Below are 57,671 nucleotides of genomic sequence, written 5' to 3' on the forward strand. Positions count from 1 at the left end.
TTCGTAAAGGCCGGCTCCAGTTGGGCCGTGACCGGCACATACCAATGCGTATCGCGCGCGAAACCGAAGCATTTGACCGCGTCTTTTTCGGTCATCAATACCGGATAGTCTCCGAATTCAATATCGTCGGCGCGATACGAATAATGATCCGGGAACCTATGATTGATGCAATGCAGCCCGGCGGCGGCCAACTTGTTGAAAAACCGGTCGGGGTTGCCGATTCCGGCCACCGCATGACAATTCAAACCGATAAAGTCTTGCAATGGCTTGGCCGAACCGGTCGTCAGATTGACAGCCACATCGCCGCTGAGTGTCATCGAAAAACGTTCATCTTCGGTTTTTGTTCCATTCTCGATGATAAAGTCGACTTCTGACAGGCGGCAGGCCGGTTCTCTCAACGGCCCGGCCGGCAAACAATAACCATTACCGAACTGTCTTTCGCCGTCGACGACAGCAATTTCGATATCGCGGGCCAATTTGTAATGCTGCAAACCGTCGTCCGATAAAATGACATCGCAGCCGTCTTGCTCCAACAATAAACGTCCTGCTTCAAAACGATTGACCCCGATCGCGACAGGACAATCGGAGTGCTTGGACAATAACAAAGGCTCATCACCAACAGTCGCGGCATTATCCAAAGGATCGACTTTGACCGGTGCATCCCGGACCTCGCCCCCGTATCCTCGGCTAATGACGCCAGGTTTATAACCGTTCCGCTTCAAAAGCCTAGCTAACGCGATAATTAACGGCGTTTTCCCGGTGCCGCCGACGCTAATATTTCCGACGATGATGACCGGAACCGGCAGACGCCGTTTTTTTAACCATCCTGCGCGATAAGAAAACCGTCTGAGTTCGACGGCTCCTCGAAAAACCCAACTAAGCGGCAATAAAAACTTAGCGGGAAATCGGCCATGATACCAAACGGCATCGAGCGATAACTTTCCTGAGGTATTCATTTAACCGCCATTGGGTTTTATTGCCGCAAAGGTAATATGTTTAAAACCGATTTGCCCGGCAATATCCAAAGCCATGACGACCGATTTATGCGGCGTTTTACCGTCCGCATTGATGACGAAAGGGATTGATCGCGACGAACCTGCCAATTTGAGCAGTTCTTGTTTGAGCGTTTCTTTTTCTTGATTAACCAATTGACGAGGCAAACCGTCTTCGCCGGTCAAATAATAGACGCCCTCCGAATCGATACTCAACTCGATCTGTCTCAGTTTTCTTTCGAGTTCGCTGCCTTCGGCTTCAGGTAAATCTATGTTCAATACGGTTTCCCGATTGAAGGTCGTCGTTACCATGAAGAAAATCAACAATAAAAAGACCACATCGATCATCGGCGTAATGCTGATTTCGAGCTTTTCTCTTTTTTTACGATGAAAATCCATCAGGCTTCCTCACGCTCTCCGTGCAACACATCGATCAAGCGTAACGCTTCCTCTTCCATATTCAAAACATATTCATCGACCAAGCGCTCGAAATAACGGTGAAAAATTAGGCTCGGAATCGCAACGCTCAAGCCGGCCGCGGTTGTAATCAATGCCTCGGAAATGCCCCCGGCCAATATCGTAGGATCGCCGACGCCATGCATCATGATAGCCGTGAATACCTTGATCATGCCGACCACGGTTCCCAGAAGGCCCAGCAACGGCGTGATCGAAGCAATCGTACCCAAAGTGTTCAGAAATTTTTCCAATTCATGAACGATTTGCCGTCCCACCTCTTCGATGCTAGTGCGCATGATGTCCCGGCCGTGACGACTATTGGCAAGCCCAGCCGCCAAAACCGCGCCCAATGGCGAACTCATTTTAAGGCTTCGCAATGCCGCAGTATCGAGTTTACCTTCGCGAGATAATTTCCATATCTGAGGAACCAGATCGGGCGGCAAAATTTTATTTTTGCGTAGCGTCCAAAAACGCTCGGCAATGATCGCCATCGCACCGATGGAGCACAAAATAATCGGCAGCATTAACCAGCCGCCGCTTTTAATCAAATCGAACACTATTTTTACCTATGTTTATAAAACTTAAGACAAAATATAACGCTTCAGCCAATTAAGCCGGAATGACGTTTTCGATAACCCATGAGAATTGACCAAGGATTTCATGACAAATAACTTCCCGGAGCAATGATATTTGTAGCTATACCTTTCGTACTTCAAATTTCGGCAGTGCCTGAGGAGGCACCGGGGTGCTCGATCCCTCACCTAACGCTAGGTGAGGGACCAGCATGGAGCTGGCATAGAGCCTACAGGGACGTATTTACCCAGCACCTAAATTCCATAACCCATTGGCCATGGTTAATTGTCTTGGATAATTTAGGTGCTGGGTTCACGACGTCCTTTGACGGGCACCCCGGTGCCGAATTTTGATCTGCGATGGGTATAATTTAAACAAATCCCGCTTGCTTAGCGTTATCACGGCCCACCCAAACATAGGCAATCAATAACGCCATACAACAACAAACCGCTGCAATGCTATACACGAACCGGGCACCTTGCGAATCCCAAAAATAACCGCTGTACAGACTGCCTAGCACTCCGCCCAGGCCGAAACTGACGCTGCTATAAAGCGCCTGCCCCTTGCCTTGGTGTCGGTGGCCGAAATAATAATCGACCAGATGAATCGCCGTCACATGCGTGGCGCCGAAAGTCGCGGCATGAAGCACTTGAGCAAAAACCAGTAAAGCAAGATTATCCGCACACCAACCAATTAATAGCCAACGTACGACACTCAATAAAATACTGACCAATAAAATATGTCTTAGCGAGTACTTTACCAATACCCTACGCATCAATACAAACAGCACAATTTCTGCAAAAACCCCCAACGACCACAACATCCCGGTCGTTGTTCCCGAATAATCGTGTTGATTCAAAAAAATCGAATAAAACACATAATAGGGGCCGTGTGCGACTTGCAAAAGCATGTAGACGAAAAAAAACGCCCACACTTCAGGCTTTTTTAAAATTCCTCCAATAGCGACAACTTCTCTACCTTGCTGGGACGCATAAGCTTCGGGCGTCAATAGCGCCATAAGCCAAATCGAACCCAAAAGCCCGGTAATAATTTCCGGCATGAATGCCAAACCATGCCAATCGAGCAAACGACCGATACCGGTAACGGTAACAATAAAACCTATCGACCCCCATAGCCGAATTTGGCTGTAGCGCTGCGGTTCTTGCTTTAAATGAAACAAAGTTGCCGCCTCGAATTGCGGCAGCGCGGCATTCCAGAAAAAACTAAACGCCACCGTCAATAAGGCAAATGCTAAATAACCTTCAACGAACAAAAAACCGCTGAATAAAATAGCCGCAAAAAAACATGCAATGCGGATAATCCGTAAACTTCGCCCACTTCGATCGGCAATCCAGCCCCAAATATTCGGCGCTATGATTTTCGTACCGACCAATAATGCCGAAAGCTCGCCGATTTCAATCGCATTGAAATCGACGCTTTCCAGATACAAGCTCCAGTAAGGTAAAAAACCTCCTAGCGTAGCAAAATAACAAAAGTAGAATCCCGACAGTCGCCAATAAGGTACGGACATACCGCGGCTTATCTAAGAATCGGCAAGCCGGAATCGACCTCGAAATTTTGGGCACGGTGCCGTAAGAGATGGTCCATTAGCACGAGGGCGGTCATCGCTTCGGCGATCGGCGTCGCGCGAATGCCGACGCAGGGGTCGTGACGGCCCTGAGTGACCACTTCAATCGGTTCGCCTCTGACATTGATGCTTCTGCCGGGCAATCTCAAGCTCGAAGTCGGCTTCAGCGCGATGCTGGCCCGAATATTTTGCCCGGTACTGATGCCGCCTAAAATACCGCCGGCATGATTGCTCAAGAAACCTTCCGGCGTGATTTCATCGCGAAATGCGGTGCCCTTGGTATCGATACAGGCAAAACCGTCGCCGATTTCGACACCCTTCACCGCATTGATGCTCATTAGGGCATAGGCCAGTTCAGCATCGAGCCGGTCGAAAATCGGCTCGCCCAAACCGGGCGGCACATTCGATGCAATCACTTCGATTCTAGCGCCGATCGATTCGCCTTCCTTACGCAAAGCATCCATGTATTGCTCCATCTCCGCGATTTTATCGCTATCGGGACAGAAAAAAGGATTCGTTTCAACGACGGACCAATCGAATTTTTCGATCTTGATGGGGCCTAATTGCGACAAATAGCCCCGAATTTCGAGACCGGCCGATTCCTTTAAATATTTTTTCGCGATTGCCCCTGCGGCCACGCGCATCGACGTCTCGCGAGCCGATGAACGCCCACCCCCGCGATAATCGCGAAAGCCGTATTTATGCTGATAGCTATAATCGGCATGGCCGGGCCTGAAACTTTCGGCGATTTTCGAATAATCTTTCGAGCGCTGATCGGTATTTTCGATCAACAAACCGATCGGCGTGCCGGTGGTCTTGCCTTCGAAAACCCCGGATAGAATCCTGACTTGATCGGCTTCCCGGCGCTGCGTGGTGTGTCTCGAGGTACCCGGCTTGCGTCGGTCGAGATCGATTTGAATATCGTCTTCCGACAACGCCATGCCGGGAGGGCAACCATCGACGATACAACCTAATGCGGGTCCGTGACTTTCGCCGAACGAAGTCACGGTGAATAACTTTCCTATCGTATTTCCGGACATATTAATTTAAAGCATCTATGAATAAAGAATGAAATTGATCGACTTGTTCGGCGGTCAACAAAAACACGCCGTCGCCTCCTCGCTGAAAGTCCAACCAATAAAAAGGGATTTCAGGAAACCGATTTTGCAGCGTTTCGGCGCTGCTGCCGACTTCGACGATTAGCACGCCGTGTTTCGACAGATAATCCTTGGCACTCGCCAAAATTTGCAGCACGATATCGAGGCCCGACTCGCCGCCCTTGAAACCCATCGCCGGCTCGGCATGATATTCGGGAGGCAGATTTTGCCATTCTTCGACGGCGACGTAGGGAGGGTTACTGACAATGATGTCGTAACGTTCGTGCGGTAATTGCGAAAACAAATCGGATTGAAAAAGCGTGATTTGTTCAACTCTGTCATGTTTTTCGACATTGATCGCGGCCACGGCCAGCGCATCTTCGGATAAGTCGACCGCATCGACCGGAACGTCCGGAAAAGCATAGGCGCAAGCGATCGCGATGCAGCCGCTGCCGGTACACAAATCCAGAATTCGGTTGACCGAATCGGGATCGACCCAAGGGTTGAATTGATCCTCAATCAGCTCGGCGATCGGCGAGCGCGGTATCAATACGCGCTCATCGACAAAAAACGATAAACCGGCAAAAATGGCTTCATGGGTCAAATAGGCCGATGGCTTACGTTCATTGATCCGCCTCTCGAACATCGCAAGAATCGCCTCGCGCTCCGGCATCGTCAAGGTACTGTCTAAATAAACAGGCGATAGATCGTAGGGCTGATGCAAGGTATGCAAAACGATAGCCGCGGCTTCATCGATCGCCGACACAGTGCCGTGCCCAAAAAACACGCCGGCATCACGAAACCGACTGGCGCCGTAACGAATATAATCGCGAATGGTCGTTAATGTAGCGGATATATCGGAAAAATTGTCTGACATGGTTAATAACGGAATTATCGACTCAACGGGCAATTTTAAACTAAACTCTTTTTGCTTGCCCGAATATTAAACAGAACATGAGCACATCACCGGATACTACGGCCATTGCTTCGAGCCTTGCCAAAAATCAGCTGTACCTCGATTGTTATAAGTCGATGCAGAAGGATAAACTTCAATTGCCGACGATACCCGATGTCGCCTTCAAAATTCGACGCGCGATCAACGACCAGACGGCCAACAATGCCAAAATCGCTAGAGTCGTTCAGATCGACCCGGCCATTACCGCCCGTTTGATCAGAATTGCGAACAGCCCGCTTTACCGGGGCCGAAGAAAAATTGAAAGCTGTCCGGAAGCTCTAACCCGCGTCGGTTTAAAAGCGGCTCAGGACATCATCACCTCATTCGCGATGAAAGCGGTTTTTCAAGCCAAAACGCCGGTGATTCGCAAAAAAATGACCGATCTCTGGGCGCACAGCAGCTATGTTGCCGCTATCAGCGCAGTATTGGCTCACAAAACCCCGGGGTTCGACCCGGACAAGGCGATGCTGGCCGGCCTCATCCACGACATCGGCGTCGTCCCGATATTGACGCATGCCGACAAACGCCCGGAAATTATCGACAATCCGAAAGACCTGGTCGAAACGGTACGAAAACTGCGCGTCGATATCGGCCTGCAAATTCTGCGTAAATGGGATTTTCCGCAAGACTTCGAAGATGTCATTATCAACGCCGAGAACTGGTATCGCGACAATGACGGACCACCGGATTACGCCGACATCGTTATGATCTCGCAACTTCATAGTTTCATCGGCAAGATCGACATCAAAAAAATGCCCAAAATAGATCAACTACCCGCTTTTAGAAAACTGGCCTCGGGAGGGCTAACGATCGATGCCAGCATCGGAATCTTGGACATGGCCAAGGAAGAAATCGAACAAATCCGGCTGATGCTGCATTGATGCTCCGAATTAATAGCGTTTCATCAACATCAGCAAGGTTAACGAAGCAAACAGCGCTCCGCAATAGAAGGTTAATTCGGCGCCGTAACGGTCCCACAGCCAACCGGCCAACACGCTGGCCAACAGCATGAAGACACCACTCACAAAATTAAAAAAACCGTAGGCCGTGCCTTTCCAGTGAGCCGGCGTGGTGTCCGCGACCATCGCCGCCAAAATGCCTTGACTGAAACCCATGTGCAAACCCCACAACACCAAACCCGCAAACAACATCGGCAAGGTCTCGGCGGTTGCCAGAATCAAATCGGCCAGAACCAGAAACGCCATAGCCAAGGCCAGCAAGCCTCTTTTCACGACCCGGTCGGACCAAAGCCCTGCAGGATAAGCCGACACCGCATAAGCCAGACTCATCAACACCATCGCCAACGGTATCCAGGTCACCGCCAAGCCGATTTGCGCGGCGCGCAGCACCAAAAAAGCCTCGCTGAACCGGGCCATCGTAAACAATGCGCCCAATGCGACAACCCAACGATAGCGCCCGGAAAACTCATTCAGTATCTTGAAACTCAATGGCGAGCGCGCCGGTTTGGATCTTAATCGCGCCTTCGGCTCTTCGATGCCGATGACGATCAATAACACGGCGAGCAAAGCCGGAACGACCGCAACCCACAACACCAGTTCGATATCGCCCTGGTAAAGAAACAATAACAACACCGCCAGCAACGGACCCAAAAATGCGCCGACCGTATCCATCGATTGTCTCAAGCCGAAGCACGCGCCGCGAATTTCCGGCGGAGACACATCGGCGATCAAGGCATCACGCGGCGCGCCGCGTATGCCCTTGCCTATCCTATCGAGAAAACGCGCGGTAAACACCGTTTCGACGTTACCGGCCATCGGAAACAAAGGCCTCGACAAGGCAGCCATGCCGTAGCCGATAAAAATGAGGAATTTACGCTTGCCGAAAAAATCGCTGATCGTTCCGGAAAATACTCTGACCATCAAGGCCGCCGCCTCGGCCACGCCTTCGATCAAACCGACCGTCAATGCCGAGGCGTCGAGCGTCGTGACCAAAAAAACCGGCAACAAGCTGTGTATCAATTCCGACGACAAATCCATGAACAAACTTACGAACCCGAGCGTCCAGATGGTTTTGGGTATGGCTATTCTATCGACCTTCATCACGCCCCTCCCGTAGAACGCATGGCTCATTTTCTCGTTATGCGGATTGAAGACTATTTCGGGTTTCCACGATCCTGAGGCCGCGAAAGTATTCCAAATCCAAGCGGTTCCCAGGATGCTCCGCGTTCGATCGGCCGTCAAGACCCCATGAACGGGTTCACGGCGGCCCTAAACAGCGTAGCCCGAATGGAGCGTAGCGTAATCCGGGATGTTCGGAGTCACGCCAATCCCGTATTCCGCTACGCTGCATACGGGCTACATGTTTTAATAGCAACTTGGGGAAAAGCGGATGTGGGTTGACCGTTTTTAGCTTAATGCGTATGTGTTGTAGCCCCTTTATGCTTCGACAGGGCTCTCCTGAGCGCAGCCGAAGGGCTCAGCACGAACGGACTCCAACATATGCCAATTGCTCTTATTAGGTTGAACGATTATCTCAATAAGAAGGGTATAGTGCCTGATCTATTGCGCTACCGTAACAAACGACAACTTATCGATACCGGAGCGTTGCGCGCTGGCCATCACCTTGGCAACCGATTCGAACAACGCGGCCCGATCGGCTTGCAGCTGAATGCTGATTTCCGGATCACGTTCTTGCAAGGCTTTCAGTTCGCCTTCCAAATTCGGTAGCGGGATGGTTTTGTCGTCCAGTTGCGCTTCGCCGCCGGCGGTGACTGCCAATATGGCGACATGTTTATCAGGCGTCGGTTCGGTCTGTTCGGTTTTGGGTAGCTTGACTTTGACGACTTGAGTCAATAACGGTGCGGTGACGATAAACACCACCAACAGTACCAGCATCACATCCACCAAAGGCGTGACATTGATTTCACTCATTTCTCCGCCTTCTTCTTCGCTGGGCAATTGCATGGCCATGACTTAGACCTCCTGAGTTTGGCGTTGGGATTGGGTGGCAACTAAATCGGTTTCGATACAACTGCGCATGAAGTCGGTGGCGATATGTTCCAAACCGGCCAGCAGTTGGCGGTTCCGGCGCAGAAAAAAGTTGTAGCCGATCACTGCCGGAATGGCCACGGCTATTCCCAAGGCAGTAGCGATCAAGGCTTCGCCGATCGGCCCTGCGACGACCTCAAGACTGGCCGAACCTTGAACCCCGATGTCTTTTAAAGCGTGCATGATGCCCCATACCGTACCGAACAGACCGATAAACGGCGAAGTACTTCCGATACTGGCCAGCCAGCCCAGTCCTGAGTCCAGCAAGGCCTTTTCCTTTTGCAACTGTTGTCTCAAAGTACGTTCGATTAGCTCATGCCAGGCGGCATGGTCGGTTTTCTGATAGCTGGGTTGGCTCTGAGCCCGTACGTAGGTTTGATGGCCGACCGTCAATACCCTCCCGGCTTGAATAGCCAACGGCTTGCGCTGTTGCTTCGCCAGGGAAGAAACCGATTTCAGCGACACATCGCCTGTCAGGCTTTTAATCAATTGTCGATTGCGGTAGCGATGCCAGGCGATTTCTCCGGCTTTCAGCAAGATCACGCTCCAAGTCAGCAATGAAAAAAAGCCCAGCGTGTATAGCGTGCCGTCGACGATGGCAGTTTCGGAAAAGTTCATAATTTTCTCCTGAATAGTTTTTAGTTTTTGACAATCATAATTATTTCTTGCAGCTCCTTGTAATCCTGCCGAATCATCATGATCCGGTCATGCCGACATCCGTGTAATCCGGGCAAGGTAGGCCACCCGTCATTACAGGGAGGCTATTTCAAATGAAATACGATAGGTATTTTGACCCAACTGGCCTCGGCTATTTCTCCGCGTTTAGCCGGTACAAACCGCCATTCCTTGACGGCATCCATCGCCGATTCGTCGAGTACGTCATGGCCGCTGGAACGTTGAATAGTCACCCGTTGCGTATGGCCATCGGCACCGACATGAACGCGCAGCACGACGGTGCCTTCCCAACCCCGGCGCCGGGCAACCATGGGATAAACCGGTTTGGGGTTATTCAGATAAGCGGCATTACTGTCGGCAGGGACAAAGATGTCATTCCTTGGCGCGGCCATGGCGTCGTGTTGTTGGCTTTGAAGTGCCGCGGCGGCGGACGGCGCACTTTCCTGTTCTTCTTTTTGGACCTCAACTTGTTTCACCGCCGTTTCAGCGGGACGTAACTTGGGTTTAGGTTTTACCTTCGGTTTGTCAGGTTTGGGTTTGGCAACTTTCTTCGGGATTTCCGGTTTAGGTGGCGTCAATGCTTGATTCGCAACAGGTGCCGGCGGCGCCGATAATTCCATCGAGATCATCGGCAACGGCGCTGCCGCGGAAAACGGCACAGGCGCGGGTTTAGTGACATACCAAAACAACAGGAATCCGTGCAGCAGCGTTACGACTAGCGTAGCCAGCGCCACAGAGATAGGCCGGCAGCGGGATGTTGCCGGGATTTGTATGAGCTTGGGTGAAAAATCGTCCCGGCCATTCATTGCGGAATCCGCCAAAAAGCAATGCCGGTTTCCTCGCTCGAGTCTATACCAATTGAACAGTTTGTCGCTCATCGCCGGCCGACCCTTTTTTCCGATATCCGTGGCGCTCGCGATAACGCATCTCGATGGCGTTCGATGCTTTGCAATGAGATTGCAAAGCCTTCCTGCCTGGCTTTATCTTTCGCCATTTGCCGCTCAAGCTGCTGCATTCGCGTTTGCAAAGATTCCAGCATTCCCAAAGTCTGCTGAAACTGCTCATGCAGAAATTCAAAATGGACTTGGTAATAGCGCACCGAAGGAAAAGAAGTGCCCGTATATTGAACAGGTTCGGTGTTTGATTGTTCTGTTTCGGATTGGCTATACATGAAACTGGCTCCTCATAGTTGTTTATAAATTCAGTCAGACGACAGAGCGGCATGAGCACGGGGGAAGACCGGCGAACTGCGGCGATCCAAAATGGCGTAACAGACCGGCGTCAACACCAGGCTGGCGGCCAAACCGAACAATAATCCGGCAGATAAAGACAAGGCCATCGGAATCAAAAACTGAGCCTGCGCACTGGTTTCCAGCAGCGTCGGTAAAAAGCCGGCAAACGTGGTCAAAAATGCCAATAAAATGGGGCGAAAGCGCGAGGTGCACGCCTCGATGATCAGGGTTTCCATAGGCCGGTCTCGGCCGCCGGATTGGCGTATGAAGTACAACAATACCAAACTGTCGTTAATCACGATCCCGCTGGCGGCGATCATGCCGACCAAGGATTCCATCGATAACGGCAAGCCGGCGGCCCAATGCGCCAGCACCGCACCGCACCAAGCCACAGGGGCGGCTAACAAAAAAATGACCGGTTTGCTATAGGAACGAAACGGCACCGCAATCAGTGCATAAATCACCAGCAGCGCAATCAGTGTGTTTTTACTAAAAGCAGCCAGCAACGCTTTTTGTTCTTGACGCTGTTGACCGATTTGGATATTCAATCCGGGAAATTGGTTTTCCAGAGCTTGAAAGACATCCCGTTCGAGCACGGCATAGAGTTCATTGACATCGGCTAGCGTCGGGTCGACGCGTGCTTGCACCTTCAATACGCGCTGCCGGTCTTCCCGGTGGATACGGGAGTAACCTTGAATCAACTCGACTTCCGCGACATGGGTCAACGGTACGCTCGTTCCGTTCTGCAAGCGGATCGGTTGGGCTTTCAATCGATCCAACGATCGCCGTTCGTGCAACGGATAACGCACCATCACTTTCACTTCCTTACGGCCGCGCATGAATCGATAGACCTCCGCGCCGTAATAGCCTTGGCGGACTTGTTCGGCCAATTGTTCCAAACGCAACCCCAGCCGTTCCGCATCCGGTTTCAGAGTCAAATGAATTTCCGGCTTACCGGGTTCGGCCGAGTCGATGACATCGTATACGCCCGGAAAAGCCTTGAGTTGCTGTTTGAGTCGTTCGACAGCCGGGGCCAAGACATTCGGCTGATCGGAACCCAGCAACAACTCGATGTCATAAGGCTCGTCACCTTCCTTGAAAATAAAGTCCACTTTACCACGGCCGATGTCGCCGATCCGTTGCCGCCAATCCTTAATAAAATGTTCGACCTCGACCCGCTGTCGTCCTTCCGATGAGAGCTCAAGCCAGATACCGGCGCCATGCTCCCAAATAATCGTTTCAATACCGACGATAACGCTCCGTTCATACGTCTGCGTTCCGTTATCCCTGTTATTTGCACCCCGGCCGGCCTGAGTGACGCCATCCAGTTCATCGCGCAATGCAAACAAAGAATTTTCAACGCGGGTCGCCAGCGCTTGGGTTTCACTGTAGGGTGCGCTTTGCGGTAACTGTATCGATACCCAGAAACTGTCCTTGGTCACATCGGGATTGATCGACTGCCGGACGCGATCGCTTGCGACCAGTCCGAAACATACGATCGACAAGGCCGCGAATAAGGCTACCGTCAAATAGCGCCAACTCAAGGCAATTGTTAATAACGGCCGGTACGCCCGGTCGACGAAACGGTCCATGCCTCGATTGAGCCGGGTACGCAAATGCTGCAAACGGGTCGGATTGGCATTCGATTCGACAGCGGCAACCAAATGCGAGGGCAAAATCAATAATGCCTCGATCAGAGAAAAGACCAAGGCCAAAATCATGATCAGGCAAATGGGCCGCATCATCTGTCCGGCCCAACCCGGCAGATTTAATCCGGGCAGAAATGCCGCCAGCACGATCAAGACCGATAACGTGACCGGCAGCGCAACGGCTTTCACGCCATTGACCGCAGCTTGTAAGGGCGTCTCGCGCCCCTCCATTTGCCGGCTATGAACGCTTTCGCCGATGATAATGGCGTCGTCCACCAAGACGCCCATTGCCAGCAAAAAACCGAACAGAGACAGCATGTTCAAGGAAATATCCAGCATCGGCATCAGCCAAAAAGCGCCGAGTATCGAAGTAAAAATACCCGCACCGGCCCATAAGGCGACGCGCAATCGTAAGAACAGCGTCAATACCGAACAAACCAATAAAAATCCGATCAGGCCGTTTTCCAACAACGCTCCAATCCGCTCGTCATAGGCTTGCGAATCGTCCCACCAAGTAATCAAACGCAAGCCTTCCGGTAAATTGGCGCGCATGGCTTCAATCGTCGATTTCACCTGCCGCGCCACCGCGATGCTATCCTGTTCGGTGTGGATTTCCCAGCCTTGAGCCGTTTGACCGTTATGCCGCCAAGTGTATAAGCGCTCTTCCAAACCGTCCTTGATCGTAGCGATTTGATCCAACCGCAAACGGTTGCCGTCGGGTAAAGTTTTAATGATCAAACTGCCGACCGCGTCGGCATCTTTTGCGCGACTGTCGACGCGTAACAACAACTCGCCGTCCGGGTTTTTGAGCACGCCACCCGGCAGTTCGACCGATGCTTGACGAATGGCCCCGGCAATGTCATCCAAAGTCAAACGATATTTGCGCAGTTGCTCCGGCGCGATCTCAACGCTGATTTCGTAGCCGATTTCGCCGTAATTGCGCACCCGGCCAACGCCGGGAATGGTCGCCAATTGTTGTTGAATCCGGTCGCCGAATCGTTGCAGGCTGAACGCATCGGTTTCGCCATGCAGGGCCACCCAAATCACGCCGTCATCGTCTTTGCGGTCGGCCGGCAAGACGTCGATTTTTTCCAGTTGTTTCGGCAGTCGCTGAATCGACTGGACTCGGCTACGCAACAGCGCCATCATTTGTTCACGGTCACGGTTCGGCAGTATCTCAACCCCTATCGTACAGGTGTCGCCGCGGATTTCGCCGTGCAGATGTTTGATGCCCGGTAAATCGTGTATCGCCTCTTCAATCGGGATACAGACGGACTGTTCGACTTCCGCCGGACCCGCGCCGGGAAAAATAGCCGTCACCTCGATCTGATGCGGACTGAAGCGAGGAAACACCTCTTTGTCGACATCGATCATGCCGAGCGCGCCTCCGGCGAATATCACCAGCATCAACAGATTGGCGGCGACCGGGTTATCGGCAAACCAGGCGAGTAAACCGTCAAGTCTTACCTGTTCTCTCGGCCGACTCATGGATTTTCAACCGATTGCGTATTCGTAATGGCGACTTGCATCCCCGCGACCGGCATCGGCATTTCGGAAATCACCACACTTTCGCCGGCGCGGAGACCGGCCCTGACGATCACTCTATCGGTTTCATGACGCAATACTTCAATCTTGCGGAATTCCAGGCGCCGTTCTCCGTCGACCACTTTCACCTGCTGCAATGAATTCAGTGCCGCAGGCGGCAGCGTAAACACTTTTTCCCGTGTGACGCCTTCGATTTCGGCCTGTACGAACAATCCGCTCAACAGAGGCGCACGCCCCGGCCCCTCCCATTCCGGCCGGTCGACTTGCGCCACCAGAAACAATTGGCCGCTGCTGCCGTCCAGTGCCGCTTCGCTTCGAACAATGCGGCCTTGCCACTGCTGCAATTGTCCGCCCACTTCGGAGCGTAGCGTGACCTTAGGCCAACGAGTCCTGACGGTGCGATTGCCGTACGGCAAATCCAGAAATGCCAGTTGATCGATCCCGATTGGCAAACGAATTTCGGCCACATCATTGGCATAAATACGGGCAACCGCACTACCGGTCGACAGGTACTGTCCGCGACCGGCTTGTTTGCTCAACACGCGGCCGGAAAAAGGCGCCCTGAGCTCACAGCGCCCCCGATTCAGCTTGGCCTTGGCCAGCTCGGCTTCGGCAGCCGATAATTTTGCTTCGGCTTCGGCCAATTGAGGTTTGCGCAACGCAAGATCGCTCGCCTCGCCTTGCCCGAGTGCCAGCCATTCGCTGTGAGCCTGCTCGGCTAATGCCTTTTCGTTAATCAGTACCCGTTTGGCCTCGGCGATGTTAGCTTGGGCAGCCACGATGGCGAAATCGTAATCGCGCGGATCGATCATCACTAATAAATCGCCCGCTTCGAAATAACCGCCGGATAACAACGCAGGATTCAACTCTACTATTTTACCGCTCACTTCGGCGATTAAATCGATTTCCTCGCGCGGCGTTACAACGCCTTGCGACATCACATTGAGCCTAACGGTTTGCGGTTTAACCCGGACGATTTCCACCATGGGCAGCGTGGATTGTTCGGCCTGCGGCAACATGCCGGGACGTAATTCGATCATGGCCCAGGCCGCACCCACGGCACCCAGTAACACCGCTATCGGTAATAGTGCTTTCATCAAGTATTTTTGTTCGTTCAAACGGCACCGCCTAATGCCAAGTACAGAGTGATTCGGTTGTTGAGTAATTGTCTTTGCACTTGTAGATGCGCGCTTTGCGCATTGAGCGTGCTACGATAGCTATCGAGCAAGGTCAGAATTTCAATCAGCCCCTGCTGATAGGAATACACGGCCAGTTTCCGGCTGGCTTCGGTTTGGTCGACCGCTTCCCGTAAGGCCTTTTCTTGCGCACGCAGCCGGGATTCGGCAGCCAGCGCTTGCTCTACCTCGCGAAAGGCATTGAGTGCCACGCTTTGGTATTGATTGAAAACATCGCTGACCCGGGCTTCATTCAGGCGAATCTCGCCTTGTAGGCGACCGCCGGTGAACAACGGTTGAACCAGTCCGATCGCCACGTTCCAAGCCACCGCGCGCGGGTCGACCAATTCGGTTAGCGCCGGACTGCCGGTGCCGCCGGCAGCGGTTAACGTAATTCGCGGCAGCAACGCTTTCTCGGCGCTTTCCAGTCGGGAATCGGCAGCGAGTAAACGTTTGAAAGCCGCCATCACATCGGGGCGGCGCGCCAACAATTCGGAGGGAAGGCCCGCCGTTAAAGCCATCGGCGGTTGCGGCAAGGCTCGGTGCCGCATGAGTAAACTGTCATCCGGATAGCGGGCCAGCAGCGTTTGCAACTGGCGCCCAAGACGCTGCACATCGTTACGGGCTTGCGCCAGTTGCGCCTCGGCATTGGCGACATCGGTTAATACCAGCCTTAGGTCTAAGCCGCGGCTCAAGCCTTTATTGAAGCGGCCGCGTATCAGGCCGGCGATGATGCTTCTATCCTTGACCGACTGCTCCGCAACCTGCGTTTGTAATTGTGCTTCGAGCCATTCGAAATAAACCTGAGCGATTCGTGCCGCTAACGATAATTGTGCCGCCCGGAAATCGTCGGCGGCGGCCAAGGCCTCTTCCTCCGCCGCCTGTTGCCCTGCCCTGATTCGGCCCCAGACGTCCAATTCCCAGTTGAAATTGAATAGAGCGCTAAACGCTCTGAATACCGAAGCGCCGATGTTGCTATCGTTCTTGCTTCTTTGGTAACCGGGCGAAAAAAATAATTGGGGCAAGCGCTCCGAGCCGGCAATGACGACTTGTTCGCGGGCTGCATCGATACGCGCTACGGCGGCTTTCAGATCAAAGTTGTTAACTAGGCCTTCGTGGACCATGGCAGTCAATAGCGGGTCGTTAAACGTCTCCACCCAGGAAGCGGCTAACGGCTCGACGATGGCGTCGGCTTCACGCCATTGTTCGGCAACCGGAAAATCCAATGCCTGAGCATCGCGTTCTTGAGCTGTAGTGCAACCGGCCAACACTACACAGATGATTAGCGATAAGTGGACAAGCAGCCGCGAAGACATTTGGCAGGACCTAGCGGAACAACTAACGTTCGCTATTCTCGGCGAATTCATGAACAGATGCGGCACTGGCTTTAGCGGCGCTTCTTTAACCAAATTACGACACCGGTAACCGATGGTATAGCAACGCCCCATCCTAACGGAAAAACGAATATCCGGTACGGTGAGCCGAAATCATGAGCTGTCAATCGGGTGTCCTCCTATTGCACAATGTCCGATATTCGAACCGCTTCGGCAAACAGAGTACCGATTCGATCGATTTCATCGGCCGTCACGATCAACGGCGGCAAAAAACGTACGACGCTGCCTTGACGTCCTCCCAACTCCACGATCAGCCCCCGCTTCAAACATTCGGTCTGAATGCGGCAAGCCAATTTCCGATGGGGCGGATAGACGCCGAGCGCATCCGGCGGGTCAACCGGATTGACTATCTCGATGCCAATCATCAGCCCGCACCCTCTCACATCGCCGATTTGCGGCTTATCTTTTTGAATAGTTCGAAGAATAGCCATCAACCGCTCGCCCATTTCATGGGCATGGCGATCCAACCTATGCTCTTTTACGTACTGAAGCGTCGCGGTACCGGCCGCCATCGCAAGCTGATTGCCGCGAAAAGTACCTGCATGAGCACCAGCTTGCCAACGGTCCAAATCCTTGCGATACACCACCGCGCTCAACGGCAATCCGCCGCCTATCGCTTTCGATAGCACCAGCACGTCCGGTAGGATGCCGGCATGCTCGAAAGCATACAGGCGTCCCGTCCGCCCGATACCGGTCTGTACTTCATCGATAATCAACGGAATGTCCCGCTCCCGGGTCAATCGGCGGATTTCCCGCAGCCATTCGTCCGGCGCGGGAATAACGCCGCCCTCCCCTTGCACCGCTTCCAAAATCATTGCGGCCGGCGACGTGATACCGCTATTGCTGTCATCCAAGAGCCGCTCGATATAGGCTAGCGATGAACGCCAGCCGACTTCGCCGCCCAAACCGAAAGGGCAGCGGTAAACATACGGGAAAGGCAGAAAATGCACGTCCGGCATCAACCCGGATATGTGCTGCTTAGGGCCGGTTTCGCCGGTCAAGCCCAATGCGCCGTGCGTCATGCCGTGGTAAGCGCCGTGAAACGCCAGGATCGAGCGCCGCCCGGTAGCCGTCTTCACCAGTTTGACGGCGGCCTCAATCGCATCGGCGCCGGAAGGGCCGCAAAACTGAATGCGGGCCTGTTCGGCGAAGGCCTTGGGCAAACCGGACAATAACGCCTCGACAAACCGGTCTTTAACCGGCGTCGTCAGATCCAGGGTTTGCAGAGGCACGCCATCCGCCAAAGTCCGTTGAATCGCTCCCGCGACTATCGGGTGGTGGTGACCTAACGCCAGCGCCCCCGCTCCGGCCAGGCAGTCGATATAACGGCGGCCGTCCATATCTTCCACATAGACACCTTGCGCCCGACGAATGGCGATAGGAAGACGGCGCGGGTAGCTTCGGGCGTTCGACTCGAACCCCGACTGCCGGTCCAGGTAATAGTCATTGCCTTGCGGTTGAATACCCGCCATTTCTTCATCGATGGCCGACTGTAATAAAGACACTGCACCGAAAGCCTCATCGATTTCAGGTTGAATAACTTCTTGCACCATAGCGACATCTCCGCATTATTTTTCATTTATCGCCCTTATGAACATCCGGGACCCGTATTACGCTATCGACAAATTCAGCCGAAAGCGTGTCTTCTTGGCTACTTCTTACCGTTCCGCACTCTGCGCTCATCGTTATACACATCTTTTCGCTCCTTCCCGAGCTCAGCTTGGGAAGGCAGTTCTGGAATCTCTGCTTCCCGTGACGGCAAGCAGAGCTTGGGAAACAGCAAAAGCGTGTCCAACTGGCTACTTCTTATCGTTCCCACGCTCTGCGTCGGAATGCATCCTGAACCGCTCCAGCGGTTCGGGACGCAGAGCGTGGGAACCATTTGCACCATTCGAAATTTCACAGAGCATCCCGTCCTCGATTTTCAAACACCGATCGGCCACATGGAAATACTGGTCATCGTGTGAAATCACCACCACGGTCTTGCCCTTGGCTTTCAGCGCGGGTAACAGCTCCGTGTAGAAAATTTTCTTGAATATCGGATCCTGATCGGCCGCCCACTCATCGAACAGATAAAAAGGCCGGTCCTCCAAATAGGCTACCAATAGCGCCAAGCGTTTGCGCTGGCCTTGCGACAAATCCAGCGTCGAAAATTTCCCGTTTTCGATTCGGACTTTATGATCCAACTGCAAACGCACCAAAAAGCCAAGCGCTTCGTCATCCAACTCTTTGCCGTGAAAACCGAGCAGGCTATCGAACAAATAGAAATCGGAAAAAACGGCCGAAAACTGCTGGCGGTAGCCTTCCCGATTGACATCGGTGACAAGCTGCTCTCCCAAGCGGATCTCTCCTTGCTCCGGCGCATAAAGACCGACCAATAACAGCGCCAGCGTCGTTTTGCCGCTGCCGTTGCCGCCGATAAAAAAAACCACCTCGCCGGGGTGCAAAGTCAGATCGAGGGGACCCAAAGTGAAAGGGCGATCCTCGCCTTCCCGTCTATAACTATGAGTCACACCGGTTAACTTCAAATCAGCCGACTGAAAAAACGGCAATGAAGACTCCGGTTTTTCGGATTCCGTTTCCCTGGAATCCCAACCCAAAGCCTCGATCTTTTTTAATGCGATATTGCCTCTGGCCAGAACTGGCAATCCATCCATTAAAACTGCTAAAGGAGACATCATATACAGAATGGTCAAACAATAACCTCGCACAATCTCAGGCTTCACTTCCAGCCGAATAGACAGTTCCAAAATTTCCAGTCCGACAGTCTGTGCCAATCCAGCAGCAGCCTCCTGGACGTTTGGCAACAAGAAAAGCACTGCACCGATCAGCAGATAAAACAAGCTGTTGCCCCAATTGCCGGCCAGAATATAAAAACCGGTACCCTTTAGATAATGCAGTCGATAACCTTTTGCGGCAGCTTCCAAGCATTCGGTTAGAAAAGCATCGCGCCGCGGTTCGTGCAGTTTAAGCTCCTTCATTCCTTGCGTCAGGCTGCGAAAGTGCTCGTACAAGGCATCGTCGGATTCGCGTACCATTCTTAACCCATGCAGCGCCCGGCTCTGGATCAGCCGAAAACTGCCCACGCCCGCGACTATCACGAATAAAACAAGAACCAGCAAAATGCCGGACAACCAGCCCAAATAGAGCAGGCAGCCCGTAACAATTGCTGCATTTACACAGAGCATCGGCAACCACCGGAATGCCTCAGACAAGGTAGCGACATCCTGAGTTAGACAGGACAGGATTCGCGCTGGTCCAAGGACCTGCATACGTGGAAAAGATGTTCGTAAAATCTGTTGGCTCAGCTTCAACCGCAGATCGAAAATGACATCCTGCCCAAGGCGCATCAACAAAAAAGACGAGGTCATCCGAGCCAATAATAATAATGCACACAGTCCGGCAAAAATCCAGCCCAGTTGGGCCAAAGCATCTTGTTTGCTATCCAAAGCCATATTAATAACAGCAATCAAGCCAGCACCGGTCAATCCTCCGAGCAAACCGGCGAACACCGATAAAACCAGAAGCCAAACCGAGTTGCGCAGCAAAAAAAGGATCATACTTTTACCCATCGTCGGGTTTTGCCAGAATTCCGGCATGGGTAAAAAATTACAGACAAGGGCGTTCGCATAAGTTCAACCCTCTCTAATCCTGCTTTAACTGCGCAGGTGCCGGTACAAGTTCCAGCCGATAGACTGTTTCACCGGCCTCCAGCGGCAGCGCGGTTCCCTCCACCCAAGCCTGCTGTTGATCGCCATAATGAGGCGAGAGCGGATAACCGGATTGGCCGCCGGGCATATGCAGAATGCCATTACCTTCACGCCCCGGCGACACTACCAGCCGCTCACTGGCTCCGTAACCGGACGCATACATGCGTACGCACTGCACACAACCGGGCAAAGCAACCTGCGGCATATCCAGCCAGATCTTTAATAACGGCAACGAAGACGAAAAAGGATGGGCTATGGCTACCTGATTGACAGCCCCCCAAGCCGAACTTTCATGCCAAGCTGTCCTATCCGCCGCCCTAAGGGCGAATGCAAATTCGCTCCCGGCGAATATGTCTGGAAAATCGGTTGAATGATACGCCGACACATTATCCTCAGCCTGAATCAGCAAATTAAGCAAAAACGAATCCCAATCCCGATAACGGATCTTATCGGGCAGCAATGTCGGCAGTTTTGCCTCCAACAATTGTTGTAAAGGCTCATCTATCATGGGTGAGGAGAATCGAAACTCCGGATCGTATTCCCGGCATTTCGCCATGAATGGCGCAATTACAGCATCAAGCAACAGCTTACGAAACTCCACCAGAACAGCGAATCCCACCGAGTCCAACTCGGCAAAACCGTCCCAGTTTGCAAGATTCTGTTTAAGTCGTATTTGCACTTTATCGTTTCTCTCATGCAGAAGAGATAAAGCCAGTCGTTGATAAAAACGGTAAAACTCCACCTTTGTATCCAATTGCAAAGTAAACATATCCCGTTCGGTAAGATTCTTCGCATCAAGTAGACGTTCGGTAATTCGATAAGCGCGGTGCCCATGGCCGAAATAATGTCCGATTACATAGGGATAATCGTCACCCAGCATTCTCTGATTGGCGTTAACGATGAAACCGGACGAAGGATTCAGCAGACGCGGCAGTTCTTGCGGTGAAATATAGCCAGCCCAACCTCTTGATCCGTCTGCCCAGGAACGGCTCACAGAACCGTTCAGCCCGAAGCGTTTAGGGATTTTGCCAATGTAAGTCCAGCCGATGTTGCCTTGGTGGTCCGCCGCCAACGCGTTCAAGGGCGGCCCGCCGGCCCGGTTAAATATCGTTTGCGCCTCCTTTACATCGTTGACTACATCTAAATTAAGCAGGTGCAGATCTGTAGCATCGGGATCCAGGGCCGCCCAATGCACCGCCACCCGTTTGGAGAGCAAAGGTTCGGGTAGTACGGGACCCCATTCCGTGGTTTGTACCTTGAACGTAAAATCCGCCTCACCTTTAACGCGTACCGTTTCCTCGCGTTCGCTGAAACGAACAAAGCCTTTTGGAGTGCGATAGCTTTCAGGATCGTCAGGATTAAGCTCCAACGACACCAGATCCACGAAATCACCTTCAATATTGGTAAATCCCCAGGCCACTTTACCATTTGAGCCCACGACAATCAGTGGAACACCGGGCAAAGTGAGACCCGTAAGCCGCACATCCCCATAATGCATTTCGGCCCGATACCAAATATTCGGAACCCGTAGCGATAAATGCATATCGTTAGCTAGGATGGCCCGGCCGTCCCAAGTCTTTGACGGCCCAACCACCCAGCCGTTCGAGCCTTTAGGGGGCGGCGTATCCGTCACCAAACCGGCGTAATGTTCGGGTCGGCCATTATCATCCAACAAAGCGAACAGTTCATTCTCAGGGATAGAAGGTAATGGCGTTCCAGATGCTTTGCCGTTCAGTAGCTTGTCAGTGTATCGATCGATAGGCGGCATAAAAAAGCTCTTTACCGATTTCGGCAAGGCCGCTTCTATGATACTGGCTCTGCGTTCTGCGTCGCCGGTCCAGCCTAAATCCTCCTCCATACCCAACACCACCAGTAAGCTGTCCTCGGACCGCCAAGCGGAAGGACTATAACCCAACAACAAAAACTCGGGCGGCAAAACTGTTAAAGAGTCCATGGCTTGGTTGACGCCTTCCGCATAAGCTTCCAACACCTGCTTTTGATCCTGCGGAAGATGTTGAACAATAGCGCTCGCCACCTTCTCGAACCCCATCGCCCGATGCCGACGGTCGGACTCTTTCAATGCCGGACCCATCACTTCAGCCAAGCGCCCCGCCATATGCCGGCGTAGCAAATCCATCTGAAACAAACGGTCGCGTGCTGTTACAAAGCCTAACGCACGAAATGCGTCTTCACGGGATTTTGCCCATATCGTGGGGATGCCTTTTTCGTCGAATGCCACTGTCACTTGGGAATTAAGGCTTGATAGATGATATTCTCCGTCAATGGATGGCACAGACATCCACAATAAACTATATAGCGCTATATAACCGGCACTAAATAAAATAATAACCGTAACGGCTAACCTGAGCAGGAATTTACTTCTCATGGTTTCTCGCCTAAACACTGATATAATTTGATGACACCATTAAATAAGGCTCCAATAACGACCCAAAGTAAATCAATTGATAACCATCCGAGATAGCCGATGCACTTTATAATCACGGCAACATTCACACATAAGAGCGGTTTCTTCATAAACGCTTCGGAAATCGCGGATACATCCTTAGTCAAATTCACCAATACTTTTTCTGAACCCAATTCCTGCAGCTTTGCTAACGGCAATTCAAGTATTTCGTGACTTAACTTAAGCCGTAGATCACGGATCGCATTCTGTCCGAGATAGGTCAAAATGTATTCCGAACAGAGCTGGGCACTAAGGTAATAACTAATACATAAACCGGCGAATACGGACCCAAAAAAATTAATCGAAGCTTGATGTTGTACCACACTGTTGATTACAGCAAGCAGTGCTACACCGCTCAGGCCGCTAATCATCTCTGCAAAAACCGCGATGAATAATCGTAACTTGGAGCATCGCAAAAGATAACTAAATAAACTGACCATTTATAGGTAGGCCTTGCCTAAATGAAATGCTTAACTCGACACTGCGATCATTTAAAGGACTGATTGAAATAAACTCCCATTGAACCCTACCGGCCGCCCATGCACCTGACTGATCAGGGCCAAGCTCAACCTTTAAGATAATTCCGATTTGTCGACCTTGAATTGCCTTATTGTTGCAAAAATTTCCCAATGAATAAGCCATCAATTTTTGTCGCAAATTATTTTCATGAAGCACAATGGGCTGAGGACAATGCGAATGGTGCCCAATAACCATATCCCACTTCGACAATAACTCACGGCCTTGTTGTACCTGACGCAACTTAGGGTTCAATTGCATTTCATATCCCCAATGTGGATACAAAATATTAAACGCGGCATCATCAAGAAAATACCGGTCTGCCTCATTGATCGTCGCCACAAAGTTGCATTTTTGGTTAGACCAACTAGTACAACTTACAATATTTACTTTTCCATCAATCACAATAGAAGGTTCATCTCTTCGCCCTATCGTTATAAAACCATAATCTTGTATCAGTTGGTAAGATGAACAAAAGCCCGTCCACCCATAATCCCCTGAATGATTGTTGGCGCAGGACAGAACCGTTCTACTGGGTGGAAAGAAGCCGGACAGTATTTCTAAAATACTTTCGGCATGAACTTGCCCCATAAACACAGGCTTGCATGAATCCCTGAGAATGGTTCCTTCAAAGTTTCCAATTAGCAGATCCGTATCGGAAAAAAAACTTTTTATATTTTCTGAAATAATAAATTCCACCCCATTTAATTTCATGATATCACCGATAAAACCAATCCTGATCTGAGGAATTATTTGGTTTATATTAGTACTATTAAAATCGGATTTTTTATAGCAGCAATAATTTACTGGAGGATTAATTAAAACGTTATAAACCCATTCCATGCAATCGATAAACCCATATGGCTGGGAAAAGTAAGTCGTTGGAATCTCGTGGTCCCAACCGTCTTCATTTACTTCTAGTTTATGCTTTAACAACTGCATTCAAATAGCCTCGTAAAATTATTTATAAACCTTTCCGCACAAATAAAAAATTATTTTTATAACGTGCTAGTATCAATTCACTTCCTCCGATTTAGAAATGGAAAAGGCTCATCGGGAATAGGAAGATTTAAAAAGCCACATAATCTTTGCCATGGGTTTTCTTCATTAAGATCGATAAACAGAATATCCGACCGGCCGGAAAAATATTCTGATACTAATTTTTGATGTAATGTATATCTGTTGATAAAAACTTCCCTATCGATACTATTAATGCCATAGGCCCAACGAACTGCCGCGTGCATGCTTCCGGTCCGGTCAATACTATTTTCAATATCTGAAATGGCGCTATTAATCCAACTTTCGACAGGGCGAGTGGTAAAAATGAACTTACTTCCAGGGAAGGACATATCTAATTCTCGAAACAATACACAAATCGGAAGATCCGCCAAGGCATCATATTCGGCTATGGAATCAAAATTTAACGAAACCTTAGAAACGTCACTGCTAAAAGATGAGCAACCGATTACCCAAGGTGAAAAATGCCAAGAAAACAATCCGAGAATCCTAAGCGCCTGAGTTATACTAGTAGTACCCGTTTTTGGCCATCCGATACAAAAAACTTTCTGTGGAAAAAATTGGGTCTTATAATTAAACAAATCGGTTAGTTGTGCGGCAAGCCCATTAGCTAATTTATTAACTTCATCAAAATCCATATCAAACTTAGTGCTTAAGGACAAAATCAATTCATTATCGGCCATGCGCAATTCAGCGATATCAATCCATCTCGGCAAACTTGCCCATCCCGAGCACACAAAACCAGTTGAAGTTATTCGGGCAACTACTTTATCAAGGGACTCATAATTGATTGATCGGCATATGTCTCGAATGACGGCATTTGTTTGTTTTCGTGACAAACTATTTGGAATCAAGCGGGTAACAATCATTATTACTGCCCTTCTCTGACCAAATTGAAGCAGGAAAAATAGTTGTGCCATAACTCTTCATTAGGATCCGGGCATTGGATGTCTGATTTTGCAAGCCCTTCAAGCACGTGTCGGCAGTCAAAAAACCGCATTGCAGATGTTAAATTATCCGAAGATTTTTTCTCTTGTTCAAAAATTGCTATCAGAAGAAAAAAAGGATGGTTTATTGAATGACCGACCTCAGCGCGCAAAGCATTCAACCAAAGATCAAAGGAAATGGTTTCGATTGGGTATCCAGACTTTTTTACCCAGTCGATCAGATTACGACTCGACAGCAATGCCGGATTAGTCAAATGAAAGGTTTTACCGTAGGATTCAAGTTGGCCTGACAAATACACTAACGTACGACCGACATAATCAACAGGTACGGTATCCAGGAAGATTTCTTCCTCCGGTGCCTTACCTAGAAGCATACAAGCACTGATGATACGGCTTAAAAAGTCATCGCTATTCCAAATACCTGTCGAACTATCCCCGGTGATAAACGAGGGCCGGTAAATACATATCGGAAGCCCTCGAGAACCGGCAGTTCGCACCAGGCATTCCGCAACCCATTTGCTTTGGGCATATCCTCCCATATCACAGGAAATTTTCGGTGGGATTTCATTTTCCATCACTATTTCCCGGCTTAAATTCGAACGGTCTCCAAAGACCGATATCGTTGAAACATAGTGCACGGGCTTAGTTTTCCTTGTACACGCAAAACGCAAGACTTCTTTTGTCCCGAGCACATTGGCCGGTTTCAAAGTTTTATATGGGTAAACAAAATTGACAAAGGTGCCGTTATGATAGATGACATCGACTTCCTCAGAAAGTTGAGTTAGCAGATCTTCTTGAATGCCTAAACAAGGTTTTTCCAAGTCACCCAAAACCGGAATGATCCGACTATTCGATTGAAGCCCTGTAAAACCATACTTTATCCAATTTTTGTTTAGTTTGTTAAGAGCTTTCAGAGTATTAGCGGCCCGTACTAAACAATATATTTTTGCACGGGTCTGTTGAGCCAGTTCATGCACCAAAAACGTACCAAGAAATCCTGTGGCCCCTGTTACGAGTACTGCTTGAGGATTAATGCCAAGATTTGCCTTAGTGTCTTTTGGATAGATCGATAAATCTAATGCGGCTTCGGTTTCCCAGTCGATTTCATCTTTTTTCGCCAGTGGCCGATCAGTCTTCAGACTCTGTCTTAGAAACTCCAGTTGCTCGTTAGTAAGTTTAGCGATGCGTTCGGATAAGTTTGTCATAATCTATGTTCTCCCTGAAATTTCCATGTCTATACAATCAGATTCGTTTTGGTCGGACACATATGGATTTTCATCAAGTTACTCATTGGCTTGTCTTCTGGCTTCTTAAGCTTGCAATCTCATCCAATAACTGCAATGCATGTTTCTTCGGAATCTCTACAAGGTCATTGAATATAGCATCTACCTCGTCCATCTCCCGTTGTGTTAACTTTCGAAGAGAGATCAGATGGGACATTTCCGATACAGTGGGAGCATTGAATAAGTCCGTTACAGATAAATCTATTCCATGGAATTCCCGCATTCGTTTGATGATTTGTACTACGGACAACGAGTGGCCGCCCAGATCAAAGAAATTGTCATAAGTCCCGACTTGCTCTATACCCAACTGGCTAGCCCAAAGTTCGGCTAGCTGTGCTTCAAGAGATGTGCATGGTGCAACATAGTGGCAAGAAATCTGTGCGGCGAGATCAGGTATTGGTAAAGCACTGGCATCTATTTTTCCATTAGAATTTAACGGCAGTTTATCCAAACCGATGAAGGCAGCCGGGACCATATAATTAGGAAGGGCGTTTTTCAGGAAATCGCGTAGCTCGTTAAAAAGCGTCTTGGATTCCCCGGCGGTCTGCTGCTCCCGCACTGCACAAGATGGCACAATATAGGCGGCCAGTTTGACGTCGGTTTGGTCTCCGTAGGCGATCACCACTGCATCCTTAACCTGGGGATGCCTAAGCAATCGAGTTTCAATCTCACTCAATTCAATGCGGAAACCACGAATCTTAACTTGATGGTCGACCCGTCCCAGAAATTCGATATTACCATCAGGAAGAAAACGGGCTTTATCGCCGGTACGATAGATACGAGCACCTGTCCCAGAAAACGGATTTGGTATAAACCGGTCGGCAGTCATGTCGGAACTGTAATAATATCCCCTTGCTATACCGGTACCGCCTATGTAAATTTCTCCCGGAACACCTGGAGGAACTCGATTAAGATAATCGTCCAAAATATATAACTGGATATTAGCTATCGGATGACCTATGGGAATACGCTGGTTATATAGGGTATCAATGGAATCAATTTCATAGACACTGCTCCAAACGGTTGCTTCCGTTGGCCCATATTCATTGTAAAGCCGTGTTGTTGGGAGGTGGCTCAAATGTGTTGCAGCCAAAGTTGGTGTGCATATCTCGCCGGCTACAATCGCTGTACGCAAGCTATTTAATTGCCCTTGCTTTGCATAATCCAATAAAAAGCTATAGAAAGAGGGTGAACAAAGTATATGACTCAGTTCTTCCCGATCAATTATCTTCACTAATGTATTAGGATCTTGATGATCGCCTTCGGGTGGAATGCACAGTCTGCCTCCCGAAGACAATGTCCAGAAAATACCTGCGATTGAGCTGTCGAAAGCGAAAGGGGACAATAATAAGAAACTGTCAGGCTGTTCTGGATAATAACTGAATCGGGCGTAGGTCGAAGCCACTGCATTTTTATGGCTTATGACGACGCCCTTCGGCTTACCCGTTGAACCGGATGTGTAAATAATATAGGCAGCATTTAAAGGATGAATGGCTACCTGCAGATCATCATCTATCCGCTCGGGATCCGTTAGCAAGTCACTGTCAATGCACATGACTTCCGGAATGTTTTCCGTAAATCTCGTTAACAATCGATCTTGGGTCAGTAATAATGAAGCATTACAATCGGCTAATAATTCGACGATTCGTTCCGCCGGGTGAGATGGATCCATGGGTACGTATACTCCCCCAGCTTTGAGGATACCGATTAGGCCAATCACTGCTTCGACTGATCGTTCCACACACAAAGCAACTTGTATTTCCGGCCCCACCCCACATTTCCTCAAATGTCTGGCCAAGCAATTTGCCCGCTCATTCAATTCAGCATATGATAGTTTTTTCCCACCGCAGGCCACTGCGGTGCGTTCCGGGTGTTTTAAAGCTTGTGCCTCGAATAGCGTGTGCAAGCATTGATCTTCCGGAAAAAACTCAGCCGTCGCATTCCACTCGGTTAACCTATAAACTTCAGATTCCGTCAACAAAGGTAAGTTACACAATCGCAAATCCGGAAGCGTTGGTATTGCTTCCAATAGCATTTCCAGGTGCTCGGCAATCCTGACAATAGAAGCCCGTTCAAATAATTCAGTGTTGTATTCAAAAGTCCCCTCAAGCCCTCCCCTTTCGGTAACGTGGAGAACTAGATCGAACTTAGAAATTTCATAATCCAATTCAATTTTTTCAAGCGTGAGAGAAGGCAATTCCAATGCGCGCATTGGAACATTGTGCATTACGAACATCACCTGAAAAAATGGATTACTACTTGAATTTCGCTGGGGTTGTAACTCCTCTACCAGCTTATCAAAAGGTATATCTTGATTCTCTTGGGCTTCCAGTGTCGACTCCATTATCTGTTTGATCAGATCTTTAACACAGGAGTTGTCATCAATTTTAGTTCGGATTACCACGGTATTGACAAAAAAACCTATCAAATTTTCTAACGCGGGTTTTGTTCGTCCTGCCATTGGCACGCCCACACAAATATCTTTTTCGCCACTATAGCGAAAGAGAAGAATCTTGAAGACCGCAAGTAATACAGTAAAGAGTGTTACATCATACAAGCGACTCAAATTATGCAACCGAGCAATTAATTCCGGTGACATGGCAAAGGTATAAGTCGCGCCTTGGAAGCTGCGTACAGAAGGGCGGGAATGGTCTGTCGGTAAATCGAGCAATCTTGGGCAATCCGCAAGTTGCTTTTTCCAGTAAGCCAATTGTTGATCCAGTCGCCGCCCTTGTATCCAATTGAGCTGCCAATAAGAAAAATCCGCATACTGGATAGGTAATTCCTGCAAAGGCGAAGGATCATTTCTTAAAAAGGATTGATAAATAACACCAAATTCTCTAAGCAATACTCCGGCAGACCAACCGTCGTAAGCGATATGGTGTACGGTAAACAGAAGCATCCATTCATTTTCTTGTTCCTGCTTACCTAGACGAATCAAAACAACCCTTAGCAAAGGCCCGTTCAATAAATCAAATGGTTTCTTCCCCTCTTCCTTAGCCAAACGAACAGACTCTGTCTCTTGGTGCGATTCAGGTAATTGGCTTAAGTCATAAATTTGAAAAGGAAGTGTGATCTCAGAAACAACAATCTGTGTCGGTTGTCCATTAATTTCGGCAATAGTGGTTCGAAGTACTTCGTGACGACGAATAATTTCATTAATACATTTCTTCAAAACAGGTACATTGAGTTTGCCGGTAAGACGCAATGCGGTTGAATAGTTATAGCTTGGACTGCCCGGGTCTAATTGGTATAACAACCACAATCTTTGCTGCGTCATTGACAATGGCGCGTAATGCATGCCTCTCTTTGAAATAACCGAATCTTCAGAGACAGAAAGGTTTCTCCCTCGTAGCCGGTTTTCCAAGAGCATTCTTTTGGCTTGGGAAAGTTCTGTTTTTTCCTGCGATAAGTTCGATCTACTGTCCACTCTCGATTCCTCCGATTTCCAAATTGATTCTCTTCATCATTTTTCGATGCTTTTCCAAAGATATGCGTCGTTTTTGCAACCAGCGGATGATGCCGCTGATATAAAGCACCAACGGTGCGAAACCCATTGCACACCATAAAATACGGCCTGCAAGCCCGAGGGCTTCGCCGTTATGAAGCGGCCACAGCACATTGAAAAACGTTTCGCCGGCGGTAAACTGATTAGGGTCTTGTACGGACAATACCTTGCCGCTATACTGGTCAACCCATACTTTGCTGCGCGCCCAACGGTGGTTGGCTTCTCCCGGTTGCCGCTTGGTAATAATGTAAACACCCTCCTCTCCGTCGGGCGTTTCCACTCGGCATAGTTTGGCTTCAGGGAATACTGTGTCGGCGATTGCAATGGCCTCCGCTATGGAAATTGACTGTGCATTAGTCATAACCTTAGATTTAAAGCCGGGATCTTTTAAATGTTTTTCCTTGACAGCGGAAAAACCGCGTATCAACGGCTTGATATAATCCGCATAACTAAACGAAAACCCGGTAAAGGCGATAATCAGCAAAATAATTGAACTGTAAAATCCCGTAGTTTTATGCAAATCATAATAAAACCGTTCAGGACTTGCGCCCCGTTTAATAGTCACTGCTTTTTTGAATTTCCCCCAGCGCGGCCACCACAAATAAAGCCCGGTCAATGCGGAAATAAATAAAAACAAACCAAGAAAACAGATCGTATCGTTTCCGATTTTCCCGATCTCGACACCTAATTTACCTGTCAACAAACTGGCATGGACTTCATAAATGAACGTCCACAAGGTTTGCCCCCAAAAGTACTCCGAAATTATTTTTCCGCTGTATGGATCAATCAGAACCTGGAGCGGTGCGAATAACTCATCAGCGGTTTCTTCAGGCTTTGGATAGCGCGCCCAAACGTAATCGTTGCCATAGCCTGGCACAAGAAGCACCCAGTTCCTTTGTCTTTGAGGATGAGCGGCTTTAACGATTTGTAGGATTTCATCAAGGGGAAGCGATCGCGCATTGGCTTCCTGATGCACAGGCGGCAAGCTGAACTCTTCCAGTTCAACATAGAAAACATTGCAAATCCCCGTTAGTCCGAGAATGACAAAGACAAAACCTATCGTAAGGGCGATATACAAATGCACCGTTAGCCAGAAATGACGGAAACGCCTCCATTGGAAGGGGGTATGAGAATGTTGATTCATTATTTTCGAAAGCCTCGGTGCAACGGAGTAATTGAAGTCTGCATATGACCTATCTGAACCAGTCTAATATTCCACTCGTATCGAACCAATTGCTGTCAACGGCGCCCCCGGATAGACTCCAAACCGTGGCGCTACATTGGCATTCGGGTCGGTTGATTCAAAATATTCCTTGTCGAGCAGGTTGCGAATATTGAACGATGTCGTCACTCGCGTTGGCCCCACTTTCAGTTTATAGGCCGCAAATGCATCCATCCTTACATACCCGGGGAGCTGGAATGTATTTTCAACATCGCCCTCCCGCTTGCTGGCTAGAACACCGCCTAAACCAACCGACCAGCCCTCTTGGGCGTCAAAGCCGTTGACATCGTATTTCAGCCATAGACTGCCGGAATGCTCAGGTACGTTGTTCAAGCGCTTACCTTCATAGCCGTTTAGCACGCCATTCAAGGTCCGGTTGTCCTTGGTAATCCGTGCATCTGTAAAGGCATAGCTACTGATAATGCTAAGGTTATCATTAAGGTGACCAATTATATCCAACTCAATACCTTGGCTGCGTTGTTGACCGATTGCCGCACTATCGTTGGGATCAGGCGTTGTTAGATCGGGGGTGAGCAGATTATCCCTAGTCAAGTGATAGTAAGCCAGTGTTGTCAATAAGCGTTGATCGAAGAAGGCGGTTTTAATTCCGGCTTCGAATTGCTCGCCTATCTGCGGTTTGAAAGGTTGATTGTTGCTCGAAATTCCGTTATTCGCGGCTAGAGAGGTTGTCCAGTTGCCGTAAACCCCCAGCCACTGCCACGGTTGATAGAGAATACCAACTCGAGGATTGAAACCTTCATCTTTGCGAATCACGGAAGGTATCGAGTTTTCCAAAGCATTATCAGACTCTGAAAAGGAACCGCCGCGGCCTCTGCCGGTTTCTATCCAATCGTAACGTCCACCGCCCATAATGTGCAGTTTATCCCACAAGGTGATGTGATCCTGAAAATAAACGCCATACCATTCGTCCTTGAATGTCGAGAAATTCCGGCCTATTTGTGTGGGTTCGACTGCCAATATTGCGTTACTGAAAACGGAGGGATCAATGCCGTAACTCGGACCCGGATTATGAATGTCAATGGCGAGTGCCGGATTGGCGGTGTTGAAAAATCCCTGAATGTTGTACTGGGTAAATGAACGCAGATAGTCAAATCCGAGCAAAATGTCGTGCTTAGTACCTGCAAGCTGAAACTTGCCGGTCAAATCGAGATTGGTGGTGTAAGCCTCGCTGTCGTAGCGCTGAGCAAAGACGTTGCGTTGCAGAATACCGGTAGCTTCATTTAGGGCATTGCCGAAAGCCGGTGCGGGATTAAGGAAGGTTTCTCTACCATCGCCCCAACTGGCCAGAAAACGGCTATGAATTGCCCAATCGTCGTTGAAACGGTGATTAAGCTCCGTACCCAATTGAACTTTAGAAATACTATCGATAGGATCGTTAGGATCACCGCCAACCGAACGATTGAGCGGAATGTTTGCAGGGCGATTGCCGACAACAGGAATACCGAAATCGGCCTGGTAATCTTGATCGACACCTTCGACATTGACAGTGAAATCCGTCGCATCGGTAAGCCGCCAGGTTAGGCTTGGAGCAATCAGCACGCGATCATTGCTTACGAAGTCCCGGAACGACTCGTTATTTTGATAGGAACCCGTGAAGCGATACAGCAAGGACTTGTCATCGGTAACCGGACCGCTAGCATCCCATTCAGTACGATACAAATCATAGGAACCGAAGCGCTGTTCAAGTGAATAATACGGTATATCCAAGGGTTTTTTGGTGGTGACATTTATCAAACCGCCGGGCTCGCTACGACCGAACAACACGGATGCAGGGCCTTTCAATACCTCAACACTTTCAAGATTGGCTGTGTCGAACTCGGAGCGAAAAGAGTTGGGAACAGCCATCAGGCCATTGCGATAGATTAAAGGGTTGCGAAAACCGCGAATAATGAAACCGGTGCCGGTGCCCAAGGAAGACTGGGCGCGAACGCCACTGACGTTTTCCAAGGCATCTGTGATGCGTACAGTTTTTTGATCGGACATGACGGCCCTAGGTACCACCTGAATCGACACCGGAGTATCCATGATCGGGGTGTCGGTTTTAGTGGCGGTAGCGCTGTTGGTGACAGTGTAGCTTTTATCATAAGGATCCTGAACCGCTTTCCCCACCACTGTCATCGACTCAAGTTCGGTCGTATCGGGCGTTTTGGAAACCAATATCGCCTCTTTGGCATTTTTAGTAGATGGCTTGTTATCATTTGATTCCTCGGCGGCTAGGCAAGAATCCGACATCAATACTGCGAGTATCAACGGCACTGGATGTAAAAGTTTGCGTTTGGTTTTTTTTCTTGTCATTTTTGCTCTACATGTAAGTGTTTAATTTTCTCGGTTATTCATCAGTCACTTTTTTGCACGGTTCCCACAGTCTTCGTGGAACGAAGCTTTGGACGCTTCGCCTCGCACAAGGAATGCATTCCCACGCAGTGCGCTCGTCTTCATTTCAAATCCGTCATCCATGGTGCTAGTACCCACTTCCCGGCGAGGTTTGACGATACTTATCCATAAAGTTGAACGCAGAGCGCGGAAACGATGAACCGGTTCAATCACTCGGCTGTTTTAGATCCATCGAAATACCTTCTTCGTCTTCAATCAATAAGGCCTCCGCTTCTTCTTCCGATAGGGTGTCCAGATGTTCGATCAGAAGCTCCTCGACCAGTAGCGCCAATGCCTCGATGGTGGAAGCATTGAAAAGTCGGCGTAGCGGCACCTCGACGCCAAAGGCTCTGCGTATCCGAGACAGCACTTGTACGGCTAGCAGTGAATGTCCGCCCAATTCGAAAAAGTTATCCGCCACGCCAACTCGTTCGATACCCAGCACTTCTTTCCATATATCGGCTAATGCCTCCTCCGCAGGATTGCGCGGCTCTATGTAAGCACGGTCGCTTTGCCCGGTCATGTCCGGCTCCGGTAATGCTTTGCGGTCGATCTTGCCATTAGCGCCAAGCGGCATGGCATCCAGCCGGACGAAAGCCTGCGGCATCATTGCGTCAGGTAATCTGGCGAACAAATGTTCGCGCAGTTTTGCAAATAGCCCAGTATCGGTGTTGATGTCTTGTTCGCCGCACACCACATAAGCCACTAACCGCTTGCCGCCCTTGTCGTCTTCCCGAACTACGACAAGGGCCTGTTCTACCTTCGGATAAGTCAGAAGTTGCGCTTCGATCTCGCCCGGTTCGATGCGAAAGCCGCGAATTTTGACCTGATGATCGATCCGTCCCAGAAATTCGATCGCGCCGTCCTCGCGATGACGACCGAGGTCGCCGGTGCGATACATGCGGCATCCGGTTTCATCGAAAGGATCCGGAATGAATTTTTCGGCGGTCAAATCCGGACGATCCAGATAGCCGCGCCCGACTTGAATACCGGCCACGCAGATTTCTCCGGGTACGCCGATGGGCACCGGTTCCAGCCATCTATTCAAAAGATATAGCCGTGTGTTATGAACCGGCCTGCCGACCGGAACGATGATCTCGGCATCGCTTGGTATCACCGGGACTTCGTAGTAAGACACATCGTCCGAACATTCGGCGGGGCCGTAAGCGTTGAGCACCTTGACATGAGGCATCCGCTCCATCCAGCGGCGGCATAATTCGGGCGGAAATGCCTCGCCGCAGGCAATCAGCCATCGCAACTTGGGAAGCCCGAGCGTATCCACGCAATCCAGCAAGGCTTGGATCATCGACGGCACGGCTTCCAAAACAGTCACACCGCTCTCGCCCAATCGCACCAGCAACCGGTAAGGCTCCTTGACGATTTCGTCCGGAATGATTTCGACCCGCGCCCCGCATACCAATGCGGTCAGGTGCTGCCAAACGGAAATGTCGAAACACTGCCCGGCCGTTTGCGCGATGACATCCCGTTCCGTCAAATCCAGGGCTGGGACTTTGGTGATCAGGTTATTGAACATGCCTTTATATTCAACCATCGCGCCTTTCGGCTTGCCCGTCGAACCGGAGGTGAAAATGACGAAGGCCAGATTGTCGGGGCCGTGGCGTTTCGGTGGATTTTCCGTGCTGTTTTCGTCCGCTTCCAATTCCTCCAAAACGAAGACATCGGGCCGAGACAGCAGTTGCAAACCCAGTGATCCGGGTGCTTGTTGAACCGCTCCCGCCGTCTCTCCCGCCCGGTCCGCCAAATCCGACGCGCGGTCAAAATTCGATGCACAGGTCAATACCCAGGCGGCTCCGCTTTCTTTCAGCACTTGGGCGATCCTGCCATCGGGGTGGCTCGGGTCGAGCGGCAGATAAGCCATGCCCGCTTTAAAGGCGCCCAGCATCATGACCAGGTAATCGATGCCACGCTCGCTAAACAGAGCGATCAGCGACTCGGGATCCGCTCCTTCTGACATAAGCGCATGGGCAACGCGGTTGGCGCGGTTATTGAGTTCGAAATAAGTAAGCTCTTGTCCTTGAAAAGCGACGGCGATAGCATCGGGTGCCAGCGCCGCTTGCTTTTCGAAAAGGGCCACCATATCGCGCGGCTCCGAATATAAATGTTGCGTTTGGTTCCATTGCGTGAAAATGAGTTTTGACTCCCGCTCGGTCAGCATCGGCAACTCGCCGAGGCGGGCCTCAGGATGCCGGATGATGCCTTCCAATAATATCTTGAAATGTTCGAGCAGGCGTTTGACAACATCCTCCTCGAAACGGGCCACGTCATAAGTGACCTGTAAATGGAAGCGGGACCCCGGCACGAGTACGGCATTGATCGGATAATTGGCATGGGTACGGTGTTTGTCATCAACGATATTCAAAACATCCGTCTCGCCCCGAAGCGTCGGATCGACGGGCGCATTTTCGAAGACGAACAGATGCTGGAACAACGCTTGCCCTTTTGCCAAATCACTCAACGCCTGAATGCGTACCAAGGGCATGTATTCATATTGGCGGAGTTCGAGATTGTGATAAAGCAAGTTCCGTAAAAACGCCAGCACCGTTTGTTCCGGTTGCACGACAACACGTAGCGGCAAGGTGTTGATGAACAGTCCCAAAGCCGTTTCCACACCGGGCAAATCCGTCGGACGACCCGCCACGGTCACGCCGAACAGCACTTCATTGTTCCCGGAATAGTGTGCCAGCATCAGCGCCCATGCCCCTTGCAGGAAACTGTTTGGGGTGAGCTGATAGCGTTGTGACAATGTATTAAGTCCCTGTGTGTCCGCTTCAGACAGCAATACCACCAAATCACGTACCTGGCTGGTTGCCTCAGCTTCGCCTGAAGTCGGTTTATCCACGATGAGCGGTGTAGGCTCAACGAATCCCTTTAGATAGTCACGCCAGAAATTTTCCGCCACTTTCCGATCCTGGCTTTCAAGCCAGGCAATATAATCTCGATAAGGGCTGACGGCTTCCCTAAACGGCATCGCCTCGCCTTTTACCAACGCCTCATAATTCGCCCTGAATTCCAACAATACCGGCGATTTACACCAGGCATCCATAAGAATGTGATGGTGGCTGCGGATAAAACGGTAGCGCTTGTCGGCAAACCGAACCAGATGTATCCGCATTAAATGGCCGGTAGTAAAATCGAAACCGGTTTTTACCTCGGCTCTGAGCAACTCGTCGAAGCGCCGCTCCTGGGCATGTAATGGCACTTCGCGCCAATCCTGATAGTTAAACGGCAACGCCACCTGCTTGTGAACAAATTGATGTGGTCTTGAATATTCCTCCCATAGAAACGAGGTGCGTAGAATCGGATGCCGATCCAATACGTCCTGCCATGCCGCCCTGAATGCGTCAACATCGACTGCGCCATCAACTTCATAGCGATCGAGCATATGATAGATACCTGATCCGGGATACATCAGCGCATAAAACAACATGCCTTCCTGCATCGGCCCCAATGGATAGATGTCCTCAATGTTTCTCAGCGAATAAGGCAGGCTGTCAAGATGCACTTGTGTCAGCTTTGCCAATGGAAAATCACTAGGGGTTAATCCCGCCGAATCAGAGTCGAGACAATGCTCAATAAGTCTCGATAGTGTATTGAGCACGGCACTACCCAACTGCTCTATGCTCGCAGCGCAATAACGCGCTTTACTATAGACCCAGGTCAACTGTAGACGACCTTGACGTATTGCAGCATTAAGCGCCAATTCATGTGCACGTTGATTAAGCGGGTCGCGGGTTATCCATGCCGGCATATCGCATTGCCGAAAATAGGCATGCGCATCGGTACCTAAATCCAGATGCCCCAGATAATTGAACAAAATCGGTATTTCAGAAGAAAGCTCTTGTTCAAGACCGCCACCCAGCCAGCGCCATACGGTATAGTCGAATCCGTGCGCGGCTTGTTGCCGGAACTGTTCCTTGAGGTCTTTGATAAGACTTGAGGACTCTTTTGTTGAGTCGTAATGAAAGAATACCGGATACGAGGTCGTAAACCGGCCTGCTGTGCGCGTGAAATCGAAATCGCGGAACAACTCGCTGTCACGGTTGTGTACTTCGACTTCGATAGGCAAATGTTGCAAGCCAACATGGCTGGCTAAGCCCTTAACAACGGCAATAAGCAGTAATTCCTGCACGCTGGTTCGATACGCCGCACCGGATTCCTGTACTAGCGACCGCGTCTGCGGTTCCGAGAGTTCAAGCGTATAAAATACAGCATCCGCCTCGGTATTTGAGCCCTCAGGATAGTCAACCGGCAATGTTGTTTGTGCATGTTCTGGCATGCCCATCGGCAGCTTATCCGTATCCGCAAGCGTTTGCGCATAGTCTGTTAAACGCTCGGCCCATTGCCGATAAGAAGTGGTTTTGCTCGGCAATGCTGACTTGCTGTTAGTAGCAATCTGGTTATAGATAAACACCAGATCATCGAGCAAAATGCGCCAACTGGCTATATCCATCGCTAAATGGTGGATGACCATTAATAAGCGTGTGCCGCGCTTCTGCCCGAGTGCAAACCAGATAACCTGGATCATCGGGCCATTGCTCATATCTATTTGCCGTTGCCAGTATGCCGTGCGCTCAATCAAAACGGTTTCGAGCGAATTATCAGTAATACCGGAAAGGTCTTCGAGGTGAAATACCGGCTGCTGCTCTTCTGCTACGTAATGCGCTTGCCAGACACCATCCTGACAGTTAAACCTCAGGCGCAATACATCATGATGAACAAGCAACTGTTCCACGGCGCACTGCATTATTTCGGACTCGAATGGATACAATACTTGCAGCAATAATGCCTGATTCCAGTGATGCGGATTGGTCAAAGCCCGGGATAAAAACTTTTGTTGCACGGGTGTCAGGTGGGTTGAACCGCTGACCACACATTGTTCGGCCTCGAACTTGGCTTCGCTTTCTACGACGGGCGCCAGTTCAGCAACCGTTTGATGCTGAAAAATCTGCCTGGGTGATAAATTCAGTCCAGCCTGACGCGCGCGGCTGGCCATCTGAATGCTCAGAATGGAATCGCCACCGAGAGAGAAAAAGTTGTCGTGAATGCCAACCCGGGCAACGCGTAACACATCGGCCCAGATAGCAGCTAGCGCAACTTCGGCGTCATTCCTTGGGGCAACGTATTGATGACTGACACTACTGCCTGGATCGGGCTTGGGTAAGGCCTTGCGATCCAGTTTTCCGTTTGCTGTCAGCGGCCATTTTGTAAGAAATACGAAAGCAGATGGGACCATATAATCCGGTAAGGCATTTCGGACATGAGCACGCAACGCTTCCTGGTCCGGCTCGACGCTAACCGGGACAATGTAGGCTACCAGCCGCTTGATGCCGGGGCTGTCCTCCCAAGTGCTGACGATGGCGCTGCTCACTTCAGATTGCGCGCATAAGTGCGCTTCAATTTCGCCGGGTTCGATGCGGAATCCGCGTATTTTCATCTGATGGTCGGCACGGCCGAGAAATTCGACAAGACCATCGCTTCTATACCGGGCCAAGTCACCTGTACGATACAACCTCACGCCATGCATGGACTTAGGCTTTAATATTGAGGAGTCTTCCCCAAGTTCCATGCCTGCAAACGGATCCGGAATAAAGCGTTCGGCTGTCAAATCCGGCCGGTTCAGATAACCTTGCGCCACTCCTTGCCCCCCGATATAGAGTTCTCCGGGAACGCCGACAGGTACAGGTTCCAGATTTTCATCGAGAATATAGGTTTGGCTGTTGGCAATGGGGCGACCGATTGGCACCTGTGCGTCCGAAGTATTTCCATGCGCTTTCATAACCACTGGATAGATCAGCGCACCGATGGTAGCTTCAGTAGGGCCGTAGTGATTGAATATCCTGCACTTGGGATGTATAGACGCAACATGCGTAACCAAGGAATTTTGAAGCACATCGCCGCCAAAGATCAGCGTTCGCCGCGGTACGATATTTTTACCTTCGGCTGAATCGAGCAAGGCTGCAAAATGAGATGGGACAATCTTCAACACATCGATTGGATTGCGATTGATGTAGCCGGCCAATAATCGCCCGTCCGTAGTCGTGTCGTGATCAAGAATATGCAGGCAACCGCCTGAAACCAGCGAGGCAAACAGCACGGTATTGCCGAGATCCGCCGCGGGCGTAGATATCAATGCATACTGAAGACCGGCTTCGGCCTGGATTTGTCCGGCGATGGCTTGTGTGTAATTGACGAGGCTACGATGAGATACGGCGACCCCTTTGGATTGCCCGGTCGATCCCGACGTGTAAATGACATAAGCACCATGATCCGGCATGTTCCTGGAACGTTTATTAACTATCGGCTCTATTGCCGGCTCCTGCGCCTCGTCCAAGTTGAGCCGGACGCTTACGGGCAATTTGGCGGTTTTGTATAAACCGCTTTGGCTCAATAAAACGTCAGCCCCGGCATCGCCAAGCATATGAGCGACTCGCTCTGCGGGAAAATCGGAATCGATAGGGACGTATGCCGCACCGGCTTTCAGTATGGCTAGAATCCCGATGATGAAATTCATGGAACGCTCGACGCATATACCTACCCTGGCGCCCGGCCCCACTCCAAGCCTAATCAGATGATGCTCCCAAACTTGGGCAGCTACGTTCAATTCTCCGTAAGTAAGGCGCTCTCCATTGCAGACGACAGCGTCGGCATTTGGTGTTCTCTCCGCTTGAGCCTCGAAAAGCTGGTGCATACAAGAATCTTCGGAAAATGGTTGATCGGATGCGTTCCAGTCATACAACAGTTTTTTCCGTTCTTTATCCCTTATCATCGGCAAACTGGCGATGCGGGCTTCGGGATTCGCCATCACTCCGTCCAAAAGATTGTGGAAATGAGCGGCGATACGATCGACCGTTTCTGCTGTAAACAAATCGCAACGGTATTGGAGAGACAGCAACAGGCCGTCTCCGCATTCGGCAGCCATCAGTTTCAAATCGAACCGTTCTATACGCTGACATAGAGTCAAGGACTGCATCGTCCGCTCATCCCAAAGCGACGGTGAGCCGTCTTCTCCTAAAGCGAGTTGCGCCATGTCCGTATCGAAACCGGCCTGAGCCTGCTGCAGCACAAACAACGTCTGATAAATCGGCCAGTGATCGGCGACACGTTCGGGTTGCAAGCGGTCCACCAACAAGGAAAAAGGGAAATCCTGATATTCCAGCGCGTTTAACAAAGCCTCATTGACTTCCGCCAAATAGGCCGAAAAGGCTTTGTTACCGGAAGGGCTGCTGCGTAAGGGCAGCGGGTTGACAAAATTACCAACAACCGGGGTAAAACGCGATTGACTGCGTCCGCTGGTGGGAACACCGACAATTAAATCTTTTTGATGGGTATAGCGATGCAACAATACTTTGTAGGCGGTGAGCAGTAAGGCAAACAAAGTCACGCCCTGCTGTCCCGCCAGTTTTTTGAGTCGTTCGGTTTCATCACGGTCCAACCGGAACGCTACCGAAGCGCCGCGATGATCTGAAACCGCCGGCCTTGGATGGTCGGTCGGCACAGAAAGCAACGGGAGTTCTCCGGTCAATTGCCGTTGCCAGTAAGTCCAGGCTTTATCACAGGCCGGGCTGTTCAGGTAATGCCTCTGCCAGGCGACAAAATCGGTATAGTCTGCTTTGACCTCATCGTTTCCACGCTCTGCGTGGGAACCATAGTTCACTCCTGCCCAAGCTTTGCTTGGGCAGGCAGTCTTGGAAGCTCTGCTTCCCGAATCGGCAAGCAGAGCTTGCGAGTCAGGTTTCCCAAACAGAGTTTGGGAAACAGCGGATTGCGGTTCCATGCCGGTGGACAATTCGGCATAGATCGTTTTCAGTTCGTTGATCAGAATGAGCACCGACCACAGATCGACGGCGATATGGTGAGCGCAGATTAAGAGGGTATGGGCCGTGTATGAATTACATCCATGTATTTCACCCTTCGGGACAGCCGTTGGCTGTTCAAATTCGCTCCAGACGAATTTGTCAGCGGATAAAGAATGACTATCGGTACCTGGATCATTTTGCAACCCCGGCTTTTCATGTGCATAACATGCGATACGGAATAGTGGCCCGGTCGCCAGATCGAAAGGTTCTCTAGCCCGCCGGGCCATATCGTCTTGAAGCTGAGATTCCGGCCATGCGGATGCGTCGACGGTTGTAAAGAAATCCGGTAATTCGGAAACGGGCAGCACCTGCTGAATGACTCGGTCATTGCCGCCGGCGCGGTATATCGTGCGCAGCACGGCATGACGCTCCGCCAGATAACGGAAAGCTTGCCGCAGCCGTTCCCGGTCGATCGCTCCGGCAATGCGCAATGCCAAATGCAGGTTGTAGATAATGCTGTTCGGTTCTAATTGCTGCATCGTCCACATGGAAAATTGCGTCGCAGACAGGTTTGAGTCGTAAAGAGCACTGTGCTCGAGACCGTCTGAAGAATGGGCGTGTACGACCTGTTCCAATGTAGCAACGGCAGTTTCAGACAGTTTTTCGGCTATGTTTTCCAGCGAATCATCGGATAGAAACAACGACAAAGGCGCATCGATGCCTAACAATTCATCTGTCTCGTGCTTAAGCTCGACTGCTTTGAGCGAGTCGAGCCCCAATGCGCGTAAGGATGAACCGGCGGACAGGGCCGATGCCTCGATTTTTAACAGCAGTGCGATTTTTTGCTTAAGAAAACTGGCTATCAATGGCGCACGCTGCGCTCGAGGAACGGCCAATAGCGCTTGTTGCAGGAGTTGATATTCCGGACTGTTCTCTTCCCATGCTTTTGGCCTGGCCTGTTCGCCAATCAGAGAGCATTCGACAGGGGATTGCTCTCCGGAACGAAACAAAACGGGCAATGAATTTTCCAAATACCTTTGTTTGCAAGGTTGGCGGCGAACTTTACCGCTGGATGTTTTGAGGACCGTACCGGGTTGCACCAGGACCCATTCGGCGGCTGCGAGTTCACAGACTTCGGCAAGAACTTTTCGCATTGCGGCGATAATCGACTCGTAGTCGCCCGAGCGCATTGCCGCGCGAGTCATTTCAGCGACGACGATCAGTTGCTCTTCGTCCTCATGGTTTATCGAAAACGCTACGCAACCGCCGGGGACAAGTGCCGGAATCTCCTCGGTCAGTGTTTGTTCGATGTCTTGCGGGTAGACATTCCGTCCGCGAATAATGATCAAATCCTTAATACGACCGGTTATGTATAAATGGCCGTTGTCGAGAAAACCCAAGTCGCCGGTACGGAGAAATGCTTGCTCGCCGTTTGTTTCTGTATGGGTGCGACTATCCGCCGTATCGGACAATCGCGCTCGAAACGTGTGTTCCGATTCCTCGGGCCGGTTACAATAGCCTTGGGCTATACTGGGGCCGGCCAACCAAATTTCACCGACATGCCCTTCCCGGCAAAGACGGCCTGTTTCGGGATCGACAATGCGAATTTCGTGATGACCGGTCGTTGCACCGCAAGAAACCGGGCGGCTTCCCGACTTGTCTTCGTCGTGCTGCGCCTCTCCTTCGGGAGGCAGATGCGCGCCTGACACGAACAGCGTGGCTTCGGCCAAACCATAGCAAGGGAAAAAACTTTCCCTGCGAAACCCCTTGTCGGCAAATTTTTCGGCAAAACGCTCCATGGTAGTGGCGCGCACCGGTTCGGAACCGTTGAAAGCCAGAGTCCATGTACTCAGATCCAACCCTTGCATTTGTTCCTCAGTCACTTTGCGAAGACAAAGATCGTAAGCGAAATTCGGGCCGCCCGAGGTGTTCGCCCGGTAGTTTGAAATGGCCTTGAGCCAGCGGACGGGCTTTTCCAGGAACGCCATCGGCGGCATTAAAATAGCGGTGCTTCCGAGATAAAGCGGCTGCAACAAATTTCCGATCAAGCCCATGTCATGATAAAGGGGCAGCCAGCCGACTACCGTGGTTCGTTCGGTATGTCCGAAACCTTGCTTGATGGCCTCCTGATTGGCTATCAGGTTGCCGTGACTGACCATCACCCCTTTGGGATCTCCGGTAGAACCTGAGGTGTATTGAAGGAAAGCCAGGCTGTTGGCGTTGAGTGCGGGCTTGACCCAATCTCCGACAGATTCGCCTTCGAGGTTATCCGTGGTGAACCATGCGGGTTCCGGTATCGCGGGAGCAACACCTTCGTCGCGACTTGCAGCTTTAGTCGCGACGAAGGCGTCGCTCCCACAGGCGAATTCATTGCGGAATTTCACTGCAAGATCCGTTGTGGTCATGATAATGGCCGGTGCGGCGTCGTTAAACACGGCCAAAAGCCGGGATCTCTGCCGACGCGCGGGCGGGCTGGCAGGAACTGCGATAACGCCGGCATATAAACAACCGAAAAAACCCACGATATAATCAAGCCCGGGCGGATACAGCAACAAGGCCCGTTCGCCGGTCATGCCCATGCTTTGAAGCTTGGCGGCAACAGCACGGGCGCGCCGATCCAGTTGCGCAAACGTCAACCGGCCGCTTTCGTTTTCACCGTCCTGCAGAAAGACATAGGCCGTCCGACCGGGCTGATCATTCGCCCTACGGCACGCCAACTCCACGAGGTTGGAAATAGGTGTTTGAATAATTGTAGTGAGTCCGGATTCATCGATGAAGCGCACAGTGACCTTCCTATGAGACGTAGTTCAGATATGACCGGTACCAGGGAAGCACGCGTCCGGCCGGTTGTCCGGTGCATTGCCCAAGGGCGATGACCGCATTGTAATAAACGTTCTTGAGGGGCATTCCCCGTTTCAATGCCAAAACTCCTTGAATGGCGCTGGCGCGCGTATGCCAATCCACATTGAAAGATATCGAGCAGTCGAGACTGCGGACGTGGTGCAGCATTCCCGGCGGCATGTACAGCATGTCTCCGGGCTCTACGATACATTCTTGAACTTGCGCGTCCCGGTAAAGGGGATGGCGTATATAATCGGGAGTTTCGGCATCCACCTCGCACCAGCGCCATTGGTAGCGGTAACAGGACGGCAGTTGATCGTGATGCAAGATAATGAAACGTTTGCGTCCTCTGACCTGAAAGAACAGGTTGTGAGTGAGCAGGCAATCAAAATGTAAGGGCGTCAGACTTTGACTCGGCCCAAGGAAGAATTGGGCGAATTTGGGCCAATCGGTCCGATACCACTTAGGAAAATAGCCGGACGGAAATCCGTCGAGATCCTTCGCCGCATCCGGCAATACCGACAATAGCGGCAGATCGTGTAAATAGGGCGGTCTGTCTTTGGCCGAAACTTCGTTCCGTTCCAGCCGGGTTTCGAAAAGAGCCACACTATCCAGATAATCGCTCAATCGTGATGTGATGGTCTTCAGTCCTCCGACGCCCTCTTCGTTCAAGCCTTGCTTGAGCATGACGGTACGGCTGCCGGCAACCTTGTGAAGATAATCGTCTGTCCAACAGGAGAGCGCCCGGCAATGCTTTAACGCCTTCGGAACCACCACGGGACGATTTTTCTCCACATAGTCGTGAAAGAAATTTATCGATGAAAGATTCTCTCTGCGTTCCACCGACGGATACCGGTTTTTTAACGACATCACTTTCGAAGGCTGTAACATCGGTAAACCTGCCCTGAGCATAGCCGAAGGGTCGGCGGTCGGTCGCATCGATTCCTGACCGGTTGCGACACTCTCGCCTCCCAGGGATGAGGAAAGTGCAGCAACCGGTCCGGAACCATTGCTGCCGCCATCCTTGGCGGTCGGTCGCATCGGTTCCCTACCGATTGCGACACTTCCACCATCCTTGACGGTCGGATTCAATTTTATCGAATTTTCCATGCGCCCTCCTAAAGTGGATTTATCTCTGATTGCGCCGTAGGCATCGCACCTACGGATCGCTGAATTATTGTTGCAGTCGGACCCGCCGGCATCGGCCAATCGATATAGCGATCGACTACGATGCGTAACGGCGGCGCGCCGTTCACGGTTAGCGCCGCAACGAAATCCGCAATCGGATCGATCGGACATAGCCACCAGAGGTCAGCTGGTTTATTCGAGAGCCGAACGGGACTCGGATTTTCGAGCCGCCCCAAAGGTACATCGAAGGCATTCAGGTCTAACGACAGACCTACACCGCACCCTTTGACTAAAGCTTCCTTACGAGTCCATCCGCGTAAGAAAGCTTCCGTTTTTTCATCTTCCGGAAATTCAGCCAGCTTCCCCTGCTCCCTTGCAGAAAACACGATCGGCGCCAATTGCCGCCAAGCTAGGCCCTTGCTTAGCGGCTCTATATCGATGCCTACTTGCGTACGGTTGGCGAACGCATAGACCGCTGAATCAGCCGCATGGGAAAGATTAAACTCCAGTCCGCTCCCGGCCGATGACTCGGCTAAATAAGGCTTTCCGTTGAGTCCGTAAGAGAAACAAACCTGTTCAGGAGCCATGCCGAGGTAATGTCCCAACAATTCCCGCAAGATCCCGCGTGCTATGATGTATCGGTTTCTGTCCCGCTCATGAACGAAGTTTTCCGCTCGTTTACGTTCATCCGTCGACAACGATCCATGAAAGACTTCATATTTATTTTGCGTCGAAACCTGTCCTGAGCCTTGCCGAAGGGCCAGCCTAGCCGACCAAACATGAACTTCGCCGAGCTTCGGGGACTTTTGAGTCTGCTCGTCAATCGACAAAGGACTGCAGAAGGTACAATCGTCTTGCCCGGTCTCGAGCCGTCCGACAGCCTGGATGCCCGTTGCCATTATCAGCTCGCCGCACCGATGTCGCTATGCACTACGTTTTCCGCCATTGCTTTACGCAAACTCAAAGGACGCATATCCGTCCAAACATCTTTAATGTAATCCAGGCATTCCTGTTTCGGTCCGGTTCTGCCGACAGTTTTCCAGCCTTTAGGCACTTCCTTGTACTCCGGCCAAATGGAGTATTGCTCCTCGTGATTAACAACCACATGGTAGATCGTCGTGTCTTCGTCTTCATCCCAAGCCATACTTCACCCACTTTACATTTGCATTTAAGACTGGCGCTAAATTGACTGCGCCAGGTCTCGTTGGACAAAATTTCCAAAAAGAGCAGCGGTGAGGTGCCGCCGCTTGGAAAAGATATATGAACCCTTCGAAAGAGTCGGGAGAGATGATAGGCAGTGAAGAGAGGAGATAAAATGCGACAAAATGCCGCACCATGGATTGTAGAAATTTGCAATGAAATAATTATGTTATATGACTCATTCTCCAATATTTTTTGCGGCATATGCCACGATTTTTCAAAATCCGCTGTATTTTTATTCAAAAAAATATTATTACAAACCGCAATCGTTGCCGTTAACAACTACCAGCGTGAATTCATCCTAACTTTCATGGCGGCCTTACAAAGCCCCAGCAAATGAAAGTGAATCCTTTGTGGGAACCTATAACATGGTTGCCGAGACAAGTTCGGCATGCATTGCCATGCTGGAGCGGTTAGAACCTAAAAAGAGCAGTTGAGAGCCTCAAACTACCGTTCGCCCTGAGCCCATCGAAGGGTGAACGGTAGTTTGAGGCTCCACCAAGACGGTGAACGTGTTGTAGACCCTTCATGCTTCGACTTGGCTCAGCACGAACGGTCTACAACACATGTCAACTGCTCTTTTTAGGTTAGAACGAAGAATTTTCGTGTTTTTCGTGACCAAAATGCATTTTTATTTCCTAATTAGCAAGTTTCTTCAGTTAAAGCCCAAAAACCAGCATATCCCTAGCAGGACGGGGTTTGCAACCCCGTCCTAAACGTTTCGACTTCGGCCGAAGTCAGCCGAATTGTTTAGGGCAAACCGAAACGTTGGGGACGGGTTAAATAACCCGTCCCACAGAAGTGGCTACGACTGGCCACTGCTCGGACAGTTGACTTCGGCAAGCTGAAGCATCTTGCTAATCAGGTTTTATTTTGCAGACATAGCGCACTGGGATTCGGGCTACGGCAATATTTGCTCAACAAATCTTTTGCCTTTAGAACTCGTCCGGTCCGGGTTAGCAGAATGACACATTCCATTTGCACGGTTTTGATGGGTAACCTATAATCCCCAGCTTGTTTTACGGTTCCCGCACTGCGCGGGTGAAACTGGAAGCCGGTTAAAGGCCGGCGCTGCCCCCGCAACGGTAGGTGATTTTTCACGAGCCCGGAGACAGGCCCTAAAACTTAGGCGATTGACAAGAATAAACATACCCAAATAACGCAGGATTTTTGTTCAGCTACAAAAACCGGAAAGGGGCGCATAGTTGCGCTATGTAACCCTTTCCGGTTTGCAGTAGATGGACAAAAAGACCAGTTAGTTGGGTATGTTTTTCGCCGGAAATCGCCTTGCAGAACAGTATTGCGGCGGGCGATCTGTCAAATCTTTTTTGGTTTGTCTTCCCCTCCGTTTTTCCGTCAATCAGACTTGGGAAGGACAATCACCATGAAAACACTCGCCGGCTCTTCCGTCGTTTACTCCGCTAAATTTCTCCCGGGCTTGAGCGCCATCGTATTGGGCTTGACCGTGATTCTAGGCCTCGGCTTTATGCAGGACGCCAACAACTACATTCATAATGCCGCACACGACGGACGCCATAGCGCCGCATTTCCCTGCCATTAAGCGTGGCCGATTTTCGTAAACTGGTGATCGCCGCATTGACGGCCGGCATCCTGTCCGGCCTGCTGCTTAGCGTCTTACAGTATTATCTGACGCAACCCTTGATTTTAGCCGCGGAACAATTCGAAGCGCCCGCAACCGGCTCCGAGCATGAGTGGCAACCGGAAGACGGTTGGCAACGCTTCGCCTTCACACTGCTGTTTAACGGACTGAGCGGCTTCGGCTTTGCCTTGCTCTTGAGTGCGGCGATGTATTGGCACGGCACGGGCGGCTATTGGCGCGGCTTATTTTGGGGCTTGGCCGGTTATTCGGTTTTTTTCGCTGCGCCTTCATTGGGCCTGTCGCCGGAATTGCCCGGAACCGACAGCGCCGCCTTACTCAGCCGGCAGGCCTGGTGGCTATTCACCGCGGCCTCGACCGCAGCCGGTTTATACGGACTCTTATTGAGCAAAAACCGTGGCCTGCAAATCGCCGGTGGCCTGTTATTGGCCGTCCCGCATTTGATCGGCGCCCCGCATCCGGAAATAGCGCAAGCCTTGGCGCCCGAGGCCTTACAACAGCGATTCGTAGTAATGTCCGCCCTCAGCAATGCTCTATTCTGGCTCAGCCTCGGCGCCTTAGCCGGATTTACCTTGACCAAACTCAAACTGTAATCATGAACACTAGCCCATCCGTCCGTCACTGTCCGACCATGCTGATCAGCGCGCCCGCTTCCGGCCAAGGCAAGACGACCGTGACCGCCGCGCTGGCAGCCTATCACCGAAGTCAAAACCGCAAGGTCAGCGTATTCAAAACCGGCCCGGATTTCATCGATCCGCAGATTCTGGCTCATGCCTCGGGACGGCCGGTCTATCAACTGGATTTGTGGATGATGGGCGAGGCGCATTGCCGCGACTTGCTCTATCGCGCCGCCGCCGAATCCGATGTCATCCTGATCGAAGGGGTAATGGGCCTCTTCGACGGCGACAGCAGCAGCGCCGATCTGGCGCAAGCGCTGTCGGTACCGGTCGCCGCCGTGATCGACGCGCAAGGCATGGCGCAAACCTTTGCCGCCGTCGCCTACGGTTTGGCTCATTACCGGCCGAACCTAAGGTTTGCCGGCGTGATCGCCAACAAGGTCGGCAGTCAAAGCCATGCCGGATTACTGCAAGAAGCGCTGCCGGACGATATGCCCTTGCTGGCGGCCCTATCTAAAGATGCGGAGATCGCTTTGCCGTCGCGGCATTTGGGTTTACTGCAGGCGGACGAGATCGGTGACCTGAACCGAAGACTGGCGCGAGCCGCCGAATTATTGACCGAATCCGCGCCATGCCGCTTGCCCGAACCGGTTGACTTTGCCCCGGCGGCAACGACGCCGACGCCGCGCCTTCTTGCCGGCAAGCGCATCGGCATCGCCCGCGACGCGGCCTTTTCATTCATCTACCAGGCCAACCTCGATTGCTTGCAGGCCATGGGCGCCGAGCTGCGTTTCTTCTCGCCGTTGACCGACGCCGAATTGCCGGAGGTCGATAGCCTCTATCTGCCGGGTGGCTATCCCGAACTGCATCTAGCGGCCCTCGCCGATAATCGCGCGATGAAACAGGCCTTGCATGACTATCACCGCGCCGGCAAACCGATTTACGCCGAATGCGGCGGTTTTTTATATCTGTTGGAAACGCTGACCGACAAACAGGGGCAATCGGCCACGATGGCTGGCCTGTTGTCGGGCCGCGCGACAATGCAGAAACGACTGGTCAATCTGGGCATGCACAGTTTGCAACTGGAGCACGGAGAAATACGCGGCCATAGTTTTCATCATTCGCTTCTGGAAACCGATAAGGAAGCCTCGACCGTATCGATTCCGCAACGCAACCGCAGCCAAGGCGAAAAATTTTTCCGCGTAGGATCGTTGCAAGCCTCTTATCTGCACACTTATTTTCCGTTCAACCCGCAACAAGCCGCAGGATTTTTTCAATGAGTGACTTATACTTCGCACAGTCACATTTGCGGTTTTCTGTCGCGCTCTTTTGCCCGTTAGCTGCGTTGCGAAAACAGTTACATAGCTTGCTATGCGCCTGTTTTCGCGCCTTGCTACCGAACAAAATAGCATTGCCATACAAACCGCAAACATGACCGCGCAAAGTATAGCGAAAGTCTGGTTTGTCGGCGCCGGCCCCGGCGATCCGGATTTGATCACGGTCAAGGGCCGCGACTTGATCGCCAAGGCCGACGCGATTCTGTTCGCCGGTTCCCTGGTACAACAAGCCGCGACGCAATGGGCGCCGGCGCATTGCGCGGTCAAAGATTCCAAGGACATGACGCTGGAACAGATCACCGATTGGTTGATTGCCCAAGCACAACCCGGCAAGACCGTGATTCGCTTGCAAACCGGAGACCCCGGCCTCTACGGCGCCCTGATCGAAATGGTTCAACCCCTGGATAAGGCCGGCGTTGCCGTCGAGGTGGTGCCGGGCGTCTCATCGGCAATGGCCGCGATGGCCTGCGCGGTGGAAAGCCTGACCTTGCCGGAAGTCACGCAAACCGTGATCCTGACCCGAGTCGAAGGCCGCACGCCGATGCCGGAAGGCGAATCGCTTCGGGAATTGGCAGGCCATCATTCGACGCTGTGCTTGTTTTTATCGATCACCTTGCTGCCGACCATCGAACGCGAGTTGAAAGCCGCCGGCTGGGCCGACGAATCGCCGGTTTTGGTCGTACACAAGGCCAGTTGGCCGGGCGAGCAACGGATTATTCGCGGCACGCTCGCCGACATCCGCGAACGCTGCCGCGCCGCCAAAATCAACAGCCAGGCGATGATCGTCGTCAGCCCCACGTTGGGCGCGCGTCATTGGCCGGACTTAAAAAAATCCAAACTTTACGACGCCGGCTTCACGCATCGTTTTCGCCGCGCCGAACGATCCGATTCTTAAGGAACACGCATGACAACCACGATATTATTGGTCGGCCACGGTTCGCGCAACCAAGCCGGCAATGACGAAATCCTCGAATTTCAACGCCAATGGCAGGCCCGGCATCCCGAATGGCGCATCGAACTCTGCTATATCGAACTGGCCGATGTGCTCTTGCCCGAAGGACTGCGCCGCGCGGCGCAAAATTCCGACAAGGTCATCGTCGTGCCGCTGATCATCAGCGCCGCCGGCCATGTCAAGATGGAGATTCCCGAACACATCGAAGCAGCCCGAGCTCTGAATCCGAAGGTCGAATTCGTTTATGCGCCGCATCTGGGCAGTAACGAGACGTTGCTGGAAATCTTGCAAAAACAACTGAACGCCACGCTGAAAACCCTGGCGATGCCCGACCCGAAAACGACCGGCGTCATCATCTTGGGACGCGGCTCGTCGGACCGGGTCGCCAACGGCGAACTGGCGAAACTGGCGCGCTGGCTGTTCGAGGCCACCGAACACGAATTGGTCGACATCGCCTTTACCGGCATCACTCACCCGCGCCTGGAAAACGCGGTGCAGCGTCAAACGCGTCTCGGCATGACGCAAATCGCGATCCTGCCCTACTATTTGTTTACCGGGCTCTTGATCGAACGCATTGCACGACAAGTACAGCGATTGCAAACGCAGTATCCGCAAATCGCGATCGCTTGCGGTAATTATTTCGGCTTTGACCCGGGCGTATTCGAACTACTCGACCGGCGCGTCGAGGATGCCGCCGACCCGAACGCGCCGAAAATGCTCGAATGCGACGGCTGCCAATACCGCGAACAAGCCGCGCATCAGCACCATCATCACCATTGAAGCAAAGCCATGACCCACAACATCAAGACCGAACAACTAACCCAAGCCGGACAGCAAATCGAGCACGATTCCTTCGCGATCGTCGACCACGAAGCCGGTGCTCATCACTATAGCGACGCGCAATGGCAAGTCGTGCGACGCATGATACACGCGACCGCCGACTTTGAATTCAATGGCCTGGCCGAGTTTTCCGATGACGCGGTCGAAGCCGGCATCGCGGCGATCTTGAATGGCGCGCCGATTGTCGCCGATGTGGAAATGATTTGCGTTGGCCTATCGAAGCCGCGCCTGGCTCATTTCGGCATGCGCACGCATCAATTCATCGCCGATGACGACGTGATCGCGGACGCCAAACGAGTCAACAGCACCCGTGCAGTACAAGCGATGCGTAAAGCCGCCCGCTTGGACTTGCTGAACGGCGTCATAGTCGCGGTCGGCAACGCGCCGACCGCCTTGTTGGAAGTCTTGCGCTTGATCGAGGAAGAAGGCGTCAAACCGGCGCTGATCGTCGGCATGCCGGTCGGCTTCGTGTCCGCCGCCGAATCGAAAAACGCGCTGAGCGCATCGAAAAATATTCCCTGGCTGATCACCCGAGGCCGCAAAGGCGGTTCGACGCTGGTCGTAGCGGCGCTGCATGCGCTCTTGAGTTTGGCGGAAAGCCGGCAACAAAACGGTTGATTCGATGGCGATGGCGGAACGCAAAGCCAAAGGGACCCGCAAAGGCTACACGACCGGCGCATGTTCCGCAGCCGCCGCGCGGGCCGCCGTGTGCGGATTGCTGGAAGGCAGTATTCCCGAAACCGTCGAATGTCAACTGCCCAACGGCGAGACGGTTCGCTTCAAAGTGGCGGAAGCTTGGGTCAACAACGATGGCGCGCATGCGGTCATCGAAAAAGACGCCGGCGACGATCCGGATTGCACCAATCACGCCCGACTGACCGCCGACGTGGCTTGGACAGCGCTGCCGAATACGGTCGTACTGCACGGCGGCGAAGGTGTCGGCCAAGTGACCCGCCCCGGCTTGGGACTGGAAGTCGGCAGCGCGGCGATCAATCCGGTGCCGCGCAAGAATATCGAACACAATATTCGTCTGATCGCAGCCGAGGCCTTGAAAACTCGTGGCTTGCAAGTGACCATCTCGGTACCGGACGGCGAAACGATGGCCAAAAAAACGCTCAATTACCGTTTAGGGATTATCGGCGGCATTTCGATTCTGGGCACGACCGGCATCGTCCACCCCTATTCCACCGCCGCGTTCCGCGCCAGCGTGGTACAGGGCGTCGAAGTCGCCGCGAATCAAGGCCAAGACACCGTCGTTCTGACCACCGGCGGGCGCACCGAAAAATTCGTGATGCGCGAATTGCCGGCATTGGATGAAAGCTGTTTCGTGCAAATGGGCGATTTTCTGACCCCGGCGCTCGATACCGCCGAACGCTGCGGCATTCGCAACCTCATCATCGGCGGCATGGTCGGCAAACTTACCAAAATGGCGCAAGGCGAAACCATCACGCATGCCGGACGCAATCCAGTCGATGTCGAGCTGGTCGCCGACATCGCGCGCAGCATCGGCGCGCCGGAAGCGGTTTGCCGGGCCATCGCCGAGCAGGAAACCGCCCGCTATGCCTCGGAATGCATGGCCGAGTTGGGTTTGGAATACGAATTTCACGTCGAACTGGCCGAACGAGTGATCGCCACATTGGAACGGCGCTACCCCGGGCGCTTCGACATCGGTGTCTTGGTTTGCGACTTCGACGGCAATAAACTGGCGCAAGCCGGAAGGACTTAATCTCTATGTCATTGTGCACTATCATCGGCGTGCTCGACGACGGCGCCGCCAGCTTGAGCCGCGAGGCCTTGCAAGCTTTGCGCGAAGCCAAGCACGTCATCGCCGGCAGCCGCTTGCTAGAGGTACTGGCGGACGACATCGCCGGGGCCCGGCAGTACGATTTGACCGCCCGGCTCACGCAAGTGCCGAACTGGATCGACGCGGCCTTGGCCGACGAGGAGCCGGTAGCGGTCTTGGCCAGCGGCGATCCTTTGTGCCACGGCATCGCGGGTTATTTGACCGGCAAACTGGACCCGGCCCGGGTCCGAATACTGCCGAATCTCAGCAGCATACAACTGGCCTTTGCCGAACTGCGACTGCCCTGGCAATCGGCGACCATCGTCTCGGTGCACAGCAAGGATGCCGGCGAGTGGACGCCGGGAGCCACGCCGCAACATGGCCTGTATGAACTGATGCGGCATTGTCGAAGCCAAGACTTGCTGGCGGTATTGACCAGTCCGGACAATACCCCGGCACGCATCGCCCGCCTGTTGCAAAGCGGAGGTTTGGCGAACCAATTCGATATCGCGGTCGCCCAGTGCCTAAGGCAAAACGAACAGCGCGTCACCGGCTTTATCGGCATCGCCGAAGCGGCTGAAGCCGTCTATGCCGACCCCAATGTAGCGATTCTGAAACGCAAAGCGCCGGCTCCAGCGCCGGTCCTGTTCGGTCTGAACGATGCGAGTTTTCGGCAGCGAAAACCGGAAAAAGGCCTGATCACCAAACGCGAAATACGCGCCGTCTCACTGGCGCGCATGCAGTTGACGCGCCGCAGCATCGTCTGGGACATCGGTGCAGGATCGGGCTCGGTCGGGCTTGAAGCGGCGCGCTTATGCCCGGACGGTCATGTCTATGCGATCGAGAAAAATGCCGGCGACATCGACAACATCGAGCAGAACCGGCTCAGTTGGGGCATCGGAAATTACAGCGTCGTCCACGGCAAGGCGCCGCAATTTTTGGACGCCTGGCCCGACCCCGATGCGGTCTTCATCGGCGGTTCCGGCGGCGAACTGGCCGAATTGATCGACTTGTGTTTGCAGCGCTTGCGGCCCGGCGGCTGGTTAGTGATGAACTTCGCGACCCTGGAAAACCTGTCGACGGCCATCGATACTTTAAAGCGCTTGGGCGCGGACTGGGACGCCTGCCAAATTCAGGCATCGCGCAGCAGTCCGATACTCGATATGCACCGATTACAAGCGGAAAACCCGGTATGGATCATTTCAGCAATACCTCATCATGAACAATAAACTCGGCACCCTCTACGGCATCTCGCTCGGTCCCGGCGACCCCGGCCTGATTACCCGACGCGCCTGGGACTTACTCTCCGGCCCCGGCCATTGGGCTTACCCGGTGCGCAAAAAAAACAGCGACAGCTATGCGCTGGACATCGCCTTGCGCGCCGGATTCGCGATGCCAAACGAACATAGCCCGTTGCATTTTCCGATGACCCACGACAGCGAAGTCCTGGAGCGTTATTGGCAAGAAGCGGCGCAAACCGTATTGACACAGTTACAACAAGGCCGGGACGTGCTGTTTCTGGTCGAAGGCGATGCCTCAACCTATTCCACCTTCGGTCATTTGCAACGGAGCGTTCGCGCGCTGGAACCCGGTGTGCCGGTCGAAGTCATTCCCGGCGTGGCCTCGTTTCACGCCGCCGCAGCGCGTTGCGGCGAACCGTTGGCCGATGTCGACGACACTGTCGCGATCGTCCCGGCCGGCTACGGCATCGAGCAAATCGAACGCATGCTGAACGATTTCGACACCCTGGTGCTGCTGAAAGTCAAACCCTTACTAGACGACATCATCGAGCTCTTGCAACGCCGCGATTTGCTCGAATACGGCTACTTCATCGAAAAAGCCGGCGCGCCGGAAGAGCGCGCCGTGCATGATTTGGCAAGTTTACGGGGGCAAAAGGTCAATTATCTGTCCCTGATGATTATCAAAAACCCGGGCCGCCGGCGTGGCGAGATGCAACGCGGCTGCCGCAAGAAAAAGGAAAATACCGATGCATGATGTGCGCGTTGCGATTATCGCGATCACCAAACACGGCGCGGCCATCGCCAGCCGCTTGGCCCTGCAAATCCCGGAAGCCGAAGTCGTGGTGTCGGCCAAACAGGCCGAACATCTGGGCGAGTTCGCCAATAGCCGTAAGGTTTATCAGGGCGCATTGAGCGCGCAGATCGCAGGCTTGTTCGAGTCTTACGATCAGCTCATTTTTTTGGTCTCGCTCGGTGCGGTCGTGCGCTTGATCGCGCCGCATCTCAAATCCAAGGACAAAGACCCCGGCATACTGGTCATCGACGATGCCGCGCAATTCGTGATTCCGGTGCTGTCGGGCCATGTCGGCGGCGCCAATGCCTATGCCGAAAAAGTGTCCGCGCTGCTCGCAGCGACGCCGGTGCTGACGACCGCGTCCGATGTCGGCAAGACCATTCCGGTGGACATTCTCGGCCGCGAACTAGGCTGGCGAGTGGAAGCGCCGAAGCTCAACATCACCCGCGTTTCGGCGGATGTGGTCAATCAATTGCTGATCGCATTCGTGCAGGAAGCCGGCAGTAAAAACTGGTGGACCCGGCCGACGCCGTTACCGGACAACATACACCGCTTCGAGCGTTTCGAGGATGTCGATCTCGAACGCTACCGGTCGATTTTATGGGTCACGCACCGGGACATCGCCCCGTCCGTCTGGCAACGGCTCGAAGAAAGGCTCGTGGTCTATCGTCCCCCGCAAGATCCATCATGAAAGTCATGATCGGCATCGGCTGCGACCGTCATGCGAGTCTGACCACCTTGCAAGAAGCCTTGGCACAGGCCCTGCACAGCTGCGGACTGGACGAATCGGCGATTGCGGGACTCGCCAGTATCGACAAAAAACAAGATGAGGCCGCGCTATTGCAACTGGCGGAAAGCCGGGATTGGACGCTGTATTTTTACCCGGCCGAAGCACTGGCGGGCGTTCCGGTACCGAATCCGTCGGCGGTGGTGTTGAAATACATGGGCACTCCGGCCGTGGCCGAAGCCGCCGCCTTACTGGCCGCGAACGGCGATCTGCAAGATTTGCTGGTCGAAAAACACAAACACCTAGGCGCGGACGGCAAAAATGCCACCGTGTCGATAGCGAGAATACCATGACAACAACTGGAAAAATTTTACTGGTCGGCATCGGTCCCGGCGCGCACGAACACATGACCTTTCGAGCCCGGGCAGCGATCGCCGAAGCCGACGTCGTGATCGGCTACAGTACCTATATCAAACTGGTCAAGGACTTGCTCGACGGCAAGGAAGTGATCAAGAAAGGCATGACCGAAGAACTGGACCGCAGCATCGAAGCCTACGAACATGCCAAACAAGGCAAGACCGTCGCGCTAATTTCCTCCGGCGACATCGGCGTCTACGGCATGGCCGGCCCGACTTACGAATTATTGCTCGACAGCGGCTGGACGCCCGACGATCCGATTCAAGTGGAAGTGGTTCCCGGCAGCACCGCGCTGTCCAGTTGCGCCTCCTTGGTCGGCGCGCCGTTGACCCATGATTTTTGTTCGATTTCGTTGTCCGATCTACTGACGCCGTGGCCGGTCATTGCCCGGCGTCTGGAAAGCGCCGCGCAAGGCGACTTCGTAGTGGCTTTGTATAATCCGAAAAGCGGCCGTCGTACCCAGCATATCGTCGAAGCGCAACGTATCCTGTTACGCCACCGCAGCCCGGAAACGCCGGTGGCCATCGTCAAATCGGGCTACCGCGCCTTGCAGAACATTCAACTCGTCACGCTGGCCGACATGGCCGATTGCGATATCGGCATGTTGACCACTGTATTGGTCGGCAACAGCAGCACCTTCGTCCGCGAAGGCTTGATGGTAACGCCGCGCGGCTACGCCAACAAATACGATGCGCTGACCGGTGAAACACGGGACGGCGAACAAGCGGGCCGCTCGCTGAGCATGGGTCTGGACGGCTGGAAAGGCGCAGTCCGCCGCTATTTACGCGACAATCCCGAAACGACGCTGCAAAAAACGGCGGCGTTTTTCGGTCAACCGCTGGCGGAAATACTCGATGCCGTCGGCCGGTCGACGCCTGACGAGTCAGCCGGTAGTTTCACCGCGCGGCAAGTGAGGCAGGACCAGCAAGACGGCTTGTTGGATTCGTTGCCGCACTGGGG

The 57,671-nt window shown here is 52.0% G+C and carries 42 protein-coding genes and 1 riboswitch (2 of these 43 cut by a window edge); of the genes, 14 read left to right on the forward strand and 28 right to left on the reverse strand.

The features are described from left to right. The 6 genes from lpxK to prmB all read right to left on the reverse strand — a co-directional run. Positions 1-956, reverse strand: partial view of a tetraacyldisaccharide 4'-kinase gene (gene lpxK / locus WJM45_RS11250; RefSeq protein ID WP_341325198.1) — the 5' portion only. 52 nt of this gene lie to the left of the window's left edge; only the first 956 of its 1,008 coding nucleotides appear in the window; the start codon lies at positions 954-956; its stop codon lies beyond the left edge, outside the window. Beyond that, positions 957-1,391, reverse strand: coding sequence for a biopolymer transporter ExbD (locus WJM45_RS11255; RefSeq protein ID WP_341325199.1), 435 nt, complete (start codon positions 1,389-1,391; stop codon positions 957-959). Then, positions 1,391-2,005 carry a MotA/TolQ/ExbB proton channel family protein gene (locus tag WJM45_RS11260; RefSeq protein ID WP_341325200.1) on the reverse strand — a complete coding sequence of 205 codons (615 nt, stop codon included), beginning with the start codon at positions 2,003-2,005 and terminating at the stop codon, positions 1,391-1,393. The genes WJM45_RS11255 and WJM45_RS11260 overlap by 1 nt, the downstream gene beginning before the upstream one ends. Before the next feature lie 386 nt (positions 2,006-2,391). Next, positions 2,392-3,552: an MFS transporter gene (locus WJM45_RS11265; RefSeq protein ID WP_341325201.1), complete on the reverse strand. Its 1,161-nt coding sequence runs from the start codon at positions 3,550-3,552 to the stop codon at positions 2,392-2,394. 8 nt (positions 3,553-3,560) lie between these two features. Then, complete coding sequence (gene aroC / locus WJM45_RS11270) at positions 3,561-4,649, reverse strand: chorismate synthase (protein ID WP_341325202.1); 1,089 nt, start codon at positions 4,647-4,649, stop codon at positions 3,561-3,563. A 1-nt stretch (position 4,650) separates the two neighbouring features. After that, positions 4,651-5,583 carry a 50S ribosomal protein L3 N(5)-glutamine methyltransferase gene (gene prmB / locus WJM45_RS11275; protein WP_341325203.1) on the reverse strand — a complete coding sequence of 311 codons (933 nt, stop codon included), beginning with the start codon at positions 5,581-5,583 and terminating at the stop codon, positions 4,651-4,653. A gap of 77 nt (positions 5,584-5,660) precedes the next feature. Between prmB and WJM45_RS11280 the strand changes: the two genes are divergently transcribed. Continuing rightward, positions 5,661-6,542: an HDOD domain-containing protein gene (locus WJM45_RS11280; protein WP_341325204.1), complete on the forward strand. Its 882-nt coding sequence runs from the start codon at positions 5,661-5,663 to the stop codon at positions 6,540-6,542. Between the two features lie 9 nt (positions 6,543-6,551). Here WJM45_RS11280 and WJM45_RS11285 read toward each other — a convergent pair whose 3' ends face one another. The 22 genes from WJM45_RS11285 to WJM45_RS11390 form a co-directional block, all read right to left on the reverse strand. Continuing rightward, positions 6,552-7,721 (reverse strand): MFS transporter, encoded by a 1,170-nt coding sequence (locus tag WJM45_RS11285; RefSeq protein WP_341325205.1) that lies wholly within the window; start codon positions 7,719-7,721, stop codon positions 6,552-6,554. A gap of 459 nt (positions 7,722-8,180) precedes the next feature. Then, complete coding sequence (locus tag WJM45_RS11290; protein WP_017839302.1) at positions 8,181-8,591, reverse strand: biopolymer transporter ExbD; 411 nt, start codon at positions 8,589-8,591, stop codon at positions 8,181-8,183. Between the two features lie 3 nt (positions 8,592-8,594). Next, positions 8,595-9,287: a MotA/TolQ/ExbB proton channel family protein gene (locus tag WJM45_RS11295; protein ID WP_341325206.1), complete on the reverse strand. Its 693-nt coding sequence runs from the start codon at positions 9,285-9,287 to the stop codon at positions 8,595-8,597. Positions 9,288-9,430: 143 nt separating this feature from the next. Continuing rightward, positions 9,431-10,222, reverse strand: coding sequence for an energy transducer TonB (locus WJM45_RS11300; protein WP_341325207.1), 792 nt, complete (start codon positions 10,220-10,222; stop codon positions 9,431-9,433). After that, complete coding sequence (locus tag WJM45_RS11305; RefSeq protein ID WP_341325208.1) at positions 10,219-10,515, reverse strand: hypothetical protein; 297 nt, start codon at positions 10,513-10,515, stop codon at positions 10,219-10,221. Before WJM45_RS11305 ends, WJM45_RS11300 begins: the two co-directional genes overlap by 4 nt. Before the next feature lie 30 nt (positions 10,516-10,545). Further along, positions 10,546-13,713, reverse strand: coding sequence for an efflux RND transporter permease subunit (locus WJM45_RS11310; protein WP_341325209.1), 3,168 nt, complete (start codon positions 13,711-13,713; stop codon positions 10,546-10,548). Then, positions 13,710-14,888 carry an efflux RND transporter periplasmic adaptor subunit gene (locus WJM45_RS11315; protein ID WP_341325210.1) on the reverse strand — a complete coding sequence of 393 codons (1,179 nt, stop codon included), beginning with the start codon at positions 14,886-14,888 and terminating at the stop codon, positions 13,710-13,712. The genes WJM45_RS11310 and WJM45_RS11315 overlap by 4 nt, the downstream gene beginning before the upstream one ends. Next, a complete protein-coding gene (locus WJM45_RS11320; protein ID WP_341325211.1) occupies positions 14,885-16,261 on the reverse strand; it encodes an efflux transporter outer membrane subunit in 1,377 nt (458 codons plus the stop codon). Before WJM45_RS11320 ends, WJM45_RS11315 begins: the two co-directional genes overlap by 4 nt. 197 nt (positions 16,262-16,458) lie before the next feature. After that, positions 16,459-17,892: a diaminobutyrate--2-oxoglutarate transaminase gene (locus WJM45_RS11325; protein ID WP_341325212.1), complete on the reverse strand. Its 1,434-nt coding sequence runs from the start codon at positions 17,890-17,892 to the stop codon at positions 16,459-16,461. Positions 17,893-18,138: 246 nt separating this feature from the next. After that, complete coding sequence (locus WJM45_RS11330; RefSeq protein WP_341325213.1) at positions 18,139-19,899, reverse strand: cyclic peptide export ABC transporter; 1,761 nt, start codon at positions 19,897-19,899, stop codon at positions 18,139-18,141. Between the two features lie 85 nt (positions 19,900-19,984). Beyond that, positions 19,985-22,435, reverse strand: a complete 2,451-nt coding sequence (locus tag WJM45_RS11335) for a penicillin acylase family protein (protein ID WP_341325214.1) — start codon at positions 22,433-22,435, stop codon at positions 19,985-19,987. Continuing rightward, positions 22,432-22,953, reverse strand: a complete 522-nt coding sequence (locus WJM45_RS11340; protein WP_341325215.1) for an ABC transporter transmembrane domain-containing protein — start codon at positions 22,951-22,953, stop codon at positions 22,432-22,434. Before WJM45_RS11340 ends, WJM45_RS11335 begins: the two co-directional genes overlap by 4 nt. Beyond that, on the reverse strand, positions 22,937-23,971 hold the full coding sequence (locus tag WJM45_RS11345; RefSeq protein ID WP_341325216.1) for a CapA family protein: 1,035 nt from the start codon (positions 23,969-23,971) through the stop codon (positions 22,937-22,939). The genes WJM45_RS11340 and WJM45_RS11345 overlap by 17 nt, the downstream gene beginning before the upstream one ends. Positions 23,972-24,048: 77 nt before the next feature. Beyond that, complete coding sequence (locus WJM45_RS11350) at positions 24,049-24,966, reverse strand: sulfotransferase family protein (RefSeq protein ID WP_341325217.1); 918 nt, start codon at positions 24,964-24,966, stop codon at positions 24,049-24,051. Continuing rightward, a complete protein-coding gene (locus WJM45_RS11355) occupies positions 24,918-26,198 on the reverse strand; it encodes a thioester reductase domain-containing protein (protein WP_341325218.1) in 1,281 nt (426 codons plus the stop codon). The genes WJM45_RS11350 and WJM45_RS11355 overlap by 49 nt, the downstream gene beginning before the upstream one ends. Before the next feature lie 82 nt (positions 26,199-26,280). Continuing rightward, entirely contained in the window at positions 26,281-29,706 is a 3,426-nt protein-coding gene (locus tag WJM45_RS11360; RefSeq protein WP_341325219.1) for an amino acid adenylation domain-containing protein, read from the reverse strand. Continuing rightward, positions 29,696-30,928 (reverse strand): PepSY-associated TM helix domain-containing protein, encoded by a 1,233-nt coding sequence (locus WJM45_RS11365; RefSeq protein WP_125219325.1) that lies wholly within the window; start codon positions 30,926-30,928, stop codon positions 29,696-29,698. The genes WJM45_RS11360 and WJM45_RS11365 overlap by 11 nt, the downstream gene beginning before the upstream one ends. A gap of 63 nt (positions 30,929-30,991) precedes the next feature. Then, on the reverse strand, positions 30,992-33,322 hold the full coding sequence (locus WJM45_RS11370; RefSeq protein WP_341325220.1) for a TonB-dependent siderophore receptor: 2,331 nt from the start codon (positions 33,320-33,322) through the stop codon (positions 30,992-30,994). A gap of 244 nt (positions 33,323-33,566) precedes the next feature. Then, positions 33,567-44,000 (reverse strand): amino acid adenylation domain-containing protein, encoded by a 10,434-nt coding sequence (locus WJM45_RS11375; RefSeq protein ID WP_341325221.1) that lies wholly within the window; start codon positions 43,998-44,000, stop codon positions 33,567-33,569. A gap of 10 nt (positions 44,001-44,010) precedes the next feature. Beyond that, positions 44,011-45,168: a cupin-like domain-containing protein gene (locus WJM45_RS11380; protein ID WP_341325222.1), complete on the reverse strand. Its 1,158-nt coding sequence runs from the start codon at positions 45,166-45,168 to the stop codon at positions 44,011-44,013. A gap of 8 nt (positions 45,169-45,176) precedes the next feature. Next, positions 45,177-46,085, reverse strand: a complete 909-nt coding sequence (locus WJM45_RS11385) for a 4'-phosphopantetheinyl transferase superfamily protein (protein WP_341325223.1) — start codon at positions 46,083-46,085, stop codon at positions 45,177-45,179. A 2-nt stretch (positions 46,086-46,087) separates the two neighbouring features. Next, positions 46,088-46,330 (reverse strand): MbtH family NRPS accessory protein, encoded by a 243-nt coding sequence (locus WJM45_RS11390; protein WP_341325224.1) that lies wholly within the window; start codon positions 46,328-46,330, stop codon positions 46,088-46,090. A 171-nt stretch (positions 46,331-46,501) separates the two neighbouring features. Here WJM45_RS11390 and WJM45_RS11395 point away from each other — a divergent pair, with 171 nt between their 5' ends. From WJM45_RS11395 to cobJ, 13 genes are all read left to right on the forward strand, one after another. Then, the gene (locus WJM45_RS11395; protein WP_341325225.1) at positions 46,502-46,726 is read left to right on the forward strand and encodes a hypothetical protein; all 225 of its coding nucleotides are present in this window, start codon (positions 46,502-46,504) and stop codon (positions 46,724-46,726) included. Between the two features lie 665 nt (positions 46,727-47,391). Continuing rightward, positions 47,392-47,522: riboswitch (cobalamin riboswitch) on the forward strand. Between the two features lie 248 nt (positions 47,523-47,770). Further along, complete coding sequence (locus WJM45_RS11400) at positions 47,771-47,947, forward strand: CbtB domain-containing protein (protein WP_017839274.1); 177 nt, start codon at positions 47,771-47,773, stop codon at positions 47,945-47,947. A gap of 2 nt (positions 47,948-47,949) precedes the next feature. Then, a complete protein-coding gene (locus WJM45_RS11405; RefSeq protein ID WP_341325226.1) occupies positions 47,950-48,597 on the forward strand; it encodes a CbtA family protein in 648 nt (215 codons plus the stop codon). A 2-nt stretch (positions 48,598-48,599) separates the two neighbouring features. After that, on the forward strand, positions 48,600-49,901 hold the full coding sequence (locus tag WJM45_RS11410) for a cobyrinate a,c-diamide synthase (RefSeq protein ID WP_341325227.1): 1,302 nt from the start codon (positions 48,600-48,602) through the stop codon (positions 49,899-49,901). 91 nt (positions 49,902-49,992) lie between these two features. Continuing rightward, on the forward strand, positions 49,993-50,853 hold the full coding sequence (cobM, locus tag WJM45_RS11415) for a precorrin-4 C(11)-methyltransferase (RefSeq protein WP_341325228.1): 861 nt from the start codon (positions 49,993-49,995) through the stop codon (positions 50,851-50,853). A gap of 9 nt (positions 50,854-50,862) precedes the next feature. Beyond that, entirely contained in the window at positions 50,863-51,690 is an 828-nt protein-coding gene (locus WJM45_RS11420) for a sirohydrochlorin chelatase (RefSeq protein WP_341325229.1), read from the forward strand. 9 nt (positions 51,691-51,699) lie between these two features. Then, positions 51,700-52,368: a precorrin-8X methylmutase gene (locus tag WJM45_RS11425; protein WP_341325230.1), complete on the forward strand. Its 669-nt coding sequence runs from the start codon at positions 51,700-51,702 to the stop codon at positions 52,366-52,368. Between the two features lie 4 nt (positions 52,369-52,372). Continuing rightward, complete coding sequence (locus WJM45_RS11430) at positions 52,373-53,476, forward strand: cobalt-precorrin-5B (C(1))-methyltransferase (RefSeq protein WP_341325231.1); 1,104 nt, start codon at positions 52,373-52,375, stop codon at positions 53,474-53,476. Positions 53,477-53,481: 5 nt separating this feature from the next. Then, entirely contained in the window at positions 53,482-54,762 is a 1,281-nt protein-coding gene (cbiE, locus tag WJM45_RS11435; protein WP_341325232.1) for a precorrin-6y C5,15-methyltransferase (decarboxylating) subunit CbiE, read from the forward strand. Next, positions 54,752-55,528 (forward strand): precorrin-2 C(20)-methyltransferase, encoded by a 777-nt coding sequence (gene cobI / locus WJM45_RS11440; protein ID WP_341325233.1) that lies wholly within the window; start codon positions 54,752-54,754, stop codon positions 55,526-55,528. The genes cbiE and cobI overlap by 11 nt, the downstream gene beginning before the upstream one ends. Next, positions 55,521-56,258 (forward strand): cobalamin biosynthesis central domain-containing protein, encoded by a 738-nt coding sequence (locus WJM45_RS11445; RefSeq protein WP_341325234.1) that lies wholly within the window; start codon positions 55,521-55,523, stop codon positions 56,256-56,258. Before cobI ends, WJM45_RS11445 begins: the two co-directional genes overlap by 8 nt. Then, positions 56,255-56,647 carry a cobalamin biosynthesis protein gene (locus WJM45_RS11450; RefSeq protein WP_341325235.1) on the forward strand — a complete coding sequence of 131 codons (393 nt, stop codon included), beginning with the start codon at positions 56,255-56,257 and terminating at the stop codon, positions 56,645-56,647. Before WJM45_RS11445 ends, WJM45_RS11450 begins: the two co-directional genes overlap by 4 nt. Next, positions 56,644-57,671, forward strand: partial view of a precorrin-3B C(17)-methyltransferase gene (gene cobJ, locus WJM45_RS11455; RefSeq protein WP_341325236.1) — the 5' portion only. It continues 301 nt past the right edge of the window; the window shows 1,028 of its 1,329 coding nt (coding positions 1-1,028); its start codon is at positions 56,644-56,646; its stop codon lies off the right edge, out of view. The genes WJM45_RS11450 and cobJ overlap by 4 nt, the downstream gene beginning before the upstream one ends.

The sequence above is a fragment of the Methylotuvimicrobium sp. KM2 genome (assembly GCF_038051925.1).
Taxonomy (GTDB): domain Bacteria; phylum Pseudomonadota; class Gammaproteobacteria; order Methylococcales; family Methylomonadaceae; genus Methylotuvimicrobium.

Bases quoted from the DNA above. Each gene is read 5' to 3' on its own strand.
- WJM45_RS11400 (WP_017839274.1), top strand. From the start codon at position 47,771: ATGAAAACACTCGCCGGCTCTTCCGTCGTTTACTCCGCTAAATTTCTC.
- WJM45_RS11310 (WP_341325209.1), bottom strand. From the start codon at position 13,713: ATGAGTCGGCCGAGAGAACAGGTAAGACTTGACGGTTTACTCGCCTGG.
- WJM45_RS11340 (WP_341325215.1), bottom strand. From the start codon at position 22,953: ATGGTCAGTTTATTTAGTTATCTTTTGCGATGCTCCAAGTTACGATTA.
- WJM45_RS11300 (WP_341325207.1), bottom strand. From the start codon at position 10,222: ATGAGCGACAAACTGTTCAATTGGTATAGACTCGAGCGAGGAAACCGG.
- WJM45_RS11285 (WP_341325205.1), bottom strand. From the start codon at position 7,721: ATGAAGGTCGATAGAATAGCCATACCCAAAACCATCTGGACGCTCGGG.
- cbiE (WP_341325232.1), top strand. From the start codon at position 53,482: ATGTCATTGTGCACTATCATCGGCGTGCTCGACGACGGCGCCGCCAGC.
- aroC (WP_341325202.1), bottom strand. From the start codon at position 4,649: ATGTCCGGAAATACGATAGGAAAGTTATTCACCGTGACTTCGTTCGGC.
- WJM45_RS11290 (WP_017839302.1), bottom strand. From the start codon at position 8,591: ATGGCCATGCAATTGCCCAGCGAAGAAGAAGGCGGAGAAATGAGTGAA.
- WJM45_RS11370 (WP_341325220.1), bottom strand. From the start codon at position 33,322: ATGACAAGAAAAAAAACCAAACGCAAACTTTTACATCCAGTGCCGTTG.
- WJM45_RS11320 (WP_341325211.1), bottom strand. From the start codon at position 16,261: ATGTCTTCGCGGCTGCTTGTCCACTTATCGCTAATCATCTGTGTAGTG.
- WJM45_RS11450 (WP_341325235.1), top strand. From the start codon at position 56,255: ATGAAAGTCATGATCGGCATCGGCTGCGACCGTCATGCGAGTCTGACC.
- prmB (WP_341325203.1), bottom strand. From the start codon at position 5,583: ATGTCAGACAATTTTTCCGATATATCCGCTACATTAACGACCATTCGC.
- WJM45_RS11265 (WP_341325201.1), bottom strand. From the start codon at position 3,552: ATGTCCGTACCTTATTGGCGACTGTCGGGATTCTACTTTTGTTATTTT.
- WJM45_RS11365 (WP_125219325.1), bottom strand. From the start codon at position 30,928: ATGAATCAACATTCTCATACCCCCTTCCAATGGAGGCGTTTCCGTCAT.
- WJM45_RS11325 (WP_341325212.1), bottom strand. From the start codon at position 17,892: ATGGTGCAAGAAGTTATTCAACCTGAAATCGATGAGGCTTTCGGTGCA.
- WJM45_RS11410 (WP_341325227.1), top strand. From the start codon at position 48,600: ATGAACACTAGCCCATCCGTCCGTCACTGTCCGACCATGCTGATCAGC.
- WJM45_RS11280 (WP_341325204.1), top strand. From the start codon at position 5,661: ATGAGCACATCACCGGATACTACGGCCATTGCTTCGAGCCTTGCCAAA.
- WJM45_RS11395 (WP_341325225.1), top strand. From the start codon at position 46,502: ATGCGACAAAATGCCGCACCATGGATTGTAGAAATTTGCAATGAAATA.
- WJM45_RS11305 (WP_341325208.1), bottom strand. From the start codon at position 10,515: ATGTATAGCCAATCCGAAACAGAACAATCAAACACCGAACCTGTTCAA.
- cobM (WP_341325228.1), top strand. From the start codon at position 49,993: ATGCGCCTGTTTTCGCGCCTTGCTACCGAACAAAATAGCATTGCCATA.
- WJM45_RS11355 (WP_341325218.1), bottom strand. From the start codon at position 26,198: ATGACAAACTTATCCGAACGCATCGCTAAACTTACTAACGAGCAACTG.
- WJM45_RS11295 (WP_341325206.1), bottom strand. From the start codon at position 9,287: ATGAACTTTTCCGAAACTGCCATCGTCGACGGCACGCTATACACGCTG.
- WJM45_RS11445 (WP_341325234.1), top strand. From the start codon at position 55,521: ATGCATGATGTGCGCGTTGCGATTATCGCGATCACCAAACACGGCGCG.
- WJM45_RS11380 (WP_341325222.1), bottom strand. From the start codon at position 45,168: ATGGAAAATTCGATAAAATTGAATCCGACCGTCAAGGATGGTGGAAGT.
- WJM45_RS11330 (WP_341325213.1), bottom strand. From the start codon at position 19,899: ATGATCCTTTTTTTGCTGCGCAACTCGGTTTGGCTTCTGGTTTTATCG.
- WJM45_RS11335 (WP_341325214.1), bottom strand. From the start codon at position 22,435: ATGAGAAGTAAATTCCTGCTCAGGTTAGCCGTTACGGTTATTATTTTA.
- WJM45_RS11425 (WP_341325230.1), top strand. From the start codon at position 51,700: ATGACCCACAACATCAAGACCGAACAACTAACCCAAGCCGGACAGCAA.
- WJM45_RS11345 (WP_341325216.1), bottom strand. From the start codon at position 23,971: ATGCAGTTGTTAAAGCATAAACTAGAAGTAAATGAAGACGGTTGGGAC.
- WJM45_RS11420 (WP_341325229.1), top strand. From the start codon at position 50,863: ATGACAACCACGATATTATTGGTCGGCCACGGTTCGCGCAACCAAGCC.
- WJM45_RS11385 (WP_341325223.1), bottom strand. From the start codon at position 46,085: ATGGCAACGGGCATCCAGGCTGTCGGACGGCTCGAGACCGGGCAAGAC.
- WJM45_RS11350 (WP_341325217.1), bottom strand. From the start codon at position 24,966: ATGGCACAACTATTTTTCCTGCTTCAATTTGGTCAGAGAAGGGCAGTA.
- cobI (WP_341325233.1), top strand. From the start codon at position 54,752: ATGAACAATAAACTCGGCACCCTCTACGGCATCTCGCTCGGTCCCGGC.
- WJM45_RS11430 (WP_341325231.1), top strand. From the start codon at position 52,373: ATGGCGATGGCGGAACGCAAAGCCAAAGGGACCCGCAAAGGCTACACG.
- WJM45_RS11255 (WP_341325199.1), bottom strand. From the start codon at position 1,391: ATGGATTTTCATCGTAAAAAAAGAGAAAAGCTCGAAATCAGCATTACG.
- WJM45_RS11390 (WP_341325224.1), bottom strand. From the start codon at position 46,330: ATGGCTTGGGATGAAGACGAAGACACGACGATCTACCATGTGGTTGTT.